Origin of the sequence: Streptomyces sp. TBY4, from assembly GCF_024213195.1 — a bacterium.
Taxonomy (GTDB): domain Bacteria; phylum Actinomycetota; class Actinomycetes; order Streptomycetales; family Streptomycetaceae; genus Streptomyces.
Window position 1 is genome coordinate 1 of record NZ_JANAVF010000023.1, and the last position, 53893, is coordinate 53893.

The following is a 53893-nucleotide window of genomic DNA, read 5'->3' on the forward strand; positions in this document are numbered from 1 at the left end:
ACCACAAGACCCGCCAGCCCGTCACACGATCACTGGTCGCCTACGACCACTGATCATTCGGAATGACTCATCTAGGGTGCGGCCATGCTGCATCTACGGATGATCATTCCGGCCGACCGGACCGACGCCGTGGTCCGGATCATCGAGGGGACGGTCGGCACCACCCATCTGGCGGTGCTGCCCGGAGCCGCCCGCATCCCCGAGGGCGACATCGTGCTGTGCGACGTCGCGCGCGAGGCGGGCGACGAGCTCCTGCACGAGCTCCGGGGGCTCGGCATCGACAAGGACGGGTCGATCGCCGTCGAGAACATCGACCTGTCCCTCTCGGACCGCGCCGACCGCGCCGAGGAGGAGGCCCCGGGCGAGGCCGCCGACGCCGTGCTGTGGGAGCAGCTGAGCGAGGCGACCCACGAGGAGTCCACCCTCACCATCACCTACAGCGCCTTCATGATCGTCGCGACGATGATCGCGGCCTGCGGCGTGGTCCTCGACAACGCCATCCTCATCGTCGGCGCGATGGCGGTCGGCCCGGAGTTCGGCCCGCTCGCCGGCGTCTGCACCGCCGTGGTGCAGCGCGCCCCCAAGCTGGCCGCCCGCTCGCTGATCGCCCTGCTGGTGGGTTTCGCCGCCGCGATGGCCGCGACCACCGTCTTCAGCCTGGTCATGGACGCGCTCGGGCTGTTCCAGCCGGGAATGCTGGACAAGCCCCGCCCCAACACCAGCTTCATCTGGCAGCCGGACCTGTTCTCGTTCGTGGTCGCCGTGCTCGCCGGCATCGCCGGCGTGCTCTCCCTGACCTCGGCGAAGTCCGGCGCCCTGGTCGGCGTCGCGATCTCGGTGACCACCGTCCCGGCCGCCGCCAACGCGGCCGTGGCCCTCAGCTACGGCGAGTTCGGCCAGATGTGGGGCTCGATGGAACAGCTCCTGCTGAACCTCTTCGGCATCATGCTGGCCGGCGTCCTGACCCTGCTCGGCCAGAAGGCCCTGTGGCGCACCCAGCGCGGCCACTGGCGGCGTACGGCGCCCAAGGCCTGAGCCCGCACGACGACGACGGCCCCGCGCTACGGAGCTTCGTAGCGCGGGGCCGCTGTCATGACCTGCGGGCGGGCCCTAGCCGAGCGCCGACTTCACCACGTCCGCGAGGCGCCCCGCGACGGCGCGGGCCTGCTCGATGTCGGCGGCCTCCACCATCACCCGTACGAGGGGCTCCGTGCCCGACGAACGGAGCAGTACGCGTCCGGTCGTGCCGAGCTCCCGCTCCGCCTCGGCGACGGCCGCGGCCAGCTCGCCCGAGGTGGTGACCCGCGACTTGTCCACGTCGGGGACGTTGACCAGGACCTGCGGGAGCCGCGTCATGACCCCGGTCAGCTCGGCCAGCGGCTTGCCGGTGGCCGCGATGCGGGCCGCCAGCATGAGACCGGTCAGGGTGCCATCGCCGGTGGTGGCGTGGTCGAGGATGATCACGTGGCCGGACTGCTCGCCGCCCAGCGCGTACCCGTGCTGCTTCATCGACTCCAGGACGTACCGGTCGCCGACGCCCGTCTGCACGACGTTGATGCCCTCGGACTCCATGGCCAGCTTGAAGCCCAGGTTCGACATCACGGTGGCGACGACGGTGTCCTCGCGCAGGTGCCCGGCCTCGCGCATCGCCAGCGCGAGCACGGCGAGGATCTGGTCCCCGTCGACCTCCTCGCCGTTCGCGTCCACGGCGAGGCAGCGGTCGGCGTCCCCGTCGTGCGCGATGCCGAGGTCGGCCCCGTGCGCGACGACGGCCTGCTTCAGCAGACCGAGGTGGGTGGAGCCGCAGCCGTCGTTGATGTTCAGGCCGTCGGGCTCGGCACCGATCGTGACGATCTCCGCGCCGGCCCGGGTGAAGGCCTCGGGCGAGACGTAGGCGGCCGCGCCGTGCGCCTCGTCCAGGACGACCTTGAGCCCGTCGAGACGGTTGGGCAGGACACCCATGAGGTGGGCGACGTACTTGTCGAAGCCCTCGGTGTAGTCGGAGACCCGGCCCACGCCTGCGCCCGTCGGGCGGTCCCAGGGAGCACCGGTGCGGTGGTCCTCGTAGACCGTCTCGATCCGGTCCTCCAGCTCGTCGGCGAGCTTGTGACCGCCGCGCGCGAAGAACTTGATGCCGTTGTCGGGCATGGCGTTGTGGCTGGCCGAGAGCATGACACCGAGGTCGGCGCCCAGCGCACCGGTGAGATACGCCACCGCCGGGGTGGGCAGCACACCGACGCGCAGGACGTCCACGCCCGCGCTCGCGAGGCCCGCGACGACTGCGGCCTCCAGGAACTCGCCCGAGGCCCGGGGGTCCCGGCCGACCACCGCGGTGGCCCGGTGGCCCGCGAAGGTTCCCGCCTCGGCCAGTACGTGCGCGGCCGCCACGGAGAGACCGAGCGCGAGCTCGGCCGTCAGATCCGCGTTGGCGACGCCCCGTACACCGTCCGTCCCGAAGAGTCGTCCCACTGTTGTCCTCCCGAGTTCACACTTCGCTGTGAGCAGTTGTGCCAATTATTTGCCGCTTTTGGCGGTAAACGAACCGCCCCGGCAGCACACAGAGTGCTGCCGGGGCGGAATCGTGCTGAACAGCGGGCGTGATTAACGCTTGCTGTACTGCGGAGCCTTGCGGGCCTTCTTGAGACCGGCCTTCTTGCGCTCGACCGCACGGTCGTCGCGGGAGAGGAAGCCGGCCTTCTTCAGCGCCGGGCGGTTGTTGTCCACGTCCGCCTCGTTCAGCGCACGGGCCACGCCGAGGCGCAGGGCGCCGGCCTGGCCGGACACGCCGCCACCCGAGATGCGGGCGATGACGTCGTAGCGGCCGTCGAGCTCGAGGAGCTTGAAGGGCTCGTTGACTTCCTGCTGGTGCACCTTGTTGGGGAAGTAGTCCTCAAGGGTGCGACCGTTGATCTTCCACTTGCCGGTGCCCGGAACGATCCGGACGCGGGCAATGGCGTTCTTGCGACGGCCCAGGCCGGCGGCCGGCTGGGGGTCACCGAAGCGACCGGCAAGGGACTCGGAGGTGTAGTCGCCCTCGGCGACGACCTCAGACTCGCTGGTGTACTCCTCGACGTTGCCCTCGAACTCTTCGACGACAGTCTCGGCGGTGGTCTCGGCCACGATGCTCCTCAGAAGTTTCTTGTCTTAGGGGGTGTGGTGGCCGGAACTACTGCGCGACCTGGGTGATCTCGAACGGCACCGGCTGCTGAGCAGCGTGGGGGTGCACATCGCCCGAGTAGACCTTCAGCTTCGAGAGAATCTGACGGCCCAGGGTGTTCTTGGGGATCATGCCCTTGATGGCCTTCTCGACGGCCTTCTCCGGGTTGTTCGCCAGGAGGTCGTCGTAGCGGACCGAACGCAGACCACCCGGGAAGCCGGAGTGGCGGTACGCCATCTTCTGGGTCGCCTTGTTGCCGGACAGGTGAACCTTGTCGGCGTTGATGATGATGACGAAGTCGCCCATGTCCATGTGGGGGGCGTAGGTCGGCTTGTGCTTACCCCGCAGGAGGGTAGCGGCCTGGGTCGCCAGACGGCCGAGGACGACGTCCTGGGCGTCAATGACGTGCCACTGGCGCGAGATGTCGCCGGGCTTGGGGCTGAACGTACGCACGCGTATGCCTTCGCTTCTTCAGTGGTGGGTCATCCCATAGGGCGCTAGCCCCGCGGGAAGGGTCCTGACAGGGTCACCACGGACGATCACGACAGCCCTCGTTCGCGACAGGGACCAAGCCCGTGCGAACTGTTTGAACTGCTGGTCATCGGTCCGGTGGACCGGCGCAAGGCCCTTTCACGTGAGAATGAGAAAGCCAATACGCATAACAAACCAGCAGAGTACCCAGATGGACCCGTACGGGTCAAAACGCGGTCCGCGAAGCCGTTTGAGCTGGCGTCGCGGCGCACTCCGGTTCGGTCCTGGGTGGGGACCCCGCAGTTGTTACGGGATCCAGAGTAACCCGGATCGGGCGCAGTGCTCGACGCGCCAGCAGTCCGGCGAGCATGCACAGGGTCACCATGTCCCGGAATGCCCGCCTCTTGGCCACGAACTCCGAGGGCCACGGGATGCCCGCCGTCTGGGGCACCAGGGCCACCCAGAACCAGGGCGAGCGCGGCATCGAGCCCGCCCGCACCCCCGAGGCCAGCAGCAGCGGGAGCACCACGATCAGGTAGTGGTCGAAGGAGGGCCGCGACACCAGGAATGCGGCGAGCATCACCATGCAGGCCGTCTCCACCAGCCTCAGCTCACCCTCGTCGCCGTCCACCGCCACGGGCCGGCGCCACCGCCGCCAGGCCGCCCACAGCCCGCACCCGGCCCCCGCGAAGGCCAGCAGCACCGCCAGCGGCGCGGGCACCCCCAGCCGCGGCAGCGCCGCGATCGGCGAGGCGTCCCAGGGCAGCGCGTAGGAATCCTGGCCCTGCAGCAGGAAGGGCAGGGTCTTGGTGAAGAACAGCGTCGGGTGCGGCATCATCAGCGCGCCCGCCAGCGACAGCGCCACCGGGACGCCCGCCGCCAGGGCCAGCCCCCGCCACTGCCGGGCCAGGAGGAAGAGCAGCCCGACCGGAACCAGCATCGGCTTGCACGCGATGGCCAGGCCCACCACCAGCCCGGCGGCGGCCCAGTGCTTGCGGTGCGCCAGCAGCAGCGCCACGGGCAGGGCGGCGGCCGAGATGGCCGTCCAGTTCCCGATCAGCACGAGGTTGATGTACGGCTTGTAGGCGAGGGCGAACAGTCCGAAACCGCCGACCGCGAACCGCGAGCGCACCGGTACCGAGAACAGCCGCAGCGAGGCCCACCAGCCGAGGCCGACGAGCCCGGTCATCCCCAGCGGCAGCACGCAGCGCAGCAGCGGCGCCGGCAGCAGGGCCTCGGGGATCGCCATGATCACGGCGCTGGGCAGGTAGAGGAACCGCTTGTCCTCGTACGGGGAGACCCCGGCGAGCAGGGCGTCGGCGGCCTTGACCACGAAGGCGTTGTCCGAGCCCCAGTTCACCCGCAGGCTCGCCGAGACCGCCACCGACAGCAGGATCACCAGGCCCACGAACCGCCAGGACCGGGGCGCCGGCCGCAGCAGCCAGGCCACCCCCCGGTCCCAGGAGGACGGGCTGTCCCACTTCATGACCCAGACACTCGGCCGCAGCCCCACAACTAAGTCCCCTCGACCCAGGCCGGGGGCGGTCTCCCCCTAGCGCTTCCGCTCGACCCTACGTTCGTCCCAGACGGGCTCCGTAGTCTCCCGCACAACACCGTCTGAACCGAAGACCAGGTAACGGTCAAATGTGCGGGCGAACCACCGGTCGTGCGTGACGCACAACACAGTGCCCTCGTACGCCTCCAGCCCGTCCTGCAGCGCTTCCGCCGACTCCAGGTCGAGGTTGTCCGTGGGCTCGTCGAGCAGCAGCGCCGTCGTTCCCGCCAGCTCCAGCAGCAGGATCTGGAAACGTGCCTGCTGGCCGCCCGAGAGCTTCTCGAAGGGCTGCTCGGCCTGCCGCTCCAGCTCGTACCGGCGCAGGGCGCCCATCGCCTGGCCGAGCGGCTTCGCGGCCTCCGTCCACAGGATGTCGACGAGGGTGCGGCCGAAGAGCTCCGGGTGCGCGTGCGTCTGCGCGAAGTGGCCGGGCACCACGCGGGCGCCGAGCTTCCACGTCCCCGTGTGCTTGACGTCCTCCCCTGCCATCAGCCGCAGGAAGTGGGACTTGCCCGAGCCGTTCGAGCCGAGGACCGCGACCCGCTCCCCGTAGAAGACCTCCAGCGAGAAGGGCTTCATCAGCCCCGTCAGCTCCAGGTTCTCGACGGTGAGCGCGCGCACGCCCGTACGGCCGCCCTTCAGGCGCATCTTGATGTCCTGCTCGCGCGGCGGCTCCGGCGGCGGGCCGGCGTCCTCGAACCGCTTGAAGCGGGTCTGCATCGCGTGGTACCGGGAGGCCATGTCGGGGCTGCTCGCGGCCTGGCCGCGCAGTCGCAGCACCAGGGCCTTCAGCCGGGCGTGCTCCTCGTCCCAGCGCCGCTTGAGCTCCTCGAAGCGTGCGAAGCGCTCCTTGCGGGCGGCGTGGAAGGTGCCGAAGCCCTCGCCGTGCACCCAGACGTCGGAGCCGTTCGGGCTCGCCTCCAGGCTGATGATCTTCTCGGCGGCCTGGGTCAGCAGCTCCCGGTCGTGGCTGACGAAGAGCACCGTCTTGCGCGTGGCCGCCAGCTGCTCCTCCAGCCACCGCTTGCCCGGGACGTCCAGGTAGTTGTCCGGCTCGTCGAGCAGCAGCACCTCGTCCGGCCCGCGCAGCAGCGCCTCCAGTACGAGCCGCTTCTGCTCACCGCCCGAGAGCGTGCGGACCTCGCGGAACTGCGCCGAGTCGTACGGGATCGCCAGCGCGGCCATCGTGCAGACGTCCCACAGCGTCTCCGCCTCGTAGCCCTGCACGTCGGCCCAGTCGCTGAGCGCCTGCGCGTAACTCATCTGGGCGGCTTCGTCGTCCACCGTCAGGATCAGCTGCTCGGCCCGGTCCACCGCCTTGGCGGCCTCCCGGATCTGCGGCTGGGCCACCGAGACCAGCAGGTCCCGTACGGTCGTCTCGTCCCGGACCGAGCCCACGAACTGCGACATCACACCGAGCCCGCCGCTGACGGTGACGCCGCCGCCGTGCGGCTTGAGCTCGCCGGCGATCATCTTCAGCAACGTGGTCTTGCCGGCCCCGTTCGCCCCGACCAGGGCGACGACCGACCCCTCCCCCACCCGGAAGGAGACGTCGGGGAGCAGGACCCGCCCGTCGGGAAGGTAGTACTCCAGGTGGCTGGCTTCGAGATGTCCCATGCGGGGCATTGTCCAGGTCCGGCGCCGATCCGCCCAAACGGATTAGCCCCGGCTCAGCAGCAGCCGGCTCCGGGGAGGGTCCGCATGTTGCGCGCTTCCTTGCTCCGCGCGGCCAGCAGCTCGTCGGCCGGGTAGCCGACCTCCTCCAGGGTCAGCCCGTGCGGCTTGACCACGTGCACCGAGGAGTCCCGTACGGCCGCGGCCAGCACCTTGCCGGGCCAGTCGGTGGTCCGGTGGCCGTCGCCGACGTGGAGCAGGGCCCCGACCAGCGAGCGGACCATGTTGTGGCAGAAGGCGTCGGCGCGCACGGTCGCGGTGATGATCCCCTCCGCGTCCCGCTCCCAGCTGAGCTGCTGGAGGGTGCGGATGGTCGTGGCCCCCTCGCGCTTCTTGCAGTACGCGGCGAAGTCGTGCTCCCCGACCAGACTGGCGGCGGCCTCGTTCATGGCGTCCACGTCGAGCGGCCACTGGTACCAGAGCACGTGCCCGCGGCGCAGCGGGTCCACGCCGGCCTGGTGGTCGCCCACGCGGTAGGCGTAGCGGCGCCAGATCGCGGAGAACCGCGCGTTGAAGCCGGCGGGTGCCTCGGCGGCCTTCCACACCCGGACGTCGTGCGGCAGCCGTCCGGCGAGGCGGCGCAGCAGCTTGTCCTGGTGCTCGGCCCACACCTCATCGCGTACGTCGAACTGCGCGACCTGCCCGCGCGCGTGCACGCCGGCATCGGTCCGGCCGGCGACGGTCAGCTCCACCGGGTCGGGCAGCCGCATCACGGTCTGCAGCGCCGACTCCAGCTCCCCCTGGACGGTCCGCAGCACCCGCTGCTTCGCCCAGCCGGAGAAGTCCTTGCCGTCGTAACTCAGGTCCAGCCTGACCCGGACGTGCCCGGGCTCCACCTCGTCACTCACGTGACAGATCCTCTCACCCGCGTCTTCGGCGGGAACGCAGAACGGGCCCGCCCCGGAAGGGGGCGGGCCCGTTCAGAGCCGTTCAGCTTGATCCCGAAGCGGGATCAGGCCTCCTTGGTCTCCTCGGCGGCGGGAGCCTCGGCGGCCTCCGCCTCCTTCACGGCGCGCTTGGTGGCGGCCTCGGCCTCACCAGTGGCCTGCTGGGCGACCGTAAGGGCCTCGACCAGCTCGATCACGGCCATCGGGGCGTTGTCGCCACGACGGTTGCCGATCTTGGTGATGCGCGTGTAACCACCGGGGCGGTTCTCGTAGCGCGGGGCGATCTCGGTGAACAGCGTGTGCACGATGCTCTTGTCCGTGATCGTCTGCAGCACCAGGCGACGGTTGTGGATGTCGCCCTTCTTGGCCTTGGTCACCAGACGCTCGGCGTAGGGACGCAGGCGACGGGCCTTGGCCTCGGTGGTGGTGATGCGGCCGTGCTCGAAGAGCGACTTCGCGAGGTTCGCGAGGAGGTGCTTCTCGTGCGCGGCGCTGCCGCCCAGACGGGCACCCTTTGCGGGACGCGGCATGGTCTTACTCCTTCATATCTGCACCGGCCGTGTCAGGTACCGGTGTCAGTTCCCCCGGGGCGGATGCCGCGGGAAAGTTCAAATCAAGCCCGGCCGGCGTTTGAGGCCAAAGACCTCAGCCGCCGGCGACGGGATGAATCAGTACTGCTCGGTCTCGACGAAACCCGCGTCCGCGTCGTCGTCGGCGCCAAACGCGTCGGCGGCGGCGGTCGGGTCGAATCCGGGCGGGCTGTCCTTGAGGGCCAGGCCCATGCCGGCCAGCTTCGCCTTGACCTCGTCGATCGACTTCGCACCGAAGTTGCGGATGTCGAGCAGGTCGGCCTCGGAGCGGGCGACGAGCTCACCCACGGAGTGGATGCCCTCGCGCTTGAGGCAGTTGTACGACCGAACGGTGAGCTCGAGCTCCTCGATCGGCAGCGCCAGGTCGGCGGCCAGGGCCGCGTCCGTCGGCGAGGGGCCCATGTCGATGCCCTCGGCGTCGATGTTGAGCTCGCGGGCCAGACCGAACAGCTCGACCAGGGTCTTACCGGCGGACGCCATGGCGTCGCGCGGGCGCATGGCCTGCTTGGTCTCGACGTCGACGATCAGCTTGTCGAAGTCGGTGCGCTGCTCGACTCGGGTCGCCTCGACCTTGTAGGTGACCTTGAGGACCGGGCTGTAGATGGAGTCGACCGGGATGCGGCCGATCTCCTGGCCCAGCTGCTTGTTCTGGACGGCGGAGACGTAGCCGCGACCGCGCTCGACGGTCAGCTCCATCTCCAGCTTGCCCTTGCCGTTGAGCGTGGCGAGGACCAGGTCCGGGTTGTGCACCTCGACACCGGCCGGGGGCGCGATGTCGGCAGCGGTGACCAGGCCGGGACCCTGCTTGCGCAGGTACATCACGACCGGCTCGTCGTGCTCCGAGGAGACGACCAGCTGCTTGATGTTGAGGATGATGTCGGTGACGTCTTCCTTGACACCCGGCACGGTGGTGAACTCGTGCAGGACGCCGTCCACGCGGATGCTGGTGACAGCGGCACCCGGGATCGAGGACAGGAGCGTGCGGCGGAGCGAGTTGCCGAGGGTGTAGCCGAAGCCCGGCTCCAGCGGCTCGATCACGAACCGCGAGCGGTACTCGTCTACGACCTCTTCGGTCAGCGAGGGACGCTGAGCGATAAGCATGTGGATTCCTTCATTCGTGGACGCCCACTATTTGACGCCCGACGGGTGCGGTCCGAAGACCGCGGACTACAAGGGTACGGGCGGTACGTCCCCCGCGAGGGGTTCGTACCGCCCGAACACTCAAAGACGCACAAGTGCGCCCGCTGCGTCAGACGCGGCGGCGCTTCGGCGGACGGCAGCCGTTGTGCGGGGTGGGGGTGACGTCCTGGATCGAGCCGACCTCCAGGCCAGTGGCCTGCAGGGAGCGGATCGCGGTCTCACGGCCGGAGCCGGGACCCTTGACGAAGACGTCGACCTTGCGCATGCCGTGCTCCTGCGCGCGACGGGCGGCCGACTCGGCGGCCATCTGCGCGGCGAAGGGGGTGGACTTGCGCGAGCCCTTGAAGCCGACGTGGCCGGCGGAGGCCCAGGAGATCACGTTGCCCGAGGGGTCGGTGATCGAAACGATGGTGTTGTTGAACGTGCTCTTGATGTGGGCGTGCCCGTGAGCGACGTTCTTCTTTTCCTTGCGGCGCACCTTCTTGGCAGCGCCCTGACGACCCTTGGGGGGCATCTAAATCTCCTACGGGAGGTGGTCGGTCCTACAGCGCAAGACCGCTGAACAGGACTACTTCTTGCCCGGCTTCTTCTTACCGGCGATCGCGCGACGCGGACCCTTGCGGGTACGGGCGTTCGTGCTGGTGCGCTGACCGTGCACGGGCAGGCCACGACGGTGGCGAACACCCTGGTAGCACTGGATCTCGACCTTGCGGCGGATGTCGGCCTGGATCTCGCGGCGGAGGTCACCCTCGGTGCGGAGGTTGGCGTCCACGTACTCGCGGATCTTGACCAGGTCCTCTTCGGCCAGGTCACGAACGCGGGTGTTCGGGTTCACACCGGTGGCCGCAAGGATTTCCTTGGACCGGGTGCGACCGACACCGAAGACGTAGGTGAGTGCGATCTCCACACGCTTTTCGCGCGGGATGTCAACACCGGAAACGCGTGCCATTCAATGGCTCCTGTGTGTTCGGGGGTCTTCAGCAGAACCGAACCCCGGCCGCCGACCACACCTGATGGGTGGTGGTACGTCCGGGTCCCCGGCCCCCGCCGGAGGTGCCGCCGGCCCTGGTCGGGGCTAGGCGGGTTCTGCGTATGTACGTTTTCTTACGTCGCGCGAAGAACTGCGTAGTGCAGGTCGGTCGGCGTGCGTCAGCCCTGGCGCTGCTTGTGGCGCAGGTTGTCGCAGATGACCATGACCCGGCCGTGACGGCGGATCACCTTGCACTTGTCGCAGATCTTCTTGACGCTCGGCTTGACCTTCATGTTGGTGAGGTTCTCCGGGTCAGTGCCACCACCCGCGCGTCGGGACAGGATGTCCGGACGGGAGTGAAGACAAGATCTACTTGTATCGGTAGACGATCCGGCCACGCGTCAGGTCGTACGGAGAGAGCTCCACGACGACCCGGTCATCAGGGAGGATGCGGATGTAGTGCATGCGCATCTTGCCGCTGATGTGCGCGAGGACCTTGTGACCGTTCTGGAGTTCCACCTTGAACATCGCGTTCGGGAGGGACTCGATCACGGTGCCCTCGATTTCGATGGCACCTTGCTTCTTGGCCACGCTTCGCCTTTCGAATCGGCTACCTTGATCAGCTCCCTGCCTTCGCATGAGGACATGCGGGTGCAAAGGAGCCGACGAGTCAGTCTACGTCAGGGCCCACTGAAAGACGAATCCGGAAAGTGTGCCCTACAGGATAGATCATCAATCCTGCCCATACCGGTCGGCCCAGCCGGGCCGACCCCGGCTCAGCCCAGCGGGTCCGGCGCCGTCGTGACGCCGTACTCCGCCAGCTTCGCCTTGCCGCAGTCCGGGGAGGTCAGGACGATCGGTCCCTCCTCGGTCAGGGCGATGGAGTGCTCCCAGTGCGAGGACCAGGTGCCGTCCGTGGTGATGACCGTCCAGTCGTCCGCCAGGACCTCCGTCTGGGCGGTGCCCAGGGAGACCATCGGCTCGATCGCCAGGCACAGGCCCGGGACGAGCTTGATGCCCTTGCCCCGCTTGCGCGAGACGTAGTTCAGCAGGTGCGGGTCCATGTGCATCTCGGAACCGATGCCGTGGCCGCCGTAGTCCTCGATGATCCCGAACTTGCCGAGGCTGTGCTCGCCCGTGGTCGGACGCGGCTGCCGCTTGATGTAGGTCTCGATCGCCTTCGAGATGTCCACGAGGCGGTTGCCGAGCTTCATGGCGGCGATCCCGGCCCACATGGACTCTTCGGTCACCCGGGAGAGCTCCACGAGCTCAGGGGCGTGTCCAGAGCCCACGAAGGCGGTGTACGCGGCGTCGCCGTGCCAGCCGTCGACGATCGCGCCGGCGTCGATCGAGATGATGTCGCCGTCCTTGAGGACCGTCTTGTCGTCGGGGATGCCGTGGACCACGACCTCGTTGACCGAGGTGCAGATGGTCGCGGGGAAGCCGCCGTAGCCGAGGAAGTTCGACTTGGCACCGGCGTCCGCGATGACCTTGCGGGCCACCATGTCCAGATCCCGCGTCGTGGCGCCCGGCACGGCCGCCTCACGGGTCGCCGCGTGGATCGCAGCGACGACCAGTCCCGCCTCACGCATCTTCGCGATCTGCTCGGGGGTCTTGATCTGGACCATGACGTACCTGCCACCTTCGGATTCGGGTCTTTCAACAGTACGGCCGCGGCGTCCTGGGGACACCGCGGCCGGGCTGCACTGCAGAGGAACTGGTTCGCTACTTCTTCAGGGCGTCCATCGCGCGCTGCGTGACGTCCTTGACCTCACCCAGAGCGGGGATCGTCGACACGAGGCCCTGGGCCTTGTAGTAGTCGATGATCGGCTCGGTCTGGGTGTGGTAGACCTCCAGCCGGTTGCGCACGGCGTCCTCGGTCTGGTCCTCGCGCACGTACAGCTCGCCGCCGTCGATGTCGCAGATGCCCTCGACCTTCGACGGGCGGTAGGCCACGTGGAAGATGTGCGAGCTGTCCTTGCGGCAGGTGCGGCGGCCGGCGAGGCGCTTGACGACCTCGTCCTCCTCGACCTCCAGGTCGAGGACGGCGTCGAGGTTCATGCCCGCGGTCTTCAGCATCTCGTCCAGGGCTTCCGCCTGGGAGACGTTGCGCGGGAAACCGTCGAGCAGGAAGCCGCCGGCGGCGTCCGCCTGCTCCATGCGGTCCTTGGCCATGCCGATGGTGATCTCGTCCGGGACGAGGTCACCCGCGTCCATGAACGCCTTCGCACGCCGGCCGAGCTCGGTTCCCTGGCTGATGTTGGCCCGGAACAGGTCGCCCGTGGAGATGTGCGGGATCGACAAGGTTTCGGCAAGCACAGTCGCCTGCGTTCCCTTGCCCGCACCCGGCGGGCCGACGAGGACGATTCGCATCAGCGGAGGAACCCTTCGTAATTACGCTGCTGGAGCTGGCTCTCGATCTGCTTCACGGTTTCCAGACCCACACCCACGATGATCAGGATGCTCGTCCCGCCGAACGGGAAGTTCTGGTTCGCTCCGAAGCCGGCCAACGCCATCGTCGGCACAAGAGCGATCAGACCCAGGTACAGCGACCCCGGCCAGGTGATCCGGTTGAGTACGTAGCTGAGGTACTCGGCGGTAGGCCGACCGGCGCGGATGCCCGGAATGAACCCACCATACTTCTTCATGTTGTCTGCAACTTCCTCGGGGTTGAACGAGATCGCCACGTAGAAGAACGCGAAGAAGACGATCAGGAGGAAGTACACCGCGATGTAGTACGGGTGGTCGCCCTTGACGAAGTGCTTCTGGATCCAGGTGGCCCAGCCCGCGGTGGAACCGCTGAACTGCACGACCAGCGCCGGGATGTAGAGCAGCGACGAGGCGAAGATGACGGGGATGATGCCCGCCTGGTTCACCTTGAGCGGGATGTAGGTCGAGGTACCGCCGTAGGCACGCCGGCCGATCATGCGCTTCGCGTACTGGACCGGAATCCGCCGCTGCGCCTGCTCGACGAAGACCACCAGGCCCACCATCGCGAGGCCGACCAGCATGACGACGCCGAACTCGACCCAGCCGTCCGCGATCTTGCCCTGCTCCTTGATGGCCCACAGGGAGCCGACGAAGCCTGCGGCGATCGAGATGAACATCAGGATCGACATGCCGTTGCCGATGCCCCGGTCGGTGATGAGCTCACCGAGCCACATGACGAGGCAGGTACCGGCGGTCATGGTGACCACCATGACGACGGTCGTGAAGATCGAACGGTCGGGGACGATCTGGTCCTTGACCATGCAGCCCTGGAAGAGGGCGCCGCTGCGGGCGGTGGCGACGAGGCCGGTGCCCTGCAGGATCGCGAGCGCGACCGTCAGATAGCGCGTGTACTGAGTGATCTTCGCCGTGCCGGACTGTCCCTCTTTTTTGAGGTTCTCCAGCTTCGGGATGACCACGGTCAGCAGCTGCAGGATGATGCTCGCCGTGATGTACGGCATGATGCCGAGCGCAAAGATCGTGATCTGGAGCAGCGCGCCACCGCTGAACATGTTGACCAGACCGAAGAGGCTGTTGTTGCCTGCCCCCATCTGGTCCACACAGATCTGAACGTTCTTGTAGCTCACACCGGGTACCGGGATGTGCGATCCGAGTCGGTACAGCACGATCATGGCGAGCGTGAAAAGCAGCTTCTTGCGCAGGTCGGGCGTCTTGAACGCCCGGGCGAACGCGGTGAGCACGGTGCCTCCTGCGACCCCCGCGCTACTGCGTCAGAGGTGACGGTCTGAGGGATCGACGAATGTGTACAAGCAAAGGTGCAGGCCACCTTACCGGCGTCTGCACCTCCCATGGAACGACCAACCGGGGATGCCCCATATGTGAGGCATCCCCGGTCGGGTTTCTAGCTATTTGTCACTGAGTTCGTCTTAGACGAGCTCGGTCACAGAGCCACCAGCGGCGGCAATCTTCTCCTTGGCGGAGCCGGAGACGGCGTCAACCGAAACCTGCAGCGCCACGGAGATCTCGCCCTGGCCCAGGACCTTGACGAGGCTGTTCTTGCGAACCGCGCCCTTGGCGACCAGGTCGGCCACCGTGACTTCTCCACCCTCGGGGTAGAGAGCGCCGAGCTTGTCCAGGTTCACGACCTGGAACTCGGTGCGGAACGGGTTCTTGAAGCCCTTGAGCTTCGGCAGACGCATGTGGAGGGGCATCTGCCCACCCTCGAAGCGCTGCGGGATCTGGTAACGGGCCTTCTGGCCCTTCGTACCACGACCGGCCGTCTTACCCTTCGACGCCTCACCACGACCGACACGGGTCTTCGCGGTCTTGGCACCGGGGGCGGGACGGAGGTTGTGGGCCTTCAGCGGGCTGTTCTCAGCCATGATTAGTCAACCTCCTCAACCGTCACGAGGTGGCGGACGGTGTGAACCATTCCGCGGAACTCGGGGCGGTCCTCCTTGACGACGACGTCGTTCAGGCGCTTGAGCCCGAGCGAACGCAGCGTGTCGCGGTGGTTCTGCTTGCTACCGATGTACGACTTGACCTGCGTGACCTTGAGACGAGCCATTACGCACCCGCCCCAGCACGCGCACGGAGCAGAGCCGCGGGAGCGACGTCCTCGAGGGGCAGACCACGGCGAGCCGCGATCTCCTCGGGACGCTGCAGGCCCTTGAGGGCCGCCACGGTCGCGTGCACGATGTTGATCGCGTTGGAAGAGCCGAGCGACTTCGACAGGATGTCGTGAACGCCGGCGCACTCCAGAACGGCGCGCACCGGGCCACCGGCGATAACACCGGTACCAGGGGCGGCCGGCTTCAGCAGCACGACGCCCGCGGCGCGCTCGCCCGTGATCGGGTGAGGAATGGTGCCCTGGATGCGCGGAACCTTGAAGAAGGACTTCTTGGCTTCCTCGACACCCTTGGCGATGGCCGCGGGAACTTCCTTGGCCTTGCCGTAACCGACACCTACAGTGCCGTCACCGTCGCCCACCACGACCAGCGCGGTGAAGCTGAAGCGGCGACCACCCTTGACAACCTTGGCGACGCGGTTGATCGCGACAACGCGCTCAACGTAAGCGGTCTTCTCGGCGGCAGGGCCACCGTCGCGACCCTTCCGGTCCCGCCGCTCGCCGCCACCGGCACCGCTTCCGCGGCGCTGGGGTCCAGCCATTGGATTACCTCTCTCTGTTACGTCCGTGAGTCCCGGAACCGGGGCTTAGAACTTCAGCCCGGCTTCGCGGGCGGCGTCAGCCAGAGCGGCAATGCGCCCGGCGTATCGGTTGCCACCGCGGTCGAACACGACGGTCTCGACACCCGCAGCCTTGGCACGCTCGGCGACGAGTGCGCCGACGGCCTGGGCCTGCGAGCTCTTGTCGCCTTCGCCACCGCGGATCGAAGCGTCCAGGGTCGACGCCGACGCCAGGGTGTGACCCTGGAGGTCGTCGATGACCTGAGCAACGATGTTGCGGTTGGAACGCGTCACGACGAGGCGCGGACGCTCCGCCGTACCCGAGACGTTCTTGCGGATGCGGATGTGGCGGCGAGCCTTGGCGGCACGCTTGTACGCGTCGCCCTTGGCGATCTTTACACCGTATGCCATGGCTACTTACCAGCCTTTCCGACCTTGCGGCGGATGACTTCGCCGGCGTACTTGACACCCTTGGCCTTGTACGGGTCGGGCTTCCGCAGCTTGCGGATGTTGGCGGCGACCTCGCCGACCTTCTGCTTGTCGATGCCCTCGACCGAGAACTTGGTGGGCGACTCGACCTTGAAGGAGATGCCCTCGGGCGCCTCGATCAGGATCGGGTGGCTGTAACCAAGCTGGAACTCCAGGTCGGAGCCCTTCGCGGCGACGCGGTAACCGACACCGCTGATCTCGAGCGCCTTGACGTAACCCGTGGTCACGCCGGTGATCATGTTCGCCACCAGCGTGCGGGACAGGCCGTGCAGGGCCTTGTTCTGACGCTCGTCGTTGGGGCGGGTGACGTTCAGAACGCCGTCCTCACCCTTGACGATCTCGATCGGCGCCTTGACGGTGAGCGAAAGGGAACCCTTGGGGCCCTTCACAGCCACTGCCTGGCCGTCGATGGTGACGTCCACACCGGCGGGAACCTGGATGGGGAGCTTGCCGATTCGCGACATTGCTTTTCCTCCGTTCCCGACTACCAGACGTAGGCGAGGACTTCCCCACCTACGCCCTTCTTGCCTGCCTGCTGGCCGGTGAGCAGACCGTGGGACGTGGAGATGATCGCCACGCCCAGGCCGCCGAGCACCTTCGGCAGGTTGGTGGACTTTGCGTACACACGCAGACCGGGCTTCGAGATCCGCTTGATGCCCGCAATGGAGCGCTCGCGGTTCGGGCCGAACTTCAGCTCGAGGACGAGGTTCTTGCCGACCTCGGCGTCCTCGACCTTCCAGCCGGTGATGAAACCCTCCTGCTTGAGGATCTCTGCGATGTGCGACTTGATCTTGCTGTGCGGCATCACGACGGAGTCGTGGTACGCCGAGTTAGCGTTACGCAGACGCGTGAGCATGTCTGCGATCGGGTCAGTCATGGTCATGAAGTGGCCTTCGGCCTCTCTCGCCGGGGTTTCCTGTATGCGCCATCCCTCTCCCCACTCAGTGGCGGGACGGGTGCGGTGCGGGGACCTACGGCGTAGTAAGTCGTTATGGGCGGCGGACGCCCAACCACACAAGCCTAAGGCATGCGCGGCCGGGCATCCGCCGACCAGATGCTTACCGAGAGTCTCTGGTTGCTCCCAAGTCCTTGCGGACGAGAGGGAATTACCAGGAGCTCTTGGTCACGCCCGGCAGCTCGCCACGGTGAGCCATCTCACGAAGGCAGACGCGGCACAGGCCGAACTTGCGGTACACGGAGTGGGGACGACCGCAGCGCTGGCAGCGGGTGTACGCACGCACACCGAACTTGGGCTTGCGGGCAGCCTTCGCGATGAGAGCCTTCTTCGCCATCTCGCTTACGCCTCCTTGAAGGGGAAGCCGAGGTGACGAAGGAGCGCGCGGCCCTCAGCGTCGTTGGTCGCCGTGGTGACCACGGTGATGTCCATACCCCGGGTACGGTCGATCTTGTCCTGGTCGATCTCGTGGAACATGACCTGCTCCGTGAGACCGAAGGTGTAGTTGCCACGGCCGTCGAACTGCTTCGGCGACAGACCACGGAAGTCACGGATACGCGGCAGCGCGAGCGACAGCGTACGGTCCAGGAACTCCCACATGCGGTCACCACGGAGGGTGACGTGGCAGCCGATCGGCTGACCCTCGCGCAGCTTGAACTGCGCGATGGACTTGCGGGCCTTCGTGACGGCCGGCTTCTGACCGGTGATCGTCGTCAGGTCCTTGATGGCGCCGTCGATCAGCTTGGAGTCGCGGGCGGCGTCGCCCACACCCATGTTGACCACGATCTTCACGAGGCCGGGGATCTGCATGACGTTCTCGTACGAGAACTCTTCACGCAGCTTGCCCGCGATGTCCTCGCGGTACTTCGTCTTGAGACGCGGAGTGGTAGCCATCAGATGTCCTCACCCGTCCGCTTGGCAACGCGGATCTTGTTGCCCTCGTCGTCGAAGCGGAAACCGACGCGGGTAACGACCTTCTGGCCGTCCTTCTCCACAACCAGCTGAACGTTGCTGACGTGGATCGGCGCCTCGGTGATCACGATGCCACCGGTCTGCGAGCCACCAGCGGTCTGGCCGGCCTTGGTGTGCTTCTTGACCCGGTTGACACCCTCGACCAGGACGCGGTTCTCAGTAGGGATGGCCAGAATGACCTTGCCCTGCTTGCCCTTGTCCTTACCGGTGATGACCTGAACCAGGTCGCCCTTCTTGATCTTCATGCTTACAGCACCTCCGGCGCGAGCGAGATGATCTTCATGAACTTCTTCTCGCGCAGCTCACGGCCCACCGGGCCGAAGATACGGGTGCCGCGAGGGTCGCCGTCGTTCTTCAGAATGACGGCGGCGTTCTCGTCGAAGCGGATGTACGAGCCGTCCTGGCGGCGGCGTTCCTTCACGGTGCGAACGATGACCGCCTTGACGACGTCACCCTTCTTCACGTTGCCACCGGGGATCGCGTCCTTGACGGTGGCAACGATGACGTCACCGATGCCCGCGTAGCGGCGACCGGAGCCACCGAGAACACGGATGCAAAGGATCTCCTTGGCACCAGTGTTGTCGGCGACACGCAGTCGCGACTCCTGCTGGATCACGTCTATCTCCTGTTTGTCTGCCGGTTCCCGGCGGGGGCCTCACTCCGAAGAGCTACCGCCCCCACCGAGCCTGGCGGAACGAACCTGAGGGGCCCCCGGGCTTGCTGCCCGGGGCCTCAGATAATTACTTGGCCTTCTCGAGGATCTCGACGATGCGCCAGCGCTTGCTCGCCGACAGCGGACGCGTCTCCATGATGAGGACGCGGTCGCCGACGCCGGCAGCGTTCTGCTCGTCGTGCGCCTTGAGCTTGTTCGTACGGCGGATGACCTTGCCGTACAGAGCGTGCTTCACGCGGTCCTCGACAGCGACGACGACGGTCTTGTCCATCTTGTCGCTGACGACAAGACCCTCACGGGTCTTGCGGAAGCCGCGGTCAGTCGTCTCAGTCACGTTCTTCTCGCTCATCAGGCGCTCTCCACCGTCTCGATACCGAGCTCACGCTCGTGCATCAGGGTGTAGATGCGAGCGATGTCCTTACGGACGGACTTGAGCCGGCCGTTGTTCTCCAGCTGACCCGTGGCCGCCTGGAAGCGCAGCTTGAACAGCTCTTCCTTGGCCTCGCGCAGCTTGCCAACGAGCTCCTCGTTACCGAGCTCACGCAGCTCGGACGCCTTGGTTCCCGTCGCCATCACGACTCACCTGCCTCGCGCCGAACAATCCGGCACTTCATCGGAAGCTTGTGAGCAGCGCGGGTGAGCGCCTCACGAGCAATCTTCTCGTTCGGGTAGGACAGCTCGAACATGACCCGGCCCGGGTGCACGTTCGCGATCCACCACTCGGGAGAACCCTTACCGGAACCCATGCGGGTCTCGGCAGGCTTCTTCGTCAGGGGACGGTCCGGGTAGATGTTGATCCAGACCTTGCCGCCACGCTTGATGTGACGGGTCATCGCGATACGAGCCGCCTCGATCTGGCGGTTCGTCACGTAGGCGGGGGTAAGCGCCTGGATGCCGTACTCGCCGAACGAGACCTCAGTACCGCCCTTGGCCATACCGCGGCGCTTCGGGTGGTGCTGCTTGCGGTGCTTGACCCTACGAGGGATCAGCATGTCGGTCAGGCCTCCGTTCCGGTGCTCTCAGCCGGAGCGGCGGCGGGGGCGTCGGCCTTGGGGGCCTCCACACCAGCAGCCTGCTGCGGCTTGCGGCCACCACGGCCGCCGCGCTCGCCACCACGGCCACCACGGCCGGCGGGACGGTCGCCAGCGCCGGCGGCACCACGGGCCGGGCGGTTACCCGCACGGGCCGCAGCGTTCTCGGCGCGAACCTCGGCGATGTTCTTGACGTCGCCCTTGTAGATCCAGACCTTCACACCGATACGGCCGAAGGTGGTCTTGGCCTCGAAGAAGCCGTAGTCCACGTTCGCGCGGAGGGTGTGCAGCGGCACACGGCCTTCGCGGTAGAACTCGGAGCGGGACATCTCGGCGCCGCCGAGACGGCCGCCACACTGGATCTTGATGCCCTTGGCGCCGGCCTTCATCGTGCCCTGCATGCTCTTACGCATGGCGCGACGGAAGGAGACGCGGGAGGAGAGCTGCTCGGCAACGGCCTGCGCGACGAGCTGAGCGTCGACCTCGGGGTTCTTGACCTCGAGGATGTTCAGCTGGACCTGCTTGCCCGTGAGCTTCTCGAGGTCACCGCGAATGCGGTCGGCCTCGGCGCCACGGCGGCCGATGACGATGCCCGGACGAGCGGTGTGGATGTCCACACGCACGCGGTCACGGGTGCGCTCGATCTCAACCTTCGAGATGCCGGCGCGCTCCATGCCGGACGTCATCATCCTGCGGATGGCGACGTCTTCCTTGACGTAGTCCTTGTACAGCTTGTCGGCGTACCAACGCGACTTGAAGTCGGTGGTGATGCCGAGCCGGAACCCGTGCGGGTTTACCTTCTGGCCCATTACCGGGAACCTTCCTTGCTGCTGACGACCACGGTGATGTGGCTGGTCCGCTTGCGGATCCGGTAGGCACGGCCCTGGGCACGCGGACGGAACCGCTTCAGGGTCGGGCCCTCGTCCACGTACGCCTCGCTGATGACCAGCGTGGAGGCGTCGGGGTGGTTGTAGTTGTGTGCGGCGTTGGCAATGGCGCTGTCCAGCACCTTGCCGACCGGCACGCTCGCGGCCTGCGGGGCGAAACGCAGGACCGCCTGAGCCTCCGTGGCATCCATGCCACGGATAAGGTCCACCACTCGGCGGGCCTTCATGGGCGTGACGCGGATGTACCGCGCCTGGGCCCTGGCTTCCATGGTTGTCCCTTCGGTGTAAGTCATAGTCGTTTCCACCCCGCCTTTAGCGGCGCTTCGACTTCCGGTCGTCCTTGACGTGGCCGCGGAAGGTGCGAGTCGGCGAGAACTCGCCGAGCTTGTGGCCGACCATCGACTCGGTGACGAACACCGGGACGTGGATCTTGCCGTTGTGCACCGCGATGGTGTGACCCAGCATTGCCGGGACGATCATCGAGCGACGGGACCAGGTCTTGATGACGTTCTTGGTACCGGCTTCGTTCTGTACGTCCACCTTCTTGATGAGGTGTCCGTCGACGAAGGGTCCCTTCTTGAGACTGCGCGGCATCTAAACCCGCTCCTAGCGCTTCTTGTTCGTCTTGCGGCGGCGGACGATGTACTTGCTCGAAGCCTTCTTCGGCGAGCGAGTACGACCCTCCTTCTGACCCCACGGGGAGACCGGGTGACGACCACCGGAGGTCTTACCCTCACCACCACCGTGCGGGTGGTCGACCGGGTTCATCGCGACACCGCGGACGGAGGGGCGAACGCCCTTCCAGCGCATGCGGCCGGCCTTGCCCCAGTTGATGTTCGACTGCTCGGCGTTGCCGACCTCACCGACGGTGGCGCGGCAGCGGGCGTCGACGAGACGGATCTCACCGGACGGCATGCGGAGGTGGGCCATGACGCCCTCCTTCGCCAGCAGCTGCACGGAGGCACCAGCGGAGCGGGCGAACTTGGCGCCGCCACCGGGACGGAGCTCGATCGCGTGGATCGTGGTACCGACCGGGATGTTGCGGAGCGCCAGGTTGTTGCCGGGCTTGATGTCGGCCGTGGGGCCGTTCTCAATCCGGTCGCCCTGCTTCAGGTTCTTCGGCGCAATGATGTAGCGCTTCTCGCCGTCTGCGTAGTGCAGGAGCGCGATGCGCGCAGTGCGGTTGGGGTCGTACTCGATGTGCGCGACCTTGGCCGGCACGCCGTCCTTGTCGTGACGACGGAAGTCGATCACGCGGTAGGCGCGCTTGTGGCCGCCACCCTGGTGTCGAACCGTGATCCGACCGGTGTTGTTACGGCCGCCCTTGCTGTGCAGGGGGCGGACCAGCGACTTCTCCGGCGTGGACCGCGTGATCTCGACAAAGTCGGCGACGCTGGAGCCACGACGGCCCGGGGTCGTCGGCTTGTACTTGCGGATACCCATTTCTCAGTCCTCGTCCGATTCCGGACGACTAGACCTCCGTTAGGAGGCCTGGCCGCCGAAGATGTCGATTCGGTCGCCCTCAGCGAGGGTCACGATGGCGCGCTTGGTGTCAGCGCGCTTGCCGAAACCGGTCTTGGTGCGCTTGCGCTTACCCTGACGGTTGATCGTGTTGACCCCGGTGACCTTGACCCCGAAGACCGCCTCGACGGCCTGCTTGATCTGGGTCTTGTTGGAGCCGGGCGCGACGATGAACGTGTACTTGTTCTCGTCCAGCAGCGCGTAGCTCTTCTCCGAGACAACCGGCTTGATCAGCAGGTCGCGCGGGTCAGTGAAGGTCTTGCTGGTAACGGTCGCCTCAGACATCAGGCGTCGCTCCCTTCGGTCTCGTCGGCCTTGGGGCCAGACACGAAGGACTCGAAAGCGGTCTGAGTGAAGACCACGTCGTCAGAGACGATCACGTCGTACGTGTTCAGCTGGCCCGGCTCCAGGATGTGAACCTGGGGCAGGTTGCGGGCGGACAGCCACGCGGCCTCTTCGGAGCGGTCGACGACCAGGAGCAGGTTCTTGCGCTCCGAGATCTTGCCGAACAGCGTCTTGGCGGCCTTCGTGGAGGCGGCACCCTCGACCACGCCGGTGACGACGTGGATGCGGGAGTGACGCGCACGGTCCGAGAGGGCACCGCGGAGAGCGGCGGCCTTCATCTTCTTCGGGGTCCGCTGCGAGTAGTCACGCGGCTGCGGGCCGTGGACGACGCCACCGCCGACGAACTGCGGAGCGCGGGTGGAACCCTGGCGAGCGCGGCCGGTGCCCTTCTGGCGGTACGGCTTGCGGCCACCACCACGGACTTCGCCACGACGCTTGGTCTTGTGCGTGCCCTGACGGGCAGCGGCCAGCTGAGCGACGACGACCTGGTGGATCAGCGGAACGCTGGTCTTCGCGTCGAAGATCTCCGCGGGGAGCTCGACGGTACCGGCCTTGTCGCCTGCCGGCGAAAGGATGTCAATGGTGCTCATTAACTCAAGCCCCCTTAACCGCGGTACGGACCAGGACGAGGCCGCCGTTCGGACCGGGAACTGCGCCCTTGATCAGGAGCAGACCCTTCTCCGCGTCAACCGCGTGGATGGTCAGGTTCTGGGTGGTGACGCGCTCGTTGCCCATGCGACCGGCCATGCGCATGCCCTTGAAGACACGCCCAGGGGTGGCGCAGCCACCGATCGAACCGGGGGAGCGGTGCTTGCGCTGCACACCGTGACCGGCGCCGAGGCCCCGGAAGTTGTGCCGCTTCATGACACCGGCGAAGCCCTTGCCCTTGCTGTTGCCCGTGACGTCAACCTTGACGCCGGACTCGAACACGGCCGCGGTGATCTCCTGGCCGAGCGTGTACTCGCTGGCGTCAGAGGTGCGGAGCTCCACCAGGTGGCGGCGCGGGGTGACGTCGGCCTTGGCGAAGTGGCCCTTGAGGGGCTTGTTCACCTTGCGCGGGTCGATCTCGCCGAAGGCGATCTGGACCGACTCGTAGCCGTCGACATCGTTCGTACGGACCTGGGTAACGACGCAGGGTCCGGCCTTGACCACGGTCACCGGGACGACACGGTTGTTCTCGTCCCAGACCTGGGTCATGCCGAGCTTCTCGCCCAGGACGCCCTTGATCTGCTTTGCCATCTTCTCCGTGCCTCTCAGAGCTTGATCTCGATGTCAACGCCGGCCGGAAGGTCCAGGCGCATCAGCGAGTCAACGGTCTTGGGCGTCGGGTCGAGGATGTCGATCAGGCGCTTGTGCGTGCGCATCTCGAAGTGCTCGCGCGAGTCCTTGTACTTGTGCGGCGACTTGATGACGCAGTACACGTTCTTCTCAGTGGGCAGCGGCACCGGGCCCGCGACCGACGCACCAGTGCGCGTCACCGTCTCGACGATCTTCTTCGCCGACGAATCGATGACCTCGTGGTCGTAGGCCTTGAGCCGGATGCGGATCTTCTGTCCCGCCATGGCTACTCCGTAGTCCTGTCTGTTGTGGAAACGCTCTGGTTCTCGGCCGGCTGCGGATCGCTCCGCCGCTTTTCTCCGACCCACGCGGTCGGGCGTGTCGCGCTCCCTCTACAGAAAATTCCCATACGGAAATTCCCTCGTCCAAGGGGGCGCGGTCCCAGGACCGCAAGTCGGGGGCAAACACCCACCGAGTACCTGGCAGGCACCGTGCTGACGCTTCCCAGAAGATTCCCGTACGTCCGCCCCATTGCTGCCCCGAGGGACAGGTAGAGCGACGAGTACTGTGGGACTTGCTTCCGGTCCTCCCGGCGGGAGGCGCGCAGCATCGGCACACGGCCGAGCAACTTGAGTAGTCTGCCATACGAGACGGGCCCCTGGCCAATCGGGCCGAAGAGAATACCCCGCCACGCTGAGTGGTCAAGCCGCACCGCGCGCGCCACCCGACCGGGTTTCCTTCCCCAGGTCGCGCGGCGCGGCGCGGGACGGGCGGCCCGGCCGCCCGGCGGCTACTTCTTCTCGTTCTTCGCGTTCTGCGCGTCGCGGTCCAGCTCCGACTGCGGCGCCCGGCGGCCGCACACGGTTCCCCAGTTCACGGACGGGATCCCGCCGCACCACAGGTAGCCGTTGTCGGCGTTGGGCTTCCAGTCCTTCACGTGGATGTCCGCACAGTCCTTGACCGGAGCGAAGCGCGGGCACTTGCCGTCGAGCTTCTTGATCGTGTGGGCCCGCCAGGCGTCGACGCCCATCGAGGTCGAGTCCTTGTCCGGCATGTACCGGTTGACCGACCAGGAGGCGCCCATGGTGGCGAAGAGCGCGAGCACGCACACCATGCCCGCCGAGAGCTGTACGACCACCCGGCGCGGCAGCACCCGGGCCGCCGCCTCGCCGCCGGCGGGGCGCAGGGTGCGCCGGAGCCAGCCGGAGCCGCGGTCCACCGTGGCCATCAGGCCGAGCACGGCCAGGATCATCAGGCAGTACATGATGATCCACGTGGTGCGCGGGTAGAGCTGGACGGCCTTGTCGTGCGCCATGTGCGAGGCGAACCAGAAGCGGGCCAGCCAGGCGCCGGCCAGGGTGGCGGCGGCGGTGCGCACCATGATGCTGCGCAGCCCCAGGCCCATGCCGAGGCCCACGCCGAACAGGAGCAGCAGCGCGAACCCGCTCTGCCCCGCCATCTCCCCCGCCACCGGCCAGGTCTGGTACGTCAGCTCCCCGGAGCGGTCGGAGACCCAGCCCAGGACGTACGCCGGATCCGCGTACGCGGCGAGGAAGGCGTAGCGGTCCGGGTTCTCGGAGCCCAGCCGGACCATCTGGTAGAGCAGCGGCGCCCCGATGACGCCGGCCGTGAGGACGGTGACGCCCACGTACGCGGCCGTGGCCTTGATCTTCGCCGCACCGCCCCGCCAGGGGAACAGGAACAGCAGGAGCAGGCCGACGCCCGGCGCGGCCCAGACGTACCAGCCGGAGTACCAGAGGAACAGCACGCCGAAGGCGAGCCCCAGCAGGGCCCCGCCGAGCAGCATCCGGCCGCGCGGGCGCTCGGGCGCACGGCGCATCTCGCGCAGCCAGTAGCCGAGCAGCGGCAGCAGCACGATCATCGTGACGTGGCTGTACGGGCGGATCGGGTCGAGGAAGAGCACGGCCGACGGCACGGCGATCAGCAGCGCCCAGAACGGGCGGAGCAGCAGCCGCCAGGCGGCGTAGGCCATCGGGCCGGCCACCGCGGTGAAGAAGATCTGCATGTCCTGCAGGGCCATGCCCATGCCGCGGGCGCCGCCGTGGCGGACCTCCGCCCAGAGGGCCATCAGCGCGGGGAAGCCGGGCGGGTAGATGCCGGACATGCCCTCGCCGTGCAGGAACGAGTTGCCCATGGCGATCAGGACGCTCGGGTCGCCCTCCTGGCCGCCCAGCGCCCAGGGGGTGCCGCGCAGTGCGACGACCACGCCGCCGGCGACGACGCCGGTGGCCAGACCCGCCAGGGCGGCGCACACCATGCGCTTGACGAGCTGGTGGCGGCGCAGGGTCCCGCGGTAGGCGGTGTACAGGAGCAGCGCGAGCAGCGGGATGCCGAGGACGGCCACGTACTGCTGCAGCTTGGCGAGACCGCTGACCTGGCCGATGCGGTTGAGGGGGTTGACGCTGATGTGCGTGCACAGCAGCGTGTAGCCGAGGGCGGCTGTGAGACTGACCACGACCTCGGCGAAGCTCAGCGCCCAGCGCTTCGACGTCCAGGCGGGCAGTCCCCGGCCCTTCCGCGGTATCGCACCACCGTCGGGGACCCCGGTACGGCTGTGCGCCGTAGCGGCCTCTCCGGCCGGTCCGTGGGAGGCCAGGTTGGTCATCTCATCCACTTCCGTTGGGTGTCGCCGCTGGTCGAGGGCCCGAAGGACGCGCGGGCGCGGCTGTGCGGGCGCGGCGGGCAGCAGGGTCACCGACGATCGCGCGGCGCCGGTCCCCCGTGGTCGAAGCCGGCAAACCGTGTCACGTACATGCCTGGCCGACGCGTCCCGCCGCAGCGGCGCCAACCCTACCAAGCAGGCGGGAACCGCCCCGACCCACTGGGCTACCGGCGCACGGGCTCGGGGCGCCTGCCGGTAGGCTCAACAGCCATGATAGTTACCGCTCCCGCGCCGTCCCCGGTGGCAGAACGCCGGCCGCCGCGCGGCCGCGGCGGCCGCCTCAGACGCGCCATCGCCCTCGTATCTGCCGAGGCCGCAGTCTCGATCTTCGCCGCCCTCTTCCTCACCTACCTGGGCAAGCGTCTGCATGTGAACCCGATGCAGCGAATCGGGCAGGTCAGCGGCCTGGCGGCCATCCAGCTCCGGTTGCTGCTGCTGCTCGCGGTGACCGTTCTCCTCTACCTCGCGCTGTCGCGGCGGTGGCCGGGTGCCGCCGTCAACATCGGCGCCGCGACGGTCGCCGGTCTGGCCACGGGTGTGACCGCGGCCGGCAACGTCGTCGCCCTGCGCGGCACGACCTGGCCGCTCAACGGGTACGGGGGTGACATCGGCAACCTCCAGACGTGGGCGTTCAACGTCATCGACGGGGTGCCGCTGCCGCCCGAGTACCCGCCGGGCTTCCCCCACTTCCTCGCCTTCGTCGCCCAGGTGGGCTTCGACGGGCAGGTGGCGTACGCCGCGAAGTGGGTGATGATCGGCTTCCTCGCGATCTCCGGTCCCGTCGCCTACCTGGCCTGGCGCATGCTGCTGCCCCCGCTGTGGGCGCTCGGCATCGGCCTGACCTCGGCGCTTCCGCTGTTCGACCTGTACAAGCCGTACTCCCCGCTCGTACTGGTCGTCGTGATCCCGGTCTTCGCCAAGCTGGTGCAGGTCACCATGGGCTCGGCGCTGCTGAGCCGCCGCCAGGCCCTTGCCGTCGGCGGCGGCCTCGGTGCCCTGCTCGCCGGTCTGTTCCTGATGTACGCGGGCTGGTTCGTCTGGTCCGCGGTCGGCGTCGTCGTGCTCTTCGCGATCGTGCTGGCGGGGCTCTTCCGCTCCGGCGGGGCGAAGGCACTGTGGCAGGGACTGCTGCCGCTGCTGGCCGCGACGGTGGTCTTCCTCGCCCTGGCCGGCCAGTACATGGTCCGGCTGCTCGGCGCGAGCGGCACCACGAAGGACACGTACTTCTACTTCGACACGTTCACCGATCCCGCGTACTTCGCGATGTGGGGCGTCGACAGCCCGGGGCCGCAGCGCCTCGCGGGCTGGCCGCCGCTCGGTGAGCTCGGCGGTGTCGGGCTGTTCCCGATCCTGCTGGTGCTCGGGCTGGCGGTGGCGCTCGGCCTCGCCCTGCGCCAGCCGATGGTGCTGACCCTGGCGGCGTGCACGGCGAGCGCGTTCCTGCTGCGCTACTGGTACGCCTCGCACATGGCCCGCGACCACGCCGTACAGCTGTACCCGCGGACCAGCATCCAGATCATGTACTGCCTGCTCGCGCTGACCGGGCTCGCCGTCTACTACGCGGTCCAGCGCATCCGGGACTGGTCCCGCAGTCACGAGACGCTGACGCTGACGCTGCCCCGGCGGACCGCGCGGGGGCCGCGCCGGTCCGTCGTCATCGGCGCGCTGTGCGCGCTGGGCCTGCTCTACGGGATGGCCGGCTCGGCGACCGCCGACGCGTTCATGCCGAAGAACCCGGACCAGAAGTCGCTGGGCACGCTGGCCTGGTACGCCCACAACCTCCAGCAGCCGAACGGGAAGTGCCCGCACTACGCCGTCAAGGATCTCTGCGGGGTCTTCAACCTGCCGGAGCGCCCGGGGCCGGGGCCGAAGAAGCCCTGACCCGACGCACGTAGAAGTACACGTACGTAGAAGCGGCCTGCCGCCGGTCCGAGGACCGGCGGCAGGCCGCTTCTACGTGCTGCGTGTCTCTTCCCTCAGCCCCGGCCGGGCGTGAAGGCGTGCTTGGCCAGGGTGAGGGCGCCGTCCCGCTGCCCGCGGCGCAGCGCGCCGGGGAGCATCGTCAGCGCGTGGAAGCGCGAGGCGCTGTGGAAGCGGGCCGCGCGGGCCGCCTTGGGCCAGCCGCGGGCGTCCATGCGCGCGGCCACCGCGGCGAAGTACCGCTCGGCCTCGGTGAAGCGGGTGCCGGAGAAGGCCTGCACCGAGGACTCGCTGACGGCGTGCCGGCGGTACTGGAAGACGGTGGTCGCGTTGTCGATCACCATCTCCTCGCCGGCCTCCAGGAGGTCGACGACCAGCGCCAGGTCCTGGATGACCGAGTAGTCGTCCCGGAAGTTCACCTTGCGCAGCGCCTCGCCGCGCCAGGCGATGGAGGGGAAGTAGAGCCAGTTGCCGCGCAGCACGCTGGCGGCCAGCTCCTCCCCCGCCATCAGGCGTCGGCCCTTGACCTGCGGCGCGTACAGCTTCTTCTTGGTGTTGTCCGCGAGGCCCTGGGTCACCTTGCCGTCGCCGTCGATGACCTCGACGCCGGGCTGGACCATGCCGATGCCCTCATGGGCGTCGACGATGGCGCGGACGGTCTCCAGGTAGTGCGGGTGCAGGAGGTCGTCGCAGCCCATGATGACCACGTAGTCGGCCTCGGAGAGCTGCACGCACTTCTGGAAGTTCTTGGTGATGCCGAGGTTCTGCTCGTTGCGGGTGTAGTGCACCCGCTCGTCGCCGAGCTGCTCGAACCAGCCCGGTACGTCGGGCTCCTTGCCGTCGTCGATGACGACGAGCCGGAAGTCCCGGTCGGTCTGGGCCAGGACGCTGCGGACCGCGTCCTGCATCAGCTGCACGTCCCCGTAGTAGGGGAGCATGAGGTCGAACGTCGCCATGGGGCGTCAGGCCTTCACGGAATCGGAGTCGGAGTCGGCGTCGGCGTCGGCGTCGGCGTCGGCAGTGGACTTCGCCGGGGCGGCGACGGCTTCGGCGTCCGAGCGGAGGCGCTCGTCGTTGTGCCGGAGGCTCTCGTTGATGGCCACCGTCCGCGCCAGGTCGGTGATCTTCTTCTCGAGGGACCGGAAGCGCAGGAAGGTGTTGAGCGTGAGGAAGCCCATCGCGAGCACCATCACGTAGAGAACCAGGTCGGTGCCTCGGCCGACGCCGAGCTGCTGGGCGAGCCAGGTGACGTCGGTCGGCCGGAGCACCGCGTACACGTTGACGACGACGAACACCGAGAACGCGATGCGCTTCCAGGCCCGGTTCTTGGCCTGGCTCCAGGTCCGTATGAACATCAGTGCCATGGACACGGAGCCCAGGATCAGCAGCAGCTGGATCCAGAAGTACTTCATCGACGTCCACGCTCCCGCAGCGAAATGTCAAAAAGGATGTTCACGCCGTTGATCAGGGACTGACCCTTGGCCCGTGAGTAGTCGGTGTAGAGGATGTCCACCGGTACCTCGGTGACCCGCAGACCGGAGCCGGCCAGGAAGCCGACGAGCTCGGACGCATGGGCCATGCCGTTCATGGTGATGTTCAGTTGCTCGGCGGCATCCCGGCCCAGGACGCGCAGACCGTTGTGCGCGTCGGTGAGCTTGAGCTTGCGAGCGGTGGGGCTGACCGCGGCGGCCGTGCGCAGCACGACCTGCTTGATCCACGGCACCTGGCCGTTCTGCTCGATGAAACGCGAGCCGAGTACGACGTCCGCCGCTCCGCTGCGCAGCACCGCGACCATCGTCTCGACGTCCTTGGTCTGGTGCTGGCCGTCCGCGTCGAAGGTCGCGAAGTAGCGGGCGCCGGGCTGGGCGAGCGCGTACGTGAGACCGGTCTGGAGGGCCGCCCCCTGGCCGAGGTTGACCGGGTGGCGGACCAGGTGGGCGCCGGTCGTCGCTATGTGCTTGGCCGAGTCGTCCGTGGAGCCGTCATCGACGACGACGATGTTGGGGAACGTCTTGCGGGCCCCCTCGACCACGTCGGCGATCACCTGGCCCTCGTTATAGGCCGGTATGACCAGCCAGACATCGTCGTATTGGGACACGTTAGCTCCAGCGGAAGTGGCACCCAGGGAGTGCTCAGTGATCGGTGTGACGTCTTGGGCCGGCGTGGTCATCTTCCGGCCGCTCCCACGCCCAGGCGGCTGGTGTCTGCCGTCTGCCCGGGCCCTTCGGTGACTGCCGCGGCGACCCCGGAGAAGCTCAGCCTCAGAGCTGCCAGCATAGCGAGCACGGTGGCGACGGAGCCGAGAGCGTAGGCAACGATCACGCGCGTGGCCACATCTCCCGGCAGCAGCGTGATGCCCGCCAGGACCGCAGTACCGATCGCCCAGGAGAGCAGCTGAAGGTTGTGCCGCTTGAGGACCATGAGCGCCTGTCCGAGGACCATCGCGAACATGTACGCCACGGTTCCCGCGGACATCAGGAAGAAGTCGAAGCAGCCCAGCCTCGGCTTGGCGCCGAAGAGCACCTCGATCAGCCACGGGCCGAGCACGGTCGCGGGCACCCCGCCGAGCAGGCCGAGCCCGCCGACGACCAGCCCGATCCGGCGCAGCATCGCCCAGAACGCGTCCCGGTCGCCTGCCGTGAAGGCCGCGGTGAGGCCGCTCAGGAGCGAGGCCTGGAGCGAGCCGAAGACGAAGAGCGGCACCCGTGCCAGGACCAGCGCGCTCAGCAGCGCCGCGATCAGGACGCTGTCGGCGGGGGCCAGCAGTTTGGTGCTCAGGACCGCCGCGTTGACGACGGCCTGGGACAGCAGGGTCGCGCAGATCAGCAGGCCCAGGCCGTTGCACAGCTCCCGCCAGGCGATCGACTCGCCGGGGCCGACCGCGCGCAGCAGCGTCGGCAGGGTGACCAGCGTCGCGGCGACGGGCGCGAGAGCCAGAACCAGACTGAAGGCGAGGGCGGAGTGCAGACCGAGCAGCGCGCAGCCGAAGGCGAGCACGATCCGCAGGCCGCCGTCGACGGCGAGCTGGGTGCCGTACGCACCGAAGTGGCCGAGCCCGGCCAGGAGGCCGCGCGTGAGATAGCAGACGGCCATGCCCGCGAAGGCACCGCCGAGCGCCGCCACCAGGGCACGGTCGCCCTGGAAGAGCAGGTCGGCGATCGGGCCCGCGCCCAGGCCCAGGACGAGCAGGGTTCCGCCGAGGATCGCCGTGGTCAGCAGGGTCGCCCGGCGCAGGACCGGGGCGGTCCCCTGCCCGAGGACCACACGCGCGGAGACGATGCGGGTGAGTTCCTGCTCGATGGGGAAGAAGACGCCGATGCCGATGGACATCACGATCGTCCACAGCACCGAAACGTTCGCCATGTCCTGCTCGGACAGGCTGTGACCCGCCACGCCCAGATGGACGTAGGAGGCAGCGCCAAGCACGACGGTGCCGCCGGCCACCGCGAGGGTGCCCGACGGCAGCGCCGCAGTCAGCTTGTTCAGCAGGGTCCTCATCCCGCTCGGCCGTCCCGGGCTTGGGTGGCCAGCGCGGAGAAGACCGGGGTGCCGACGGCTTCGGCGAGCTGCTCCCGCCAGTCGGCGAGGGGCGGCAGACCCGCTTCGGCCCAGCGGTCGTGCGCGAGCACGCTGAACGCCGGGCGGACCGCGGGCCGCACGAACGCCTCGGAGGTGGTCGGACGGATCCGCTCCGGATCCAGCCCGCCCAGGCGGTAGGTCTCGCGTGCCAGGCCGAGCCAGGTCGTCCGGCCGCTCGCGGTGCCGTGATAGACGCCACCCGGGGCCCGGCCCTCCAGGGCGGCCAGACCCAGCTCGACCAGCCGGCGGGCCAGCGCGTAGGACCAGGTGGGCTGGCCGTGCTGGTCGTCGACGACGTCGAGAGTGTCCCGCTGGGCGGCCAGCTTCAGCATGGTGGCGACGAAGTTCGGGCCGTGCTCGCCGTACAGCCAGGCGGTACGGACGACGTAGCCGTCCTGCGGCAGCAGCTCGGCGACGGCCTGCTCGCCGACCAGCTTGGTCCGCCCGTAGGCGTTGACCGGGCCGGTCTCGGCGTCCTCGGCGTACGGCTGCGCGGCGTCGCCGGGCAGCACGTAGTCGGTGGAGACGTGCAGCAGGCGGGCACCGGCCGCGGCGCAGGCCCCGGCCAGGACGCGTACGCCGGTGCCGTTGACGGCGGTGGCGGCCTCTTCGGCGCTCTCGGCGCCGTCCACGTCGGTCCAGGCTGCGCAGTTCACGACCACGGCCGCGCCCTCGACGGCGGCCCGGACGGCCGCCGGGTCGGTGATGTCGAGGTCGGCCCGGCCGAGGCCCGCAGCCTCGATCCCGGCGTCCTTGAGGACGGCCAGGACGTCCTGGCCGAGCATGCCGGCGGCGCCGGTGACGATCCAGCGCGCGCCGACGGAGCTGTCGGTTACCCCTGCGGCGCTCACTTCTGCAGCGCTGCCTTGGCCTTCAGCGGCTCCCACCAGGCGCGGTTCTCGCGGTACCAGGCGATGGTCGAGGCGATGCCTTCCTCGAAGGTGACCTGCGGGGCGTAGCCGAGCTCGGAGCCGATCTTGCTGATGTCGATGGAGTAGCGCAGGTCGTGGCCCTTGCGGTCCTGGACGCGCTCGACCATGTCCCAGCCGAGGCCGGCGGCCTCCAGCAGGACGCCGGTGAGCTCCTTGTTGGTGAGCTCGACGCCGCCGCCGATGTTGTAGACCTCGCCGGCGCGGCCCTTGCGCATGGCCAGGTCGATGCCGCGGCAGTGGTCGGAGACGTGCAGCCAGTCGCGCACGTTGCCGCCGTCGCCGTAGAGCGGGACCTTCTTGCCGTCCATCAGGTTCGAGACGAACAGCGGGATGACCTTCTCCGGGAACTGGTAGTGCCCGTAGTTGTTGGAGCAACGCGTGACGACGACGTCCATGCCGTGCGTACGGGCGTAGGCCAGCGCGAGGAGGTCGGAGGAGGCCTTGGAGGCGGAGTACGGGGAGTTGGGCACCAGCGGCCACTCCTCGGTCCAGGAGCCCTCGGTGATCGAGCCGTACACCTCGTCGGTGGAGATGTGGACGAAGCGGCCGACGCCGTGCTTGCGGGCGGCGTCCAGGAGGACCTGGGTGCCCACCACGTTGGTCATCACGAAGGGGCCCGCGCCGGCGATCGAGCGGTCCACGTGGGACTCCGCCGCGAAGTGCACGACGACGTCGTGGCCGGGCATCACCTGGTCGACGGCCTCCGCGTCGCAGATGTCGCCCTTGACGAAGGCGTAGCCGGGGTGGTCCGCGACCGGGGCGAGGTTGGCTTCGACGCCGGAATACGTCAGCTTGTCGAAGACGGTGATCTGGGCCGAGGGGTCCGAACCGAGCTGCTGGCGGACGAATTCTGAACCGATGAAGCCGGCGCCGCCGGTCACAAGGATGCGCATAATACAAACAGTCTAGCGTTCCGCCCACACATTCCCGGCCGCCCGCCCGCAGCGTCACCGGCCCCGAACTCCCACCCCCGGCGCTCTCGCATAGGGTTGGGCCCATGCGTGGAATTCTCTTGGCCGGCGGCACCGGATCCCGACTCTGGCCGCTGACGCGGGCAGTGTCGAAGCAGCTGCTGCCCGTCTTCGACAAGCCGATGATCTACTACCCGCTCTCGACGCTGGTCATGGCCGGGATCAGCGAGATCCTCGTCATCACCACTCCGGACGACCGCGACCAGTTCGAGCGGCTGCTCGGCGACGGCTCGCAGTTCGGCATCCGGCTGGAGTACGCGGTCCAGGAGCGCCCCGAGGGCATCGCCCAGGCCTTCGTGCTCGGCGCCGACTTCATCGGGGACGACTCCGTCGCCCTGATCCTCGGCGACAACATCTTCCACGGCAGTGGCCTCGGCACCCGCCTGGCCGAGCACACCGGCTCCAAGGGCGGCCGGGTCTTCGCGTACCCGGTGGCGGACCCGACGGCGTACGGCGTGGTCGAGTTCGACGAGAACGGCCAGGCCATCTCCATCGAGGAGAAGCCGGTCAAGCCCAAGTCCCGTTACGCCGTGCCGGGCCTCTACTTCTACGACAACCAGGTCGTGGAGATCGCCCGCAACCTGAAGCCCAGCGCCCGCGGCGAGCTGGAGATCACCGCCGTCAACGACGCGTACCTCCAGGCCGGTGAGCTGAATGTCACCATCCTGGACCGCGGTACCGCGTGGCTGGACACCGGCACCTTCGTCTCGATGGTGCAGGCCTCCGAGTTCGTCCGCGTGATCGAGGAGCGACAGGGCTTCAAGATCGGCTGCATCGAGGAGGCCGCCTGGCGTGCGGGCCTCATCGACTCCGCGCAGCTGCGCGCGCTCGCCGAGCCGCTCACCAAGAGCGGTTACGGGGACTACCTGATCGGCCTGCTCGAAGAGGAGGCCTCCCGGTGAAGTTCCGCGAGCTCTCCATCGAGGGCGCATTCGAGATCACGCCCCAGCAGCACGGCGACCCCCGCGGCATGTTCATGGAGTGGTACCGCTTCGACCGCCTCTCCGAGGTCGTCGGGCACCCGCTGAACCTGGCGCAGGCGAACATGTCGGTCTCCCAGCGCGGTGTGGTGCGCGGCATCCACTTCGCCGACGTGCCGCGCGGCCAGGCCAAGTACGTCACCTGCGTACGCGGCGCCGTGCTCGACGTCATCGTGGACCTGCGGGTCGGCTCGCCGACCTTCGGCCGCTGGGAAGGCGTCCGCCTGGACGACGTGGACCGCCGTGCGGTCTACATCCCCGAGGGCATGGGCCACGGCTTCTGCGCGCTGACCGACGACGCCACGCTGTCCTACCTCTGCTCGGAGACGTACAACCCGACGGGCGAGCACTCCGTGCACCCGCTCGACCCGGACCTGGGCATCGACTGGCCGGCGGACGTCCCGCTGCTGTCCGCCCGTGACGAGGCCGCCCCGTCGCTGGCCGAGGCCATCGCCTCGGGACTGCTGCCGGAGCACGCCGCCTGCATCGAGTTCACGGAGTCCCTGCGGGTCGGCTGACCGCCGCCGCGCACGAAGCTTCGTACGGAAGAGGGCCGCACCCACCAGGGTGCGGCCCTCTTCGCGTGCCCGGCGCAGGACGCGGGGCGCGTACGGACGACGAAGGGCCCCTTCCCCGTCGCGTGAACGACGGGGAAGGGGCCCTCCTGTCAAACATGGTGCCCGCTTCAGCGAGCTACCAGGTCAGAGCACGAATTACTTCGTGATCTTGGTGACCTGGCCGGCGCCCACGGTACGACCACCCTCACGGATGGCGAACTTCAGGCCCTCCTCCATGGCGACCGGCTGGATCAGCGCGACCGTCATCTCGGTGTTGTCGCCCGGCATGACCATCTCCGTGCCGGCCGGCAGGGTGACAACACCCGTGACGTCGGTGGTACGGAAGTAGAACTGCGGACGGTAGTTGTTGAAGAAGGGGGTGTGACGGCCACCCTCGTCCTTCGACAGGATGTAGGCCTGGGCCTCGAACTCGGTGTGCGGGGTGACCGAACCGGGCTTGATGATGACCTGGCCGCGCTCGACGTCCTCGCGCTTGATGCCACGGAGGAGCAGACCGACGTTCTCGCCCGCCTGGCCCTCGTCGAGCAGCTTGCGGAACATCTCGATACCGGTGACCGTGGTGGTGGTCTTGGTCTCCTTGATACCGATGATGTCGACGGTCTCGTTGACCTTCAGGACACCACGCTCGATACGACCGGTGACGACGGTGCCACGACCGGTGATCGTGAAGACGTCCTCGACCGGCATCAGGAACGGCAGGTCGGTGTCACGCGGCGGGGTCGGGATCGCCTCGTCGACGGCAGCCATGAGGCCGAGAAGCTTCTCGCCCCACTCCTTGTCGCCCTCGAGCGCCTTGAGCGCCGAGACGCGGACGACCGGAAGGTCGTCGCCCGGGAACTCGTAGTCGGAGAGGAGCTCACGAACCTCGAGCTCGACGAGCTCCAGGATCTCCTCGTCGTCCACCATGTCGGCCTTGTTCAGGGCGACGACGATGTAGGGGACGCCGACCTGGCGGGCCAGGAGCACGTGCTCCTTGGTCTGCGGCATCGGGCCGTCGGTGGCGGCGACCACGAGGATGGCACCGTCCATCTGCGCGGCACCGGTGATCATGTTCTTGATGTAGTCCGCGTGACCCGGGCAGTCGACGTGGGCGTAGTGACGCGCCTCGGTCTGGTACTCGACGTGCGCGATGGAGATGGTGATACCGCGCTGGCGCTCCTCAGGAGCCTTGTCGATCTGGTCGAAGGCCGAGGCCTCGTTCAGGTCCGGGTACGCGTCGTGCAGCACCTTGGTAATGGCGGCCGTGAGGGTCGTCTTACCGTGGTCAATGTGACCGATGGTGCCGATGTTGACGTGCGGCTTAGTCCGCTCGAACTTCGCCTTCGCCACGGGGTCCTCCTGGAGAGTGGTTCTGTACGCCTTACTCATCGGCGCCAGGTGATCTTTGCTGGAAAGCCGGTTCCCCGGGGCAACGGGAGGGTTGCTCCTGTTGCCCCAGAGGCTCCGGTGACAAGCCTAAAGCGTGTACTCGGAAGAGTTACTCGCCCTTGGCCTTCGCGATGATCTCCTCAGCGACGTTCCGGGGAACCTCGGCGTAGGAGTCGAACTGCATCGAGTAGCTGGCGCGACCCGAGGTCTTGCTGCGGAGGTCTCCGACGTAGCCGAACATCTCCGAGAGGGGCACGAGGCCCTTCACGAGGCGAGCACCGTGACGCTCCTCCATGGCCTGGATCTGGCCACGACGGGAGTTGATGTCACCGATGACGTCACCCATGGACTCCTCCGGCGTGGTGACCTCGACGGCCATCATCGGCTCGAGGAGCACGGGAGAAGCCTTGCGCGCGGCCTCCTTGAAGGCCTGCGAACCGGCGATCTTGAAGGCGAGCTCGGAGGAGTCGACCTCGTGGTAGCCACCGTCGAGAAGGATGACGCGGACGCCAGTCATCTCGTAGCCGGCGAGGATGCCGAACTTCATGGCTTCCTGCGCACCCGCGTCGACCGAGGGGATGTACTCCCTCGGGATGCGGCCACCGGTGACCTTGTTCACGAACTCGTACGCCGGACCGTCGGCCTCGAGGATCGGCTCGATCGCGATCTGCACCTTGGCGAACTGACCGGTACCACCGGTCTGCTTCTTGTGGGTGTAGTCGTGACGCTCCACCGTCTGGCGGATCGTCTCGCGGTAAGCGACCTGCGGCTTGCCGACGTTGGCCTCGACCTTGAACTCGCGCTTCATACGGTCGACCAGCACCTCGAGGTGCAGCTCGCCCATACCGCCGAGGATGGTCTGGCCGGTCTCTTCGTCCGAGTGAACGTGGAAGGAGGGGTCCTCCTCCGCGAGAGACTGGATGGCGACACCCAGCTTCTCCTGGTCACCCTTGGACTTGGGCTCGATGGCGACCTGGATGACCGGAGCCGGGAAGTCCATGGACTCCAGGATCACGGGTGCCTTGTCGTCACACAGCGTCTCACCGGTGGTGGTCTGCTTCAGGCCCATGACGGCGACGATGTCACCGGCGCCCACCGCTTCGATCTCTTCACGCTTGTTGGCGTGCATGCGGTAGATCTTGCCGATGCGCTCCTTCTTGCCCTTGACAGAGTTCAGCACCGAGGTGCCGGCCTCCAGGCGGCCCGAGTAAACCCGGACGAAGGTGAGCTTGCCGAGGTGCGGGTCGCGCATGATCTTGAACGCGAGCGCCGCGAGGGGCTCGTCGTCCGAGGGCTTGCGCTTCACGACGACCTCGGCGTCCTTGACGTCGTGGCCTTCGATGGCCTCGATGTCCAGGGGCGACGGGAGGTAGCGGACGACGGCGTCGAGCAGGGGCTGAACACCCTTGTTCTTGAACGCCGTGCCACAGAACACCGCGGTGACGGTGGCACCCTTGTCGCCCTTGGAGCCGATGATGATGCGACGCACAGCGGCGTGCAGCTGCTCGACGGTGGGCTCTTCGCCCTCGAGGAACAGCTCCATGATCTGGTCGTCGTTCTCGGCGACGGTCTCGACGAGCTTCGCACGCCACTCTTCAGCGGCTTCGGTGTGCGTGGCCGGGATGTCGACGATGTCGTACATCTCGCCCTTGGTCGCCTCGGCGGACCAGACGAACGCCTTCATGGTGACCAGGTCGACAACGCCCTGGAAGTCCATCTCGGCGCCGATGGGGAGCTGCATGACGATCGGAACCGCACCGAGGCGGTCCTTGATCATCTCGACGCAGCGGTGGAACTCGGCGCCGGTGCGGTCGAGCTTGTTGACGAAGCAGATACGCGGAACGCCGTAGCGGTCCGCCTGACGCCAAACGGTCTCGGACTGCGGCTCGACGCCGGCCACACCGTCGAACACGGTGACGGCGCCGTCGAGGACGCGGAGCGAACGCTCCACCTCGACGGTGAAGTCGACGTGACCCGGGGTGTCGATGATGTTGATGGTGTGGTCAACATCTTCGAGCGGCCAGTGGCAGGTGGTAGCGGCAGACGTGATGGTGATACCACGCTCCTGCTCCTGCTCCATCCAGTCCATCGTGGCGGCGCCGTCGTGGACCTCACCGATCTTGTACGACACACCGGTGTAGAACAGGATGCGCTCGGTGGTGGTCGTCTTGCCCGCGTCGATGTGGGCCATGATGCCGATGTTGCGCACCTTGGCCAGGTCAAGCGAAGTGGTAGCCATATCGGCTCAGTCTTCTCTCGGTCTCGATGTGGGTTCGGACTACCAGCGGTAGTGCGCGAAGGCCTTGTTGGACTCGGCCATCTTGTGCGTGTCCTCGCGCTTCTTGACAGCAGCGCCAAGACCGTTGGAGGCGTCGAGCAGCTCGTTCATGAGGCGCTCGGTCATCGTCTTCTCGCGGCGGGCGCGGGAGTAACCCACGAGCCAGCGCAGCGCGAGGGTCGACTGACGGCCCGGCTTGACCTCGATCGGCACCTGGTAGGTGGCGCCACCGACGCGGCGGGACTTGACCTCGAGGGACGGCTTGACGTTCTCGAGCGCGCGCTTCAGCGTGATGACCGGGTCGTTGCCGGTCTTCTCGCGGAGGCCTTCCATGGCGCCGTAAACGATGCGCTCGGCGGTGGAGCGCTTGCCGTTCAGGAGGATCTTGTTGATGAGCGACGTCACCAGAGGAGATGCGTAGACCGGGTCGATGATGACCGGGCGCTTCGGGGCGGGGCCCTTACGAGGCATTTTTTACTTCTCCTTCTTGGCGCCGTAGCGGCTGCGGGCCTGCTTGCGGTTCTTGACAGCCTGGGTGTCAAGCGCACCGCGGATGATCTTGTAACGAACACCCGGCAGGTCCTTCACACGGCCACCACGCACGAGCACGATGGAGTGCTCCTGCAGGTTGTGTCCCTCACCCGGAATGTAAGCGGTGACCTCGATGCCAGAGGTCAGACGCACACGCGCGACCTTACGCAGCGCCGAGTTCGGCTTCTTCGGGGTGGTCGTGAACACTCGCGTGCAGACGCCGCGACGCTGGGGCGAAGCCTCAAGCGCGGGGGTCTTTGTCTTCTCGACCTTGTCCTGCCGGCCCTTACGGACCAGCTGCTGGATCGTAGGCACTACTTCTCCGGTTTCTGTGTGCCGTGTAGTGAAGCTAACCTGGAACATTTGCCGACCCACGCGGTCGGGTGTGTCGGATCCGGCGGAGCTCCACGCAAGCGCGGAGACGCATGAATCGCGGTGGCCGATACGGCTCAAGTGCGGTTGATGGACACGCACAGGAGCCCAGGCACACCCCAGGCACAAGGTCTGAGCGTACCCACCGCATCCACTCCGGTCAAAACAAAAGCCCCGGTCCCGGGAGCCCGAAGGACCCTCCGGCCAGTCGCCACAAGGCCGAGGCCGGGATGCGGTCCCTCCGACGTGCGGACGTGGTGCGGGTGTGCTAAGCGGAGGGCGCCGTCCGCCCCGGCCGGGGGCTTCCAGTGGGGAGCGCGGGCGGGTTCCGGGGGTGTGGCCGGGGTGGCGGTCAGGGTGCGGGCGGGGCAGTCGGCGCGGGCGTGGCCGGCGGCGTTCCCGCGGTCACGCGCGCGGAGTCCCCGCGGTCAGTCCCGTGCGGTCCGGCGGCCTTCGGCGGGCGGCTCGGGGGCGGCGGCCGGGGCCGCGCCGGCCTCCTCGTCCTCCGCGGGCTCCAGGAACTGGCTCACCACCTTGACGAACACCGCGCGGCGCTCCTCCGGCACCCCGAGCCAGCGCGCGAAGTCCTCGATGGCGGGCCGCTGCCCGCCGGCCGGCAGCGGGAGCGGCGCCAGCGGGAGCTCCTCCGGGCTCACCCGGCCGGAGCGGATCAGCATGTCCCGCACGGAGACCCCGAGGAACGGAGCCATGCGCCGCATCGTTTCGAGGTCGGGCATGCTCTGCCGCTGCAGCAGCCGGGTCACCGCGGCGCGGTGCACGCCGGCCTCGTCGGCGATCCGGGACTTGCCTCCGCCGCGGGGGCTGTCGATGTCGTAGCCGCGCTGCCGCATCAGGTCTTCGACCCAGGCCGCGAACGCGTCCAATTCGCGAGTGCTCATGTGTCGCTCCTCAGTCCACCCATGGGTAGCTCACCCTAGCGTGCTTGCGCGCACAGAATCAGACCTTACACAGGGCATACGACATCCCCTCACAACATTCTTAATTGCGCGCCCGCGCGCAACGTGTCAGAGTGGCGGCCACGATCCGCCTGCCACCCGGCACCCGGCACCCGGCACGCGCCCCGTCGCCGCCCAGCTCCTCAGTCATGGAGTCGCCATGCCCTTCCGCACCCCGCCGCCCCGCCCCCGCGCAGTCCCGTGGCAGTCCGCCGCCGCCTGCGCCGGCCTTCCCCCGGCCGTGGTCTTCGCCCGCCGGGCCAAGGACGCCGCGCCCGCGCTGCGCGCCTGCGCCGCCTGCCCGGTCCGCACCGAGTGCGAGGAGGCCGTCGCCCCGGTCGAGAGCCGGTTCGACGGGGTCTGCGGCGGCCGGCTGTGGCGCAACGGCAGGCCGCGGACCGGGTACGGGACCGCAGCCGTGCCCGCAGCATCTGCCTCTGTTCGCCCCGCCGCCCTCCAGTTCTCCGGGAGCCCCTCGTGACCGACCGCGCCGCCGGCGACAGCGCCCTCTGGATCGCCGCCCTGATCCGCCAGTTCCCGGAGCTCTCGCGCGAGCTGGTGCCCGGCCGCTCCGGCCCCTTCGACTCGCGGCCCCCGGCACCGCCCCGCCCCGCGGCCGATGCCCGGATGCGCGAGGAGAAGGCGGAGGCCCTCCAGCTCCAGCAGCGCCACGGGCTGGCCGTGCCCGGTTACGGCGCCGCCCCCGTCCGCCTGCACGTCTCCGACACGATCCGCGACATCACCGACGGCGTGGTCGAACTGGAGGAGGCGGCCTGCGCCCGGCTGGGGGTACCCCGCCCGCGCGCCGCCGGCGTACCCGTGCGGCTGCGCCGCATCGCCGCGCTGCTGGAGGAGATCGGGGAGCACCCCGTACTGGCCCGGCACGTACGGGACGAGCTGCGCCGGATGGCCCGGCGCTGTGCCCGGGCCCTCGGGGACACCGAGCAGGTGGTGCGGGTGGCCGGCCGGTGCCCGTGGTGCGACTCCGTGTCCCTGCGCGCCTTCCCCGACCGGCGTGCGGTGCTGTGCGTGAACCCCGGCTGCCGCTGCACCGACGAGGAGTGCGGCTGCCGCGACGACCCCGCCTACCGCCACCTGTGGCCCGAGGGCGGGTGGGCCGTGCTGGCCGCCGCCACGGGCTGCCGTACGGACGAACTCGACGCCGCGATGGAAGGCACCGCCCCGTGACCCCCTCCTCCCCCTCCCCGCTGCCCGCGCTGGTCCCGGGCCCGCTGGCCGCCCGGGAGGCGGGGGTCGCCCCCGCCACGATCCGCAAGTGGGTCCAGCTCGGGCGGCTCGCGGCGGCGGGGCGGGCCGGTCGGGCGCAGCTGTTCCGGCTGGAGGACGTGTTCGCCGCCGAGCGCGCCGCCAGCCGCCGGCCCGCCCCACCCGCATAGCCCTGCCCTGCGCCACCCGCGCCGGTGCCCGGCCTCCCTCACGGGGGGGGGTGGGCACCGGCGCTTTCGCGTGCCGTCGACCGCGAGTTCCAGGGCCTCCGGCTTCCCCCCCCGGAGCCCCATGGATTTCGCAGAGATCGTCGTTTTAGTTGCGCGCGCGCACGCACCATGTCACAGTTGGTGCAGCGGCAGAGCTGCGCCCCACGGCGGGAACGCCGGGCGTCCGGCCTCCGCTCCGCGTCGGGCGGTGTCCGCCCCCGCCCCCCGTCCGGGCACCGCCCGACCGCCCCTTCCGCCATCAGCCCGAGGTGAATCGTCGTGACCACTCCCCCGAGTGCCTTCCCCGACGTCGAGGCCCTGGTCGTCGACGTCCTCCAAGCCGATCCCGCCCTGTCCACCGCCGTCGTCGCCGTCAGCCCGCCCGCCGGATTCGACGGCACCCAGCGGGCCGTCCTGGTCAACCGGCGCGGCGGCGCCTGGACCGGCGACCTGCACGTGGACATCCCGCTGATCGAGTTCGAGGTGTACGGGCCCACCAAGGCCGCCGCGCACACGCTGGCCAACGCCGCCCGGCGGGCCCTGCTCGCCGCGCTCGGCAGGACGTACGGCTCGAACACCTTCACCGACGTCGTCGAGCAGGACGGGCCGCGCTGGCTCCCGGACTACCTCTACCGGGGCGCCAACCGCTACGTCTGCGTCATCGAGGTGTCCCTCAGCGTCTTCTGACGCACCCGCCGGCGGACGCACCCCGCGCCCCGGCGCCCACTGACGAGGCCCTGCCGTCCGGCGGGGCCTTTGCCGTACCCGGACCCGGGCACACCGGCCTTCCGGAGCGGCAGACCTCTATATAGGGAGAGCATCACCATGGCAGGAAACTCCTCCGAGATCCGGGTGGCCGGCAGCGGCCGCATCTTCGTCGCGGCCGCCGGTACGGCGCTGCCGACGGCCTTCACCGGCAAGCCGGACACCGACTGGGGCGCCAGCTGGAAGGACCTCGGCTTCACCACGGCCGACGGCGTCACCTTCGCCAAGAAGGACAAGCTGGAGCCGGTCGACTCGTGGCAGGCCGTCAGCCCCGTCCACTTCACCTACTCGGACCGGGACCTGAGCCTGAAGTTCGCGCTGCTCCAGTTCAACGAGCTGACGCTGCCGTTCTTCATGGGCGGCGGCGCGGTGACCGACGAGGCCACCCCCTCCAACGGCATCTACCGCTACGACATCGCGGACTCCCCGAAGTCCGACGCCCGCGCCCTCGGCCTGGAGTTCAGCGACACCAAGGCCTCCGACGGCTCGGTGGTGACGTACCGCTTCTACATCCCGCGCGGCCAGGTCACCGCCTCCGACGACATCAAGCTGGCCCGCAAGTCGGCCTCCACCCTGGGCATCACCTTCACCGCCCTGGCCGCGGGCGACGACAAGCCGCTGGCGAGCTTCGTCATGAAGGACGGCGCGTACTCCGCGGTCTGATCCACCCCCTGACGGGGGCGGGACGACCTTCGGGCCGCCCCGCCCCCGCACCTTCCGGGTTCCGAATTCCCCGTTCCCCGTTCCCCTTCCAGAGGAGACCCATCACCATGGCCGGATTCGACGTCAACGCGGCACGCGCCCAGCGCCTGGAGGCGCTCGGCCGCTCCTGGTCCTTCGACCTGGACGGCGAGACCTTCACCCTTCCCACCGAGCTCGGCCGCGGCACCGCCAAGGCGCTGCGAAAGCTCGACGACAACGACGTGGACGGTCTCCTCGGTCTCCTGATGGGCCAGGAGCAGTTCGAACGGTTCGAACGCCACGACGTCACGATGCAGGACATCGCCGCCGTACTGGAGGCGTACGGCAAGGAGACCGGGCTCGGCCTGGGGGAAGGCTGAGCCTCGTCGAGTTCGTCGACGAACACGCCGAGGCCCTGGAAGCGGACCTGCTCCGCTACTACAGCACCGACCTGCTGGACTGGCACCGCGGCGAGCTCTCCTCCCGCCGGCTCCAGGTCCTGCTCAAGCACCTGCCGCGGGACAGCTCCGTCAACCGGGAGCTGTTCGGCGAGGCCGCCGACTGGTCGGTGACCGATCACCTGCTGGCGGCGACCGTGGACCACCTGGCGGCCGCCAACTGGATGTTCGCCTGTGTCAACGCGGCCGAGGACGGGGACGCCCCGGACGCCCCGGAGCCGGTGCCGCGCCCGGACGGGAAGCCGTACGCCGATCCGGCCGGGCCTGCGGAGCCCGCCGATGCCGACTCCGGGGGCATCGGGCTCAGCCCGGAGCGGCTCGTCGGCTTCTTCGGCTGAGGCGGGGCCGGCCGTCCCGGCCGGCTACTCCGGGGTGCGGTCGCCCGTGCGGCGGCCGTCCCCGGCGGGCTCGGGACGTCCGCCACCGCCGCCCCGCGTCTCCAGTTCCTGCGCCAGGGCCCGCGCCTTCTCCACGAGGCTCCGCCGCACGTCCGGGTCCGCACGCTCCGCCCCGTCCGCCGGGGCATCGGCGGAGGGCGCCTGCGCGCGGGGCTGTACGGGGATCGTCCTCAGCGGCGGCACGATGGGCCGGCCCCGCCGGCGTACGACCTTCCGGCCGGCCGGGGCCGCGCGCTTCTCCCGCCCTTCCTGGGCGGCAGGCGCCGGGCCGGCCCCCGGCTGCTCGTGCGCGCGGGGTTCCTCGGCGACGATCTCCTCGGCGGCGGCCTGCTGATGCCCCGCATCGGCCTGCCGCTCACGGGCCCGCCCGTCACGAGGCTGCGCGTCCCGGGACGGCCCGCCACCGGGCTGCGCGTCACCGGCCTGCTCGTCACGGGCCGGCCCGTCACCGAGCCGCTCACCACGGGCCCGCCCGTCGCCGGGCTGCGCGTCACCAACCCGCTCGCCACGAAGCCGCCCGTCACCGGGCTGCGCATCACCGGGCTCCGCGCCACCAGCCCGCCCGCCACGGGACGGCGCGTCACCGGGCTGCTCGCCGCGGGCCCGCCCGTCACGGAACTGCGCATCACCGCGCTCCGCGCCACCGGCCCGCTCGTCACGAGGCTGCGCCTCATCGGGTCGCTCGCCACCGGTCCGCTCCTCGCGGAGCCCCCGGCCGACGGGTTGCCGCGCCCTGCGGATGCGCTCCTCGGCCTCGGTGACCAGGGCGGGCGGGTCGAGGAGGAGGGCGAAGGGCAGGCGGATCACCTCGGCTCCGCCGTCGTGGCGGCCGGCCCCGTCGGACCCGGCACCCGTACTGGGGCTCGTACCGGCGCCCGGGTTCGGCCCCCGCCGGCCGGCCGGGCCGGCCCCGCGTCCGGAGTCGCCGCCCGCGGCATAGGCGTCGACGACCCGCTTCTCGTACTCGCGCCGGATGCGGGGCAGGTCCTCGGCCATCGCCTCGGCCCAGCCGGCCGTGAACGCGGCCGTCTCGCGCCGGTCGAGCTCGGACCGGGGTATCACCACGAGGTCCTCCGGCGCGTGGCCGTCCGCGTGGACGAGCTCCGAGAGCCGGGCGAACAGATGCGGCAGATCGAGAGACATCTCGAGCCAGTCAACGGCATGGTCCGGCTCGCGGCCGCCTGCGTCCCCGTTCATGTGTCAACAACTGCCTTCCGCCCCCGAGGTCCCCTCGCGCCCCCGTTTGCACGCCGTTTCCCGGGGCCGGGGAACCAGTCGTCCAGCCTACCGGGTGCCCAAATCGCTCCCATGCCCTGCGAATCAGCCATGGGCGGACACCTCCGGACGGCGCGCAGGCCTTACCAGCTCGACAAACATCGAACGGATGTTCCAAACTCTGTTCGTACACTCGTTCGAGAACCGTTTCATCCGTGATGCCCCTGCCCTGACCCGCGGCGCCATCACACGCAAGGGCAAGCAACCGGAAGGCAGGCGTCCATGACCCAGCAGGCCGAGGGATCACGACCGCAGCTCACGCTCCACGACCGCCTCTGCCAGCTCCTCGACGGACCCGCCCCCCTCGACAAGAAGGCCCTGCTCGCGACCCTGCACGCCGAGATCACCCGCCGCGAGACGCACGCGTACACGGCCGGCTGGAACGACGCCGTGTCGGAGCTGCGCCGCGCCTAGCCCTTCGTACGCCTCCCAGCCCCTGCCGTGCTGTTCCGGCAGGGGCTGGCGGCGTTCAGAGGCCGCACCGGGCCAGAACCGGAGGACCCCCGTGCCCGACCCCACCAACGCAGAGATCCACGCGCTGATCACCGACCTCAAGACCAACATCGTGACGCCGTTCAAGAGCTACGTCATGAAGAACGAAGCATCGCCCCTGGTCACCGAGAACTTCCTGACCACCAAGCTCGACCAGCTCGCCCAGGACATCAAGGCAGCCCCCGGCGCACCCCCGGCCGGGGAGAAGCCGCCCTCCAAGGCCTGGTGGGAGACCCTGCTCGAAATCCTCGGACTGAAGGACCTCGTCTCGGTCATCAAGGAAGCCGGGAAGGTGGGGATCATCGCCACCGTGCTGGGCGGGCTCGTCGTCGCCGTCGCCGCGATCGGACTCAAGTTCCTCGACTTCGGCAACATGTTCAAGAGCCTCACCGAGTTCCTCACCAGGAACAGCGCGGCCGGCCCCCGCATCCTCGCGCCGAGCCCGAGGGGACTCCCCTCCCTCCAGACCCGCCAGTCGGTCGAGAACCCCGTGCTGGCCGCCATGGCGAGCGTTCCGGACCCCTCGACCCTGGAGCCCCTGCGCGCCAAGCTCGAGGTCCTCAATCCGGAGATCGCGAAGTTCAACACCGAGATCCGGCGGATGCCCTCCGCCTCGGACCTGACCAAGACGGCGACCGCCCTCGGAAAGCTGGAGCAGGTGGTCCTCCGCCTGACTCCGCAGACGGTCAAGGACCTCGCCCAGGAGGTCACCAAGCTCAAGGACGCCGTGACCGGCTTCGACCCGACGAAGCTGCCCAAGCCGCAGACCATGACCCAGACCGCGCAGGCCATGGGCCAGGTCAGGACGGCGACGGACACCCTGGCCGGCCGGTTCGCCAACCTCACCCGCGAGGCGCGTCTGCTCGCCGACGCCGTCGCCGCCGCCCCGTCGACCTAGGGCGTGCCCTGACCCGCACACACAGAAAGGAGGCGGGCCGTGAGTCTCGTCAGCTCCACCAAGCGTGCCTCGGACGCCCTGCGCAACCTCAAGACCCAGGCCTCGGGAGCCGCCGCCCCCGTCAAACGCGTCGGCGACGCCGGGAGCAAGGCGTCCGGGCAGCTCAGGACGCTCCGCACGTCCGCCCAGGGCTCCACCGGCCAGCTCAAGAACCTCAAGACCGCCGCCGATCAGGCCGAGCGCTCCCTGGCCAAGGCCGGGCAGACCGGCCAGCGGAGCGGAACGCAGCTGGGGAGGTTCAAGACCGGCGCCGACCGCGCCGCCTCGGGCCAGGACAAGCTCAACAAGTCCATGCGGGGCAATTTCCTCGCCCGGCTGCTCGAACTGTTCATGCCGCTCATCGAGAAGATCGTCGAGATGGCGATGCGCTCCAAGACCATGCAGGCGGTCCTGCGTACGGCGTTCACCGCCATCCGCACCGTGATCTCCGCGGTGATGAAGGCCATCGGCCCGATCATCAAGAGCGCCGGCAACCTGATCAAGTCGGTGTGGAACAGCGTCAAGAGTGCCGTCATGCCGATCCTGAAGGCCATCGGCGACGCCGTGAAGACCGCCTTCAACGGCATCCGCACGGCCATCAGCACCGTGATGAACGCCGTCCGCTCCGTCATCAGCAGCGTGTGGAACGCCATCAAGGCCGTCATCCTGCCGGTGGTCAACTGGATCAAATCGGCCGTGCCGGACGCCTTCAACGCCGTCAAGGACAAGATGTCCAGCGCGTGGAACGCCCTCAAGGGCATCGCGTCCGGCGCCTTCGGCGCCATCGTCGGCGCGGTCAAGTCCCCCATCAACTCCGTCATCGGCCTGATCAACTCGATGATCGACCGGATCAACCGGATACGCGTCAGCGTCCCGGGCTGGGTCCCCGTCGTCGGCGGCAAGAGCTTCGGCGTCAGCCTGCCCACGATCCCGATGCTCGCCACCGGCGGCGTCGTCATGCCGCGCAGCGGCGGCGTACCGGCGATCCTCGCCGAGGCCGGCGAGGCCGAAGCCGTCCTCCCGCTGTCCAAGCTCGACCGGCTGCTCGCCCGTACGGCCGCACGCGCCCGCGCGTCGGCCCCCGGGTCCGGCGCCGGTTCCGCGCTCCACATCGAGAACTACTACGCCCACGCGTCCAGCGACCCCCAGCGCACCGCCGACGCGCTCATGTACCTGGCGAAGGCCCGCGGATGAGCGCGGCCGCCGCGGCCCTGAACCCCCTCGGCGGCCTCACCCGGGGGTTCCGCGCGCTCACCGGCCCGATGGGCCGGGCCGGACAGGCCGCGGGCCAGGCCTCCGCGTCGCTGCGGCAGTTCACCACCGCGGTCCGCGGGGCCGACACCGCCACCGCCCGCCTCGCTCCGGCCGCCGCCCAGGCGGCCAAGGTGCTCGCCGGACTGAAGGCCCAGGCGGCCGCGGCCACCGGCTCCGCGAACAGGATCGGCGGGTCGGCGAGCCGGGCCTCCACCGGCGCCCGGCGCACCGGAGCGGGCGCCGCGGGACCCCGTTCCGCCCTGCTCAGGATCGGCAGGGGCGCCGGCGGCGTCCTGGCCCTGCTCGGCCGGGTGATCGACCTGAGCGGGATCCTCGGCACGCTGATGGGCACCTTCGGCATCGCCATGACCGCCGCCTCCGTCGCCATGACCGCGGCCAACGTGGCCATGCGCGCCAACCCGCTCGGCTTCCTCCTCGGGATCCTGGTCCCGGTCGGAGCCTGGCTGATCGAGCTCGCCCTGAACTCCGAGACCGGCGGGCGACTCATGGAGGAGCTCTTCGCCTACGTCGAGAAGGTGTTCGAGGAGCAGCTGAAGTTCCTCCTCCCGCTGCTCAAGGCCGTCGGCGAGATCGTCAGCAGCTACTTCAAGGGGTACTTCGCGGTCGTCACCGGCGTGCTCGCCCTGCTGCGCGGCGACGTGGGCGGCCTCTCCCGCGCCGGCGGCTCGGTCGACTCGGCCACCCGCTCCCTGCGCTCCATCGCCTCCGGCGCCTTCAACGCGGTCATGGACCCCATCCGGCCGGTGATCACCTTCCTCACCAGCACCCTCCCCGGCTCCTTCGCCCGCGTGAGCGGCGCCCTCTCCAGCTCGCTCGGCGGCATCGGCCGCATGGTGACCACCGGCCTCCAGGCCGTCCTGGCCGTGGTCACGGGCCCCTTCAACGGCATGATCGCCTTCGCCAACTGGATCATCGACGGCCTCCAGAAGCTCAGCTTCTCGTTCTTCGGGAAGAAGTTCGGGGTCAAGCTCGACAAGATCCCGATGCTCGCGGAGGGCGGCGTCGTCTGGCCGGTGTCCATGGGCCAGGACCCGCGCATCCACCCCGTGTCGGACCTCGACCACCGCCGCGTCCCGCCCGCCGGTCCGCACGACCCGCGCCGGGCTCCGTACCGCGTCGAGGAGTTCCGGGAGGAGGCGGGAGCCGGGCCCCGGGCCGTCGCCGAGGACCTGCTGTTCCTCGCCTCCGCCCACGCCTGACCCGTACGGAGCCTGCGCCCGCGCATTCCCCGTACGGAGCTCCCGCACGACCCGTACGGAACCTCCGCCCGAGCCCCGCCCGCGCGCGTCCCCGTACGGCCCACCACCCCCACCCGAGACGAGGTGACGGCCCGTCATGGCCGAGACCGCACACCCCTACACGGCCGATCTCGCACCCGGCTCGCTCATCACCCAGGACGGGCAGATGCAGTGGGCCGGGATGCTCTTCGGCCCCGGCACCCCCTACACCATCGAGAAGTCGGGGCTCAGCGGCTGGGAGGACCTGCCCGAGTTCGACAGCTCCGACGCCGAACGCCCCACCGGACACGGCTCCTGGCCCGGCGCCCGCTACGCCAAGCCCCGCAAGGTCGGCGGCACCCTGTGGATGGTCCCCGAGCGGGGCGCCTCCCTGGCCACCGTCCGGGCCCTGCGCCAGGCGCTGACCCTCGGCGACCAGGAGCGCTGGCTCGCGGTCCGGGTGCACGGCGAGACCCTGGCCGTACGGGCCCGCGTCGCCCAGCGGATCGTCCCGGCCGACCGGGCGTACGCCACCCAGGGCGCGGCCAAGGCCTCCGTGCAGTGGCTGGCCACCGACCCGCGCCGGTACCTGGTCGACGAGCAGTCGGCCCTCGTCCACGCCCCGGAGCCGGAGAGCGGCCTGACCTGGCCGCTGGTCTGGCCCCTGAACTGGGGCACGGCCTCCAGGACGGGCGACGCCGGCGCCGACAACGACGGCTCCGCCCCCTCCCACCCGGTCATCACCTTCCGCGGCCCCTGCGGCACCCCCTCCGTGACGGAACGGATCAGCCGCCGCCGGCTGCGGTACGCGATCGACCTGACCGCCGGTGACGAGCTGGTCGTGGACACCGCCGCCGGCACGGTCACCCTCAACGGCAACGCCTCGCGCCGGCACACGGCCACCGCGGACAGCGGCCCGGAGGAGCTCTTCACCTTCGAACCGGGCCGCGCCGAGCTGTCCTTCCGCCCGGACACGGCCGGCCCCGGCGCCCTGATGTCGGTCCGCTGGCGCAGCGCGGAGTGGTAGCGGAAGCCCCGCTCGCCTCCCCCCTCCTTCCCCCCTTTTTTCCTCTCCTCCCCGAACGGAGTTCCCCATGCCGCTCATCACCAGCTGGCTCTCCCCGACCGGCCAGACCCGCGAGGACACCCGGGTCAGCCAGATCGGCGCCACCACCCCGGTCAACGCCGCGCAGGCCCGCTCCGGGATCCTGCCGGGCTCCTACGGCGGCCAGTACCGCGTGTCGGGATTCTGGACCGAGGGCACGTCCGCGATGTCCGCCACCGTCTACAACGGCCGCGCCGTCATCCAGGGCCTGCACTCCCAGGGCTTCTACCAGGTGGTCCTCGACGGCAACGTCGTCCTGACCTTCGCCGACGGCGACGCCCAGTACGACCGGATCGACCTGGTCGTCCTGCGGGTCTACGACGCCTCGTACGACTCCACCGGCAAGTACGAGGCGGCCGTCGAGATCGTTCGCGGCACCCCCGCGGCCATCCCGCCGGTCCCGGCCGCCCCGGTGCTCTCCCTCCCCCTCTACGAGGTCGCCGTCCCGGCCGGCACCAGCGCCGGCAAGGGCGGCATCGTCTGGGCCGACACCCTGAGGGACCTGCGGACGACCACGGTCGCGATCGGCGGCATCGTGCCCGCCTACGGGGACACCGGCGCGGGCGCCTACCCGGGCCAGTACCAGGACACCCACACCGCGCTGGAGCGCTGGGACGGCTCCGCCTGGGTCCCGTACCCGGCCGCGATCGGCGGCATCGCGCCCAAGGACACGCTGACCTCGGCCAGTTACGTCGGCCAGTACCGCGACACCCCGCAGCGCGTGCTCCAGCGCTGGAACGGCAGCGCCTGGCTGCCGGCCTTCCCGGCCACGCTGTTCAAGGAGAGCCTCGACTCGGGCTTCACCACGGCCGTCGCCTACTCGGAGAACCTCCAGGACACGACGTTCGGTCCGCTCCGGATCACCTTCAACGCACCGCCCTCCGGCGTGGTCCTGCTCCATTACGGGGCGAACACCTCGACGTCCGGGAACGCCGCGGCCATCGGCTTCACGAGCCCGTACGTGACGCAGGGATCCACCCTGGTCTGGGACCCGGTGGACGAGCGCTCGGCCCTCTCCGCGGGCGAACCGGGTTCCTCGGTCTCCACCGTCACCCGGCTCGGCGGACTGACCGCCGACCTCCCGTACACCGTGACCCTGATGCACCGCGTCAGCGTCGCCGGGATCAGGGCCTGGTTCGACAACATCTTCCTGCGCATCGAGCCCCTGTCCTGAGACCCGTTCCCGAGCCCCGGTCAGCGCTTCGAAGGACTCGAAGGAGAAGCCCGTATGAGCACCGACACCCCGTACCGCGCGATCTTCTGCGACGTACGGACCGACAGCACCATCGACATCCTCCCGCTGCGGGACGTCTCCCTCGACGACTACATCGGCAAGCCGGGCGCGCTCTCCGGCACCGTCCCGGTCCCCGACTCCGCCCTCGCCGCCCGGGTCAGCCGCATCGAGGAGGGCCGTACGGCCGTCTACCTGGAGCGCGGCGGCGACCTGTGGTGGGGCGGGATCGTCTGGACGAGCACCCTGCAGAGCAGCGGACGGGGCGTGATCAGCCTCAGCATCCAGGCCGCGACCTTCGACTCGTACGCGGGCCGCCGCCGGATCCGCGAGACCTTCGCCGCCACCACCCCCACCGACCAGCTCGAACTGGTCCGGGAACTGTGGCGCCGGCTGCAGTCCGCCGAGGGCGGTGACATCGGCGTCTCCTTCGGCACCGAAACCTCCGGCGTCCTGCGCACGGGAGCCTGGCGCGACGGGGACGAGACCCTGTACTCCGAGGCCGTCGAAACCCTGGCCGCCTCGGAGGACGGGTTCGAGCACCAGATCTCCGTCTTCCGCGACCCGGTCTCCGGAGCCCGCACCCGGCTGCTGCGCCTGGGCAGCCCGCGCATCCACACGGGCTCCACCGACCTGGTCCTGGACCGGCCCGGCGCGATCCTCTCGTACACCTTCCCGCGCGACGCGACCCGCGGCGGCACCACCGCCCGGGCCCGCGGCGCCTCGGCCAACAGCAACCAGGCCGAGGAATCGCGGCCGGTGTACTCGGACGAGCTGGTCGCCGGCGACCTGATCGCCGGCGGCTGGCCCCGCATCGACCTGTCCTCCGACCACAACGGCGTCAGCGACAAGGACGCCCTCACCGGGCTGGCGGCCGCCGAACTCGCCGGGGCCCGCGGGGCGGTCGTCATCCCGGAGATCACGGTCCGCCTCGGCAGCGAGATCCCGCCGGCCCTGCTGGGCCGCAGCGTCCGCATCCGGATCACCGACGAATGGCATCCGCAGGGCCTGGACGCCCGCTTCCGCATCATCGGAGTCAAGGTCACCCCGCCGGAGCGGGGCCGCCCGGACACCGCCGAGCTCTACCTAGAGGAGGCCTGATCCGATGCCCCAGCTGCCCGAGGACATCATCGACCGGCTGACCGCCATGGAACGCCGGATCCAGCAGCTGTCCACCGCCGTCAACACCCGCCCCGCGCTCAACACCGTCAGCGGCGGCGCCCTGCGGATCTCGGACGGCGGCTCGCTGTCCGTGGAGGAGCCGGGCGGCACCCGGATCCTGGGCGTCGGCTTCTGGACGTCCACCGAGTACGGCATGGAGATCAAGCGGCAGAGCGGCAAGACCGCGCTGAGCATCCGCAACGGCACCGCCGGCAACCACGACCAGCCCATCCGCATCTTCGACGCCTACCAGCACGAGATCGTCTCGGACGACGTGGTCACCGGCGGCCTGGCCCGCCCCTGGCTCCCCATGCTGCCCCCGCAGGACCTCGCGACCGTCCGCTGGCCGCAGACCAGTGCGACCGGCTGGACCACCATCGCCCGCTCCTACAACGTGCTGTGGCAGCCGCGCCTGCGGGTCCACCTCCTCACCGCCGCCGCCTCCGGGGTCACCGGCCAGGTACGGGTCCTCGTCGACGGCGTCCCCTGGGGCGACCCCGTCACCGCGGGCACGGCCTACGACCGCACCGCCCCGGCCGCCGAGGACTTCAACGCCCGCTTCGCCACCCTCCTCAAGGTGGAG

68 protein-coding genes (1 of these 68 cut by a window edge) are annotated in these 53893 nt (G+C 69.1%); 19 read left to right on the plus strand and 49 right to left on the minus strand.

The features are described from left to right. Window positions 1-84: 84 nt before the first annotated feature. Window positions 85-1035 (plus strand): DUF389 domain-containing protein, encoded by a 951-nt coding sequence (locus NLX94_RS35135; RefSeq protein WP_254387349.1) that lies wholly within the window; start codon window positions 85-87, stop codon window positions 1033-1035. Window positions 1036-1110: 75 nt separating this feature from the next. On the opposite strand, the gene glmM is transcribed toward NLX94_RS35135, so the two are convergent. The 37 genes from glmM to NLX94_RS35320 all read right to left on the minus strand — a co-directional run bounded on the left by glmM (window position 1111) and on the right by NLX94_RS35320 (window position 26366). Continuing rightward, entirely contained in the window at window positions 1111-2469 is a 1359-nt protein-coding gene (glmM, locus tag NLX94_RS35140) for a phosphoglucosamine mutase (RefSeq protein ID WP_254387350.1), read from the minus strand. Between the two features lie 132 nt (window positions 2470-2601). Further along, the gene (gene rpsI / locus NLX94_RS35145) at window positions 2602-3120 is read right to left on the minus strand and encodes a 30S ribosomal protein S9 (protein ID WP_254387351.1); all 519 of its coding nucleotides are present in this window, start codon (window positions 3118-3120) and stop codon (window positions 2602-2604) included. Between the two features lie 46 nt (window positions 3121-3166). After that, window positions 3167-3610 carry a 50S ribosomal protein L13 gene (gene rplM, locus NLX94_RS35150; RefSeq protein ID WP_254387352.1) on the minus strand — a complete coding sequence of 148 codons (444 nt, stop codon included), beginning with the start codon at window positions 3608-3610 and terminating at the stop codon, window positions 3167-3169. A gap of 244 nt (window positions 3611-3854) precedes the next feature. Next, entirely contained in the window at window positions 3855-5114 is a 1260-nt protein-coding gene (locus NLX94_RS35155) for a glycosyltransferase family 87 protein (RefSeq protein WP_254387353.1), read from the minus strand. A 66-nt stretch (window positions 5115-5180) separates the two neighbouring features. Continuing rightward, the gene (locus NLX94_RS35160) at window positions 5181-6800 is read right to left on the minus strand and encodes an ABC-F family ATP-binding cassette domain-containing protein (RefSeq protein ID WP_374684061.1); all 1620 of its coding nucleotides are present in this window, start codon (window positions 6798-6800) and stop codon (window positions 5181-5183) included. A gap of 53 nt (window positions 6801-6853) precedes the next feature. Further along, complete coding sequence (gene truA / locus NLX94_RS35165) at window positions 6854-7705, minus strand: tRNA pseudouridine(38-40) synthase TruA (protein WP_254387355.1); 852 nt, start codon at window positions 7703-7705, stop codon at window positions 6854-6856. A gap of 104 nt (window positions 7706-7809) precedes the next feature. Further along, entirely contained in the window at window positions 7810-8274 is a 465-nt protein-coding gene (gene rplQ / locus NLX94_RS35170) for a 50S ribosomal protein L17 (RefSeq protein ID WP_250751467.1), read from the minus strand. A gap of 138 nt (window positions 8275-8412) precedes the next feature. After that, on the minus strand, window positions 8413-9435 hold the full coding sequence (locus NLX94_RS35175) for a DNA-directed RNA polymerase subunit alpha (RefSeq protein WP_007265920.1): 1023 nt from the start codon (window positions 9433-9435) through the stop codon (window positions 8413-8415). Between the two features lie 148 nt (window positions 9436-9583). Next, a complete protein-coding gene (gene rpsK / locus NLX94_RS35180) occupies window positions 9584-9988 on the minus strand; it encodes a 30S ribosomal protein S11 (protein ID WP_003956432.1) in 405 nt (134 codons plus the stop codon). Window positions 9989-10042: 54 nt separating this feature from the next. Continuing rightward, entirely contained in the window at window positions 10043-10423 is a 381-nt protein-coding gene (gene rpsM, locus NLX94_RS35185; RefSeq protein WP_254387356.1) for a 30S ribosomal protein S13, read from the minus strand. Between the two features lie 200 nt (window positions 10424-10623). Beyond that, the gene (gene rpmJ, locus NLX94_RS35190; RefSeq protein WP_003956441.1) at window positions 10624-10737 is read right to left on the minus strand and encodes a 50S ribosomal protein L36; all 114 of its coding nucleotides are present in this window, start codon (window positions 10735-10737) and stop codon (window positions 10624-10626) included. Window positions 10738-10813: 76 nt separating this feature from the next. Continuing rightward, complete coding sequence (gene infA, locus NLX94_RS35195) at window positions 10814-11035, minus strand: translation initiation factor IF-1 (protein WP_003956442.1); 222 nt, start codon at window positions 11033-11035, stop codon at window positions 10814-10816. A 185-nt stretch (window positions 11036-11220) separates the two neighbouring features. Next, window positions 11221-12072: a type I methionyl aminopeptidase gene (gene map, locus NLX94_RS35200; protein WP_250751465.1), complete on the minus strand. Its 852-nt coding sequence runs from the start codon at window positions 12070-12072 to the stop codon at window positions 11221-11223. A gap of 97 nt (window positions 12073-12169) precedes the next feature. Continuing rightward, entirely contained in the window at window positions 12170-12817 is a 648-nt protein-coding gene (locus tag NLX94_RS35205; RefSeq protein ID WP_254387357.1) for an adenylate kinase, read from the minus strand. Continuing rightward, the gene (secY, locus tag NLX94_RS35210; RefSeq protein WP_254387358.1) at window positions 12817-14133 is read right to left on the minus strand and encodes a preprotein translocase subunit SecY; all 1317 of its coding nucleotides are present in this window, start codon (window positions 14131-14133) and stop codon (window positions 12817-12819) included. The genes NLX94_RS35205 and secY overlap by 1 nt, the downstream gene beginning before the upstream one ends. Before the next feature lie 186 nt (window positions 14134-14319). Then, window positions 14320-14775 (minus strand): 50S ribosomal protein L15, encoded by a 456-nt coding sequence (gene rplO, locus NLX94_RS35215; RefSeq protein ID WP_254387359.1) that lies wholly within the window; start codon window positions 14773-14775, stop codon window positions 14320-14322. Between the two features lie 2 nt (window positions 14776-14777). Continuing rightward, on the minus strand, window positions 14778-14960 hold the full coding sequence (gene rpmD / locus NLX94_RS35220; protein ID WP_215079434.1) for a 50S ribosomal protein L30: 183 nt from the start codon (window positions 14958-14960) through the stop codon (window positions 14778-14780). Continuing rightward, window positions 14960-15562 carry a 30S ribosomal protein S5 gene (gene rpsE, locus NLX94_RS35225; protein ID WP_008739695.1) on the minus strand — a complete coding sequence of 201 codons (603 nt, stop codon included), beginning with the start codon at window positions 15560-15562 and terminating at the stop codon, window positions 14960-14962. The genes rpmD and rpsE overlap by 1 nt, the downstream gene beginning before the upstream one ends. A gap of 45 nt (window positions 15563-15607) precedes the next feature. Next, window positions 15608-15991, minus strand: coding sequence for a 50S ribosomal protein L18 (gene rplR / locus NLX94_RS35230; RefSeq protein ID WP_030008471.1), 384 nt, complete (start codon window positions 15989-15991; stop codon window positions 15608-15610). Between the two features lie 2 nt (window positions 15992-15993). After that, window positions 15994-16533: a 50S ribosomal protein L6 gene (gene rplF, locus NLX94_RS35235; protein ID WP_254387360.1), complete on the minus strand. Its 540-nt coding sequence runs from the start codon at window positions 16531-16533 to the stop codon at window positions 15994-15996. A 20-nt stretch (window positions 16534-16553) separates the two neighbouring features. Then, window positions 16554-16952 carry a 30S ribosomal protein S8 gene (gene rpsH, locus NLX94_RS35240; RefSeq protein ID WP_008739698.1) on the minus strand — a complete coding sequence of 133 codons (399 nt, stop codon included), beginning with the start codon at window positions 16950-16952 and terminating at the stop codon, window positions 16554-16556. Window positions 16953-17175: 223 nt separating this feature from the next. After that, on the minus strand, window positions 17176-17361 hold the full coding sequence (locus NLX94_RS35245; RefSeq protein WP_003956452.1) for a type Z 30S ribosomal protein S14: 186 nt from the start codon (window positions 17359-17361) through the stop codon (window positions 17176-17178). Window positions 17362-17366: 5 nt separating this feature from the next. Further along, window positions 17367-17918 (minus strand): 50S ribosomal protein L5, encoded by a 552-nt coding sequence (rplE, locus tag NLX94_RS35250; RefSeq protein WP_030008469.1) that lies wholly within the window; start codon window positions 17916-17918, stop codon window positions 17367-17369. Beyond that, window positions 17918-18241 (minus strand): 50S ribosomal protein L24, encoded by a 324-nt coding sequence (gene rplX / locus NLX94_RS35255; protein ID WP_215023444.1) that lies wholly within the window; start codon window positions 18239-18241, stop codon window positions 17918-17920. The genes rplE and rplX overlap by 1 nt, the downstream gene beginning before the upstream one ends. Before the next feature lie 2 nt (window positions 18242-18243). Next, a complete protein-coding gene (rplN, locus tag NLX94_RS35260; protein ID WP_003956455.1) occupies window positions 18244-18612 on the minus strand; it encodes a 50S ribosomal protein L14 in 369 nt (122 codons plus the stop codon). A gap of 124 nt (window positions 18613-18736) precedes the next feature. Beyond that, window positions 18737-19018 (minus strand): 30S ribosomal protein S17, encoded by a 282-nt coding sequence (gene rpsQ, locus NLX94_RS35265; RefSeq protein ID WP_243333368.1) that lies wholly within the window; start codon window positions 19016-19018, stop codon window positions 18737-18739. Further along, window positions 19018-19242 carry a 50S ribosomal protein L29 gene (gene rpmC, locus NLX94_RS35270; RefSeq protein ID WP_008739703.1) on the minus strand — a complete coding sequence of 75 codons (225 nt, stop codon included), beginning with the start codon at window positions 19240-19242 and terminating at the stop codon, window positions 19018-19020. Before rpmC ends, rpsQ begins: the two co-directional genes overlap by 1 nt. Next, a complete protein-coding gene (gene rplP / locus NLX94_RS35275) occupies window positions 19242-19661 on the minus strand; it encodes a 50S ribosomal protein L16 (protein ID WP_030026326.1) in 420 nt (139 codons plus the stop codon). Before rplP ends, rpmC begins: the two co-directional genes overlap by 1 nt. Before the next feature lie 5 nt (window positions 19662-19666). Further along, window positions 19667-20509, minus strand: coding sequence for a 30S ribosomal protein S3 (gene rpsC, locus NLX94_RS35280; protein WP_254387361.1), 843 nt, complete (start codon window positions 20507-20509; stop codon window positions 19667-19669). After that, window positions 20509-20856, minus strand: coding sequence for a 50S ribosomal protein L22 (gene rplV, locus NLX94_RS35285; RefSeq protein ID WP_007265904.1), 348 nt, complete (start codon window positions 20854-20856; stop codon window positions 20509-20511). The genes rpsC and rplV overlap by 1 nt, the downstream gene beginning before the upstream one ends. Window positions 20857-20899: 43 nt before the next feature. Continuing rightward, window positions 20900-21181: a 30S ribosomal protein S19 gene (gene rpsS, locus NLX94_RS35290; RefSeq protein WP_003966956.1), complete on the minus strand. Its 282-nt coding sequence runs from the start codon at window positions 21179-21181 to the stop codon at window positions 20900-20902. Window positions 21182-21193: 12 nt separating this feature from the next. Further along, window positions 21194-22030: a 50S ribosomal protein L2 gene (rplB, locus tag NLX94_RS35295; protein WP_254387362.1), complete on the minus strand. Its 837-nt coding sequence runs from the start codon at window positions 22028-22030 to the stop codon at window positions 21194-21196. A 39-nt stretch (window positions 22031-22069) separates the two neighbouring features. Next, window positions 22070-22393, minus strand: a complete 324-nt coding sequence (gene rplW / locus NLX94_RS35300) for a 50S ribosomal protein L23 (RefSeq protein WP_030154694.1) — start codon at window positions 22391-22393, stop codon at window positions 22070-22072. Further along, a complete protein-coding gene (gene rplD, locus NLX94_RS35305) occupies window positions 22393-23043 on the minus strand; it encodes a 50S ribosomal protein L4 (protein WP_254387363.1) in 651 nt (216 codons plus the stop codon). Before rplD ends, rplW begins: the two co-directional genes overlap by 1 nt. A gap of 4 nt (window positions 23044-23047) precedes the next feature. Then, on the minus strand, window positions 23048-23692 hold the full coding sequence (rplC, locus tag NLX94_RS35310) for a 50S ribosomal protein L3 (protein WP_254387364.1): 645 nt from the start codon (window positions 23690-23692) through the stop codon (window positions 23048-23050). Window positions 23693-23706: 14 nt separating this feature from the next. Then, window positions 23707-24015: a 30S ribosomal protein S10 gene (rpsJ, locus tag NLX94_RS35315; protein WP_003948644.1), complete on the minus strand. Its 309-nt coding sequence runs from the start codon at window positions 24013-24015 to the stop codon at window positions 23707-23709. A gap of 506 nt (window positions 24016-24521) precedes the next feature. Beyond that, window positions 24522-26366 (minus strand): hypothetical protein, encoded by a 1845-nt coding sequence (locus NLX94_RS35320; protein ID WP_254387365.1) that lies wholly within the window; start codon window positions 26364-26366, stop codon window positions 24522-24524. Between the two features lie 258 nt (window positions 26367-26624). On the opposite strand from NLX94_RS35320, the gene NLX94_RS35325 reads away from it, so the two are divergent. Further along, a complete protein-coding gene (locus tag NLX94_RS35325; RefSeq protein ID WP_254387366.1) occupies window positions 26625-28295 on the plus strand; it encodes a hypothetical protein in 1671 nt (556 codons plus the stop codon). 95 nt (window positions 28296-28390) lie between these two features. On the opposite strand, the gene NLX94_RS35330 is transcribed toward NLX94_RS35325, so the two are convergent. From NLX94_RS35330 to rfbB, 6 genes are all read right to left on the minus strand, one after another. Then, window positions 28391-29290 (minus strand): glycosyltransferase, encoded by a 900-nt coding sequence (locus NLX94_RS35330; protein ID WP_254387367.1) that lies wholly within the window; start codon window positions 29288-29290, stop codon window positions 28391-28393. A gap of 6 nt (window positions 29291-29296) precedes the next feature. Beyond that, entirely contained in the window at window positions 29297-29746 is a 450-nt protein-coding gene (locus NLX94_RS39180) for a DUF2304 domain-containing protein (RefSeq protein ID WP_302171348.1), read from the minus strand. Further along, window positions 29743-30432: a glycosyltransferase family 2 protein gene (locus tag NLX94_RS35345; protein WP_254387368.1), complete on the minus strand. Its 690-nt coding sequence runs from the start codon at window positions 30430-30432 to the stop codon at window positions 29743-29745. The genes NLX94_RS39180 and NLX94_RS35345 overlap by 4 nt, the downstream gene beginning before the upstream one ends. Window positions 30433-30500: 68 nt before the next feature. Continuing rightward, window positions 30501-31832 carry a hypothetical protein gene (locus NLX94_RS35350; RefSeq protein WP_254387369.1) on the minus strand — a complete coding sequence of 444 codons (1332 nt, stop codon included), beginning with the start codon at window positions 31830-31832 and terminating at the stop codon, window positions 30501-30503. Next, window positions 31829-32764 (minus strand): dTDP-4-dehydrorhamnose reductase, encoded by a 936-nt coding sequence (rfbD, locus tag NLX94_RS35355; protein ID WP_308402624.1) that lies wholly within the window; start codon window positions 32762-32764, stop codon window positions 31829-31831. Before rfbD ends, NLX94_RS35350 begins: the two co-directional genes overlap by 4 nt. Then, entirely contained in the window at window positions 32761-33738 is a 978-nt protein-coding gene (gene rfbB / locus NLX94_RS35360; RefSeq protein ID WP_254387370.1) for a dTDP-glucose 4,6-dehydratase, read from the minus strand. The genes rfbD and rfbB overlap by 4 nt, the downstream gene beginning before the upstream one ends. Window positions 33739-33842: 104 nt before the next feature. Between rfbB and rfbA the strand changes: the two genes are divergently transcribed. Together rfbA and rfbC are read left to right on the plus strand one after the other, a co-directional pair. After that, window positions 33843-34718, plus strand: coding sequence for a glucose-1-phosphate thymidylyltransferase RfbA (gene rfbA / locus NLX94_RS35365; RefSeq protein WP_254387371.1), 876 nt, complete (start codon window positions 33843-33845; stop codon window positions 34716-34718). Further along, complete coding sequence (rfbC, locus tag NLX94_RS35370) at window positions 34715-35314, plus strand: dTDP-4-dehydrorhamnose 3,5-epimerase (RefSeq protein WP_254387372.1); 600 nt, start codon at window positions 34715-34717, stop codon at window positions 35312-35314. Before rfbA ends, rfbC begins: the two co-directional genes overlap by 4 nt. A 195-nt stretch (window positions 35315-35509) precedes the next feature. Here rfbC and tuf read toward each other — a convergent pair whose 3' ends face one another. The 5 genes from tuf to NLX94_RS35395 all read right to left on the minus strand — a co-directional run bounded on the left by tuf (window position 35510) and on the right by NLX94_RS35395 (window position 40822). Further along, window positions 35510-36703, minus strand: a complete 1194-nt coding sequence (gene tuf, locus NLX94_RS35375) for an elongation factor Tu (RefSeq protein WP_254387373.1) — start codon at window positions 36701-36703, stop codon at window positions 35510-35512. Between the two features lie 148 nt (window positions 36704-36851). Next, window positions 36852-38981: an elongation factor G gene (gene fusA, locus NLX94_RS35380; protein WP_254387374.1), complete on the minus strand. Its 2130-nt coding sequence runs from the start codon at window positions 38979-38981 to the stop codon at window positions 36852-36854. Window positions 38982-39020: 39 nt separating this feature from the next. Further along, window positions 39021-39491, minus strand: a complete 471-nt coding sequence (gene rpsG / locus NLX94_RS35385) for a 30S ribosomal protein S7 (protein WP_215023410.1) — start codon at window positions 39489-39491, stop codon at window positions 39021-39023. A gap of 3 nt (window positions 39492-39494) precedes the next feature. Further along, a complete protein-coding gene (rpsL, locus tag NLX94_RS35390) occupies window positions 39495-39866 on the minus strand; it encodes a 30S ribosomal protein S12 (RefSeq protein ID WP_007265893.1) in 372 nt (123 codons plus the stop codon). Between the two features lie 485 nt (window positions 39867-40351). Beyond that, window positions 40352-40822: a helix-turn-helix transcriptional regulator gene (locus NLX94_RS35395; RefSeq protein ID WP_254387375.1), complete on the minus strand. Its 471-nt coding sequence runs from the start codon at window positions 40820-40822 to the stop codon at window positions 40352-40354. A 217-nt stretch (window positions 40823-41039) separates the two neighbouring features. On the opposite strand from NLX94_RS35395, the gene NLX94_RS35400 reads away from it, so the two are divergent. From NLX94_RS35400 to NLX94_RS39680, 7 genes are all read left to right on the plus strand, one after another. Further along, on the plus strand, window positions 41040-41360 hold the full coding sequence (locus NLX94_RS35400; RefSeq protein WP_254387376.1) for a WhiB family transcriptional regulator: 321 nt from the start codon (window positions 41040-41042) through the stop codon (window positions 41358-41360). After that, the gene (locus NLX94_RS35405; protein WP_254387377.1) at window positions 41357-42067 is read left to right on the plus strand and encodes a hypothetical protein; all 711 of its coding nucleotides are present in this window, start codon (window positions 41357-41359) and stop codon (window positions 42065-42067) included. The genes NLX94_RS35400 and NLX94_RS35405 overlap by 4 nt, the downstream gene beginning before the upstream one ends. Continuing rightward, entirely contained in the window at window positions 42064-42276 is a 213-nt protein-coding gene (locus tag NLX94_RS35410; protein ID WP_254387378.1) for a hypothetical protein, read from the plus strand. Before NLX94_RS35405 ends, NLX94_RS35410 begins: the two co-directional genes overlap by 4 nt. A gap of 318 nt (window positions 42277-42594) precedes the next feature. Beyond that, window positions 42595-43002: a hypothetical protein gene (locus NLX94_RS35415; protein ID WP_254387379.1), complete on the plus strand. Its 408-nt coding sequence runs from the start codon at window positions 42595-42597 to the stop codon at window positions 43000-43002. Window positions 43003-43140: 138 nt separating this feature from the next. Next, window positions 43141-43743: a phage tail protein gene (locus tag NLX94_RS35420; RefSeq protein ID WP_254387380.1), complete on the plus strand. Its 603-nt coding sequence runs from the start codon at window positions 43141-43143 to the stop codon at window positions 43741-43743. Window positions 43744-43850: 107 nt separating this feature from the next. Further along, a complete protein-coding gene (locus NLX94_RS35425; RefSeq protein ID WP_254387381.1) occupies window positions 43851-44141 on the plus strand; it encodes a hypothetical protein in 291 nt (96 codons plus the stop codon). Window positions 44142-44329: 188 nt separating this feature from the next. Next, window positions 44330-44557: a hypothetical protein gene (locus NLX94_RS39680; protein WP_374684062.1), complete on the plus strand. Its 228-nt coding sequence runs from the start codon at window positions 44330-44332 to the stop codon at window positions 44555-44557. 24 nt (window positions 44558-44581) lie between these two features. Here NLX94_RS39680 and NLX94_RS35435 read toward each other — a convergent pair whose 3' ends face one another. Further along, on the minus strand, window positions 44582-45760 hold the full coding sequence (locus NLX94_RS35435) for a hypothetical protein (protein ID WP_254387382.1): 1179 nt from the start codon (window positions 45758-45760) through the stop codon (window positions 44582-44584). 354 nt (window positions 45761-46114) lie between these two features. On the opposite strand from NLX94_RS35435, the gene NLX94_RS35440 reads away from it, so the two are divergent. The 8 genes from NLX94_RS35440 to NLX94_RS35475 form a co-directional block, all read left to right on the plus strand. Further along, entirely contained in the window at window positions 46115-46306 is a 192-nt protein-coding gene (locus tag NLX94_RS35440; RefSeq protein WP_254387383.1) for a hypothetical protein, read from the plus strand. A gap of 91 nt (window positions 46307-46397) precedes the next feature. Then, window positions 46398-47282, plus strand: coding sequence for a hypothetical protein (locus NLX94_RS35445; RefSeq protein ID WP_254387384.1), 885 nt, complete (start codon window positions 46398-46400; stop codon window positions 47280-47282). Window positions 47283-47321: 39 nt separating this feature from the next. Next, window positions 47322-48515, plus strand: a complete 1194-nt coding sequence (locus NLX94_RS35450) for a phage tail protein (RefSeq protein WP_254387385.1) — start codon at window positions 47322-47324, stop codon at window positions 48513-48515. Then, the gene (locus NLX94_RS35455) at window positions 48512-49795 is read left to right on the plus strand and encodes a tape-measure protein (protein WP_254387386.1); all 1284 of its coding nucleotides are present in this window, start codon (window positions 48512-48514) and stop codon (window positions 49793-49795) included. The genes NLX94_RS35450 and NLX94_RS35455 overlap by 4 nt, the downstream gene beginning before the upstream one ends. Window positions 49796-49931: 136 nt before the next feature. Continuing rightward, a complete protein-coding gene (locus NLX94_RS35460; RefSeq protein ID WP_254387387.1) occupies window positions 49932-50840 on the plus strand; it encodes a phage tail family protein in 909 nt (302 codons plus the stop codon). A gap of 67 nt (window positions 50841-50907) precedes the next feature. Next, window positions 50908-52092, plus strand: a complete 1185-nt coding sequence (locus tag NLX94_RS35465) for a hypothetical protein (protein WP_254387388.1) — start codon at window positions 50908-50910, stop codon at window positions 52090-52092. Between the two features lie 54 nt (window positions 52093-52146). Beyond that, entirely contained in the window at window positions 52147-53250 is a 1104-nt protein-coding gene (locus NLX94_RS35470; protein ID WP_254387389.1) for a hypothetical protein, read from the plus strand. A gap of 4 nt (window positions 53251-53254) precedes the next feature. After that, window positions 53255-53893 carry the 5' portion of a hypothetical protein gene (locus NLX94_RS35475; protein ID WP_254387390.1) on the plus strand. 75 nt of this gene lie beyond the right edge of the window, so 639 of the gene's 714 nt are visible here — the first part of the coding sequence; the start codon lies at window positions 53255-53257; its stop codon lies beyond the right edge, outside the window.

Bases quoted from the DNA above. Each gene is read 5' to 3' on its own strand.
- NLX94_RS35325 (WP_254387366.1), top strand. From the start codon at position 26,625: ATGATAGTTACCGCTCCCGCGCCGTCCCCGGTGGCAGAACGCCGGCCG.
- rplE (WP_030008469.1), bottom strand. From the start codon at position 17,918: ATGGCTACCACTCCGCGTCTCAAGACGAAGTACCGCGAGGACATCGCG.
- rpsC (WP_254387361.1), bottom strand. From the start codon at position 20,509: ATGGGCCAGAAGGTAAACCCGCACGGGTTCCGGCTCGGCATCACCACC.
- rplQ (WP_250751467.1), bottom strand. From the start codon at position 8,274: ATGCCGCGTCCCGCAAAGGGTGCCCGTCTGGGCGGCAGCGCCGCGCAC.
- rplC (WP_254387364.1), bottom strand. From the start codon at position 23,692: ATGGCAAAGCAGATCAAGGGCGTCCTGGGCGAGAAGCTCGGCATGACC.
- NLX94_RS35155 (WP_254387353.1), bottom strand. From the start codon at position 5,114: ATGAAGTGGGACAGCCCGTCCTCCTGGGACCGGGGGGTGGCCTGGCTG.
- fusA (WP_254387374.1), bottom strand. From the start codon at position 38,981: ATGGCTACCACTTCGCTTGACCTGGCCAAGGTGCGCAACATCGGCATC.
- rplV (WP_007265904.1), bottom strand. From the start codon at position 20,856: ATGGAAGCCAGGGCCCAGGCGCGGTACATCCGCGTCACGCCCATGAAG.
- NLX94_RS35425 (WP_254387381.1), top strand. From the start codon at position 43,851: ATGGCCGGATTCGACGTCAACGCGGCACGCGCCCAGCGCCTGGAGGCG.
- NLX94_RS39180 (WP_302171348.1), bottom strand. From the start codon at position 29,746: ATGAAGTACTTCTGGATCCAGCTGCTGCTGATCCTGGGCTCCGTGTCC.
- rplB (WP_254387362.1), bottom strand. From the start codon at position 22,030: ATGGGTATCCGCAAGTACAAGCCGACGACCCCGGGCCGTCGTGGCTCC.
- rpsE (WP_008739695.1), bottom strand. From the start codon at position 15,562: ATGGCTGGACCCCAGCGCCGCGGAAGCGGTGCCGGTGGCGGCGAGCGG.
- rpmD (WP_215079434.1), bottom strand. From the start codon at position 14,960: ATGGCTCGTCTCAAGGTCACGCAGGTCAAGTCGTACATCGGTAGCAAG.
- rpsG (WP_215023410.1), bottom strand. From the start codon at position 39,491: ATGCCTCGTAAGGGCCCCGCCCCGAAGCGCCCGGTCATCATCGACCCG.
- NLX94_RS35350 (WP_254387369.1), bottom strand. From the start codon at position 31,832: ATGAGGACCCTGCTGAACAAGCTGACTGCGGCGCTGCCGTCGGGCACC.
- rpsH (WP_008739698.1), bottom strand. From the start codon at position 16,952: ATGACCATGACTGACCCGATCGCAGACATGCTCACGCGTCTGCGTAAC.
- rplD (WP_254387363.1), bottom strand. From the start codon at position 23,043: ATGAGCACCATTGACATCCTTTCGCCGGCAGGCGACAAGGCCGGTACC.
- NLX94_RS35330 (WP_254387367.1), bottom strand. From the start codon at position 29,290: ATGGCGACGTTCGACCTCATGCTCCCCTACTACGGGGACGTGCAGCTG.
- NLX94_RS35395 (WP_254387375.1), bottom strand. From the start codon at position 40,822: ATGAGCACTCGCGAATTGGACGCGTTCGCGGCCTGGGTCGAAGACCTG.
- rpsQ (WP_243333368.1), bottom strand. From the start codon at position 19,018: ATGAGCGAGAAGAACGTGACTGAGACGACTGACCGCGGCTTCCGCAAG.
- rplW (WP_030154694.1), bottom strand. From the start codon at position 22,393: ATGTCTGAGGCGACCGTTACCAGCAAGACCTTCACTGACCCGCGCGAC.
- map (WP_250751465.1), bottom strand. From the start codon at position 12,072: ATGGTCCAGATCAAGACCCCCGAGCAGATCGCGAAGATGCGTGAGGCG.
- NLX94_RS35205 (WP_254387357.1), bottom strand. From the start codon at position 12,817: ATGCGAATCGTCCTCGTCGGCCCGCCGGGTGCGGGCAAGGGAACGCAG.
- NLX94_RS35400 (WP_254387376.1), top strand. From the start codon at position 41,040: ATGCCCTTCCGCACCCCGCCGCCCCGCCCCCGCGCAGTCCCGTGGCAG.
- rpmC (WP_008739703.1), bottom strand. From the start codon at position 19,242: ATGGCGACGGGAACCAAGGCGTCCGAGCTGCGTGAGCTCGGTAACGAG.
- rpsM (WP_254387356.1), bottom strand. From the start codon at position 10,423: ATGGCACGCGTTTCCGGTGTTGACATCCCGCGCGAAAAGCGTGTGGAG.
- rpsS (WP_003966956.1), bottom strand. From the start codon at position 21,181: ATGCCGCGCAGTCTCAAGAAGGGACCCTTCGTCGACGGACACCTCATC.
- NLX94_RS35175 (WP_007265920.1), bottom strand. From the start codon at position 9,435: ATGCTTATCGCTCAGCGTCCCTCGCTGACCGAAGAGGTCGTAGACGAG.
- rfbB (WP_254387370.1), bottom strand. From the start codon at position 33,738: ATGCGCATCCTTGTGACCGGCGGCGCCGGCTTCATCGGTTCAGAATTC.
- rpmJ (WP_003956441.1), bottom strand. From the start codon at position 10,737: ATGAAGGTCAAGCCGAGCGTCAAGAAGATCTGCGACAAGTGCAAGGTG.
- NLX94_RS35460 (WP_254387387.1), top strand. From the start codon at position 49,932: ATGGCCGAGACCGCACACCCCTACACGGCCGATCTCGCACCCGGCTCG.
- rpsJ (WP_003948644.1), bottom strand. From the start codon at position 24,015: ATGGCGGGACAGAAGATCCGCATCCGGCTCAAGGCCTACGACCACGAG.
- rplR (WP_030008471.1), bottom strand. From the start codon at position 15,991: ATGGCATACGGTGTAAAGATCGCCAAGGGCGACGCGTACAAGCGTGCC.
- NLX94_RS35160 (WP_374684061.1), bottom strand. From the start codon at position 6,800: ATGGGACATCTCGAAGCCAGCCACCTGGAGTACTACCTTCCCGACGGG.
- rfbA (WP_254387371.1), top strand. From the start codon at position 33,843: ATGCGTGGAATTCTCTTGGCCGGCGGCACCGGATCCCGACTCTGGCCG.
- rpsK (WP_003956432.1), bottom strand. From the start codon at position 9,988: ATGCCCCCCAAGGGTCGTCAGGGCGCTGCCAAGAAGGTGCGCCGCAAG.
- NLX94_RS35135 (WP_254387349.1), top strand. From the start codon at position 85: ATGCTGCATCTACGGATGATCATTCCGGCCGACCGGACCGACGCCGTG.
- NLX94_RS35420 (WP_254387380.1), top strand. From the start codon at position 43,141: ATGGCAGGAAACTCCTCCGAGATCCGGGTGGCCGGCAGCGGCCGCATC.
- rplF (WP_254387360.1), bottom strand. From the start codon at position 16,533: ATGTCGCGAATCGGCAAGCTCCCCATCCAGGTTCCCGCCGGTGTGGAC.
- NLX94_RS35470 (WP_254387389.1), top strand. From the start codon at position 52,147: ATGAGCACCGACACCCCGTACCGCGCGATCTTCTGCGACGTACGGACC.
- rplO (WP_254387359.1), bottom strand. From the start codon at position 14,775: ATGGCTGAGAACAGCCCGCTGAAGGCCCACAACCTCCGTCCCGCCCCC.
- NLX94_RS35455 (WP_254387386.1), top strand. From the start codon at position 48,512: ATGAGCGCGGCCGCCGCGGCCCTGAACCCCCTCGGCGGCCTCACCCGG.
- NLX94_RS35245 (WP_003956452.1), bottom strand. From the start codon at position 17,361: ATGGCGAAGAAGGCTCTCATCGCGAAGGCTGCCCGCAAGCCCAAGTTC.
- rplX (WP_215023444.1), bottom strand. From the start codon at position 18,241: ATGAAGATCAAGAAGGGCGACCTGGTTCAGGTCATCACCGGTAAGGAC.
- NLX94_RS35435 (WP_254387382.1), bottom strand. From the start codon at position 45,760: ATGTCTCTCGATCTGCCGCATCTGTTCGCCCGGCTCTCGGAGCTCGTC.
- NLX94_RS35465 (WP_254387388.1), top strand. From the start codon at position 50,908: ATGCCGCTCATCACCAGCTGGCTCTCCCCGACCGGCCAGACCCGCGAG.
- rplP (WP_030026326.1), bottom strand. From the start codon at position 19,661: ATGCTGATCCCTCGTAGGGTCAAGCACCGCAAGCAGCACCACCCGAAG.
- NLX94_RS35440 (WP_254387383.1), top strand. From the start codon at position 46,115: ATGACCCAGCAGGCCGAGGGATCACGACCGCAGCTCACGCTCCACGAC.